The sequence below is a fragment of the Streptomyces dysideae genome (assembly GCF_001514305.1).
Taxonomy (GTDB): domain Bacteria; phylum Actinomycetota; class Actinomycetes; order Streptomycetales; family Streptomycetaceae; genus Streptomyces; species Streptomyces dysideae.
This window is the reverse complement of sequence record NZ_KQ949075.1, coordinates 612,092-667,581: the sequence shown is the minus strand read 5'-3', so window position 1 is coordinate 667,581 and position 55,490 is coordinate 612,092. Positions and strand designations below refer to the sequence as shown.

Here is a 55,490-nt window from a genome sequence, read left to right as displayed (position 1 = left end):
GCTGGACCAGGAGGTGATCACGAGCATCGGCACGGCCGGGCTCACCGCCGTACCGCTGGACGTTCCGCAGGCGCCGCCGTCCGCACAGGAGCAGGAGGCCGCCCTGCAGGCCGCGAAGGAGAGCCTCGCGTTCTTCGCCGACGCCTGGCGGTTCGACCCCGCCGAGCCAGCGGAGACCGGCACCTGGCGCGGCGCCCGCGACCTGCTCACCGGCATGTTCGACCTCTACTACCCCGTGCCCGAACAGAAGGACGCCCCCTGGCCGGTCCTGGACGACCTGGTGGAGTTCACCCGCGCCTGGCGGCCCGACCTCGTCCTGTGGGACCCGCTGATGTTCCCCTCGGCCGTGGCCGCCCGGGCGGTCGACGCCGCGCACGCCCGCCTGGTCTGGGGCACGGACGCCGTCGCCGTGTGCCACGAGCGGACCAAGCGCGAGATGGCCGATCCGTCCTCGGGGCTCGCCGAGCATCCCTGGCGGACGTCCCTCGGGCGGATGATGGAGCGGTACGGGTTCGGCTTCGACGACGAGGCGGTGCTGGGCCAGTGGACGCTCGACCTGACCCTGCCCCGGTTCCGGGCGCCGGTGGACCTGGCGTACGTCCCCATCCGCCGGGTGCCGTACAACGGGGCGGGCCCACTGCCGACGTGGCTGCACGGGCGGCCCGAGCGGCCGCGCGTGGCGCTGACCCTGGGGGTGAGCCGTCGCATGGTCTTCGGCGAGTCCAGGGGCTTCCCGATGCGCGCGTTCTTCGACTCCGTGTCCGATCTGGACGTCGAGGTGGTCGCCACCCTGAACAGCGGGCAGCTCGCCGCGGTCGGTGCGGTCCCGGACAACGTCCGCACCGTGCCGTACGTGCCCCTCGACCAGCTCCTGCCGACCAGTTCGGCGGTCGTCCACCACGGCGGCCCCAGTACCCTCGGCGCGGCCGTCGCCCACCGGGTGCCCCAGCTCGTGGTGCCGCTGTCGATGTGGGACGAGCCGTTCGGGGCGCGCTACGTGGCGGACCGGGGCGCCGGCCTGGTGTGCGACGCCGGAGCCCTCGACGTGGACGATCTGCGCAAGCAGCTCGCCCGGCTCCTGGAGGAGCCCTCGTTCCGGCTCGGCGCGCAGGCCTTGTACGAGGAGACGCTCGCCGCGCCCGCGCCCAGGGACGTCGTACCGATCCTGGAACGCCTGACGGCGGAACGCCGCTGACCTCCGAGCCGCCGAGCAGCCTGGGACCAATGGTCGGTCACGCGGCGCCGGCCGGCACCACCGGCCGGGGCGCCGACCGCTACCGCCTGGTCGTACGGCGACGTCTGCGATCGTGACCTGCTGCGCGAGCTGCTGCCGGGCCACGAGGCCGTGGTGCACTTCGCCGCCGAGACGCACGTCGACCGCTCCATCGCCGACGCGGGCGACTTCTTCCGTACGAACGTCCTGGGCCTCCGCACCGGTTCGCGTGCCGAGCCGGCCCAGGGCCCGGGTGTGTGCTTCGGCCGCCGTCCGACGGTCCGCCTCGGGGGCCCGGTTCGCAGTGCGGCGTCCTGAGCGGGCGTCTAGGCCCGGACTTCGCAGGTCACCCGATCGTGAAGATCAAGCGGTCGGAGCTGATCGCTCGCCGATCGGAACCGTAGCGGCGATAGCGGTCCCGGTCCGGCCTGGTCGAGATCGAACGCTGGGAGGCCGCTGCGGCGAACCTTTTCGGCGACGTGCGAAGTGCGGGTCTAGGTGCGTTCGGTAGGGATGAATCACCTTTGAGGTCGGCAGCTTTCGGGATACTTCGCCCCGCAGGGGCGCATTCGCATGCCCCGAGGCGGTGATCGGAGAACCCTGGCCGCCCGAGCGGCCGCGCGTGGCGCCGGGGCGGGCACGCATGGCCCCCATCTGCGAGCACTGCCGTGTCCAGATCATCGACCAGGGCGTCGAGGTCGAGGGCCACTGGTACTGCGGCGCCCACTGCGCCCGCGCGGACGGAAGGACGGGGATCGGCGACCGGGTCTGAACACACCCCGTTGCGAGCACCCCATGACCCGAGTTGTACGGTCGTGGGGTGTACCGCTTCCTGTTGTCCCGGCAGTGGGTGATCCTCACGCTGGTCGCCCTCCTCCTCATCCCCACGATGATCAGGCTGGGCATCTGGCAGATGGACCGCTACGACCTGCGTACCGCCCGGAACCAGCTGGTCTCCGACGCGCTCGCCGCCGAGCCGGTACCCGTGGAGCGGCTGACCTCGCCCGGGCACACCGTCACCACCGACGAGCGGTACCGCTCCGTGACCGCCACGGGCCGCTTCGACACCGAGCGGGAAGTCGTCGTACGGCGCCGTGTCAACGCCGACGAGACGGTCGGCTTCCATGTCCTCACCCCCCTTGTCCTGACGGACGGCAAGGTGCTGCTGGTCAACCGGGGCTGGATCCCCGCGGACGCGAGCCAGACCGCGTTCCCCGAGATCCCCGCCCCGCCGCGCGGCGAGGTCAACGTCACCGGCCGGCTGATGCCCGACGAGACGACCGAGGCGAGCGGCATCAAGAACCTCGAGGGGCTGCCGGACCGCCAGGTCATGCTGATCAACAGCGAGCAGGAGGCGCGGCGCCTCGACGCCCGGGTACTCGGCGGCTACATCGCGCAGACGGCCCCCGAGCCCAAGGGCGACACCCCGCAGCTGGTCGGCCGACCCGGCGACGAGAACGCCGCGCTGAACTACGCGTACGCCCTCCAGTGGTGGCTGTTCGCGGCGGGCGTCCCGATCGGCTGGATCATCCTGGCCCGCCGCGAGGCCCGGGAGCGGGCGGCGGCCGCCGTACCGGAGGAGAAGGAGACGGCGCCGGCCCCGGCATAGCGGCCTGGCGCGGCGCGGGCCACCCGTAGTACCGCTCTCACTTCCGGCGGCGGCCGGTCAGCTGGTCCCGCCAGTAGCGGAAGGTGCGTTCCGGCTCGGGCAGCAGGGCCCAAGGGTGGCGGGTCATGTGGCGGCCCATGCGCTGGAAGACGAGGCCTGCCTCGGCCGGGCGGTGGGCGCGGATCAGGGCGAAGGCGAGGACGTTGAGATCGATGACGGCCTCGGCGTGAGGTGCGGCGGCCGTGTGGAACCAGCGGGAGAGGGCCGTATCGATCTCCTGTACCGCCCGGGGTTCGTTCCAGTGACCGCCCTCACCGAGCGCGGCGAGACCCGTCTGATCCTGGCGGTGGGCGACGAGTTCCACACGGGCCGCCACCGGCAGCAGGGCGATCGGCGATCCGTGCGGTGCCCGGAAGGCGGCCTGCCAGGCGAAGTCCATCATGTCGGGGACCGCGCCGTGCCCGCGCGGGGACAGATACCGCAGCAGCAGATGGTAGGCCGCCCGATGCCAGGGCGCGCGCTCGACGGCCTGGGTCCACACGGGCACGGCGTCCCGCACCGGTACGGCGCAGGCGTGCATCAGGGACAGCAGCGCCAGCCAGGGCGTCGGGTCCTCCGGGCTGGCCGCGGCGGCACGCAGACACGTCTGTTCGGCCTGCCGGACCGCGGAGTCTCCCTCGGCCGGGGCCCGGGCCGACCGGACGAAGGCACGCAGGACCAGGGCGTCACCGTCGTCGGGCCGGTCGGCGGCCCATCTCTCGGAGACCACGGCCGGCAGGCCCTGGGCGAGGACGGAGACCCGGTGTGCACGACGGTCCCAGTCGCGTCCGGTGGCGCGCAGCAGTTCCGCCACCGGCTCCCACAGGGGGCTGCTCCGGCCCGCGCCGAGACCGTGGAGCTGCTGGGCGGGCCGGAGTTCGAGCAGGGTCCTGTGCAGGATGTGGTCGTCGAGTTCGGGGCGGATCAGCGGGGATGGTCGGCGTCTCAGCATCTGTCTCTCGCCACCGGCGGACCGGCGCGGGTCGGCAGCGCGGGCGGGCCGGCGAAGGTCGGGGGCGGAAGGTGTGCGGGGCGGGCGCGGCACCAGGGCTGGGAAGGCACGCCCGCCCCGCGGTCGGGGCAGCATCTGGGTCTCGCCACCAGCGAGCCGACACGGATCTGCAGCGCGGGCGGGCCGGCGAAGGTCGGGGGCGGAAGGTGTGCGGGGCGGGCGCGGCACCAGGGCTGGGAAGGCACGCCCGCCCCGGGGCATCTGGGTCTCGCCACCAGCGAGCCGACACGGATCTGCAGCGCGGGCGGGCCGGCGAAGGTCGGGGGCGGAAGGTGTGCGGGGCGGGCGCGGCACCAGGGCTGGGAAGGCACGCCCGCCCCGCGGTCGGGGACGCCTGGGGCGTCAGCAGCAGCGGCTCTGCGGATGCTCCTCGCGACGCAGTGTCCGCAGCACCTCGTACTCCCGCCGGGTCGGCACCGGAGCCTGCGGGTGGTGACGCCGATGCCGCTCGCAGTAGCGGTCGTACTCCGCCTCCCCCGTCAGCTCGCGCAGGTACCAGCGCACGGTCTGCATGGTCCGAGTGGCCCGCGTCCGGATCAGGGCCGTCACGAGCGCGCCCCCACCAGCGGTTCGGCGGACTGCTCCGGAACGTCGATACGGGACTCGACGTACGGCGCCTCGGTCGTCGGCAGCGGCTCCGGCGCGCGGACGGCGCGGACGCACACCACGGCGCAGTTGACCAGGACGGTGAGGACCAGCAGCAGGAAGACGGCCATGAGCACACCGTCGACCGTGTTGTTGAGCACGATGGTGTGCATGTCGTCCATGGTCGTGGCGCCCGGCAGGAGCTGGCCGTCCTCGATGGCCTGCGCGTACTTCTCCCGCAGGGCGAAGAAGCCGATCGCCGGGTTGTCGGAGAAGATCTTCTGCCAGCCGGCGGTGAAGGTGACGGCCACGTCCCAGGCGAGCGGGATGCCGGTGACCCACGCCCAGCGCAGCTTGCCGTGCTTGATCAGCAGGGTGGTGGTGACGGCCAGGGCGACCGCGGCCAGCAGCTGGTTGGCGATGCCGAAGAGTGGGAACAGCTGCTTGATGCCGCCGAGCGGGTCGGTGACACCGGCGTAGAGGAAGTAGCCCCAGGCACCGACGACCAGGGCGCTGGTGATCCAGACGCCCGGCTTCCAGGTGACCCGGCCGATCGGCTTCCAGACGTTGCCGAGCATGTCCTGGAGCATGAAGCGGCCCACCCGGGTGCCGGCGTCCACGGTGGTGAGGATGAACAGCGCCTCGAACATGATCGCGAAGTGGTACCAGAAGGCCTTCATCCCGGCGCCGCCGAGCACCCCGGCGAAGATCTCCGACATGCCCACGGCCAGGGTGGGTGCGCCACCGGAGCGACCGACCAGCGTCTCCTCCTCGACGGCCTTGGCCGCCTCGGTGAGCTGGTCCGGGGTGATGGTGAAGCCGAGGTTCTTCACCGCCTCGGAAGCGCTCTCCACGGTCGGGCCGAGCAGCGCGCCCGGCGAGTTCATCGCGTAGAACAGGCCCGGTTCGAGCACGCAGGCGGCGATCAGCGCCATGACGGCGACGAAGGACTCCGTGAGCATGGAGCCGTAGCCGATCATCCGGACCTGTGACTCCTTCTGGATCAGCTTCGGGGTGGTGCCGGAGGAGACCAGGGCGTGGAAGCCGGACAGGGCGCCGCAGGCGATGGTGATGAACAGGAACGGGAACAGCGACCCGGCGAAGACCGGTCCGGCCCCGGTGGAGGCGAATTCGGTCACCGGCTCGGCCTTGAGCACGGGGGCGGCGATCACCACGCCGACGGCCATCAGGGCGATGGTGCCGACCTTCATGAAGGTGGAGAGGTAGTCACGCGGGGCCAGCAGCATCCACACCGGGAGCACGGAAGCGACGAATCCGTAACCGACCAGGCAGAAGACCAGGGTCTCGGGGCTCCAGACGAAGTACTCGGCGAGCGAGGAGTCCTGGATCCAGCCGCCGCCGAGGATGGCGAGCAGCAGCAGCGCCACGCCGATGACGCTGGTCTCCACGACCCGGCCGGGCCGCAGGTAGCGCAGGTAGAAGCCCATGAAGAGGGCGATCGGGATGGTCATGGAGACCGAGAAGGTGCCCCACGCGGACTCCGCCAGTGCGTTGACGACGACCATCGCCAGCACCGCGAGCAGGATGATCATGATGGCGAAGACGCCGATCAGCGCGGCGACACCGCCCACCTTGCCGATCTCGTCCCGCGCCATCTGGCCGAGGCTCTTGCCGTCCCGGCGCATGGAGAGGAACAGGACGATCATGTCCTGCACCGCCCCGGCGAAGATGACGCCCACGATGATCCAGATGGTGCCGGGGAGATAGCCCATCTGCGCGGCCAAGACGGGGCCGACCAGCGGGCCGGCGCCCGCGATGGCCGCGAAGTGGTGGCCGAACAGCACCCGCTTGTCGGTGGGGTGGTAGTCGACGCCGTCCTCCAGCCGTTCGGCCGGAGTGGCGCGGGTGTCGTCGAGCTGGAGGACCCGCCGGGCGATGAACCGCGAATAGAAGCGGTAGGCGATCGCGTACGAGCCGAGGGCCGCCACGACCAGCCAGACGGCCGAGATCTCCTCGCCCCGGGACAGGGCGAGCACGGCCCATCCGGTCGCGCCGGCCAGCGCGACCGCGCTCCACACCAGGATCGACCGCGGGGTCATACGGGTGCGCGGGGATGGTGGCCCCCCGGGGTCCGGGAGAGCGGATTCGGGCATGGCTGACGTAGACATGGCGGCTCCTCACCGAGGCGGTGGTGTTGGGGTGGTACGGGTGGTGCGAACGGCGAATGCCGGGTTCGTGGATCAGGGACCGTTGCGTCCGTGCCTGCTCAGCGCGTACGCGGCGAGCAGGCAGAGTCCGCATCCCGGGACCCAGGCGAGCTGGTACCAGTAGAAGAACGGCGTGCCCGCCAGACGCGGGCTCGCACCGGCGTACCAGGGGACCCACAGCAGACCCGAGGCGGGCGCGAGGAGCAGTACGGCGATCGCGACGCGCCGTAGCCGGTGATGACCGGTCCGTGCCATGACCTGCACTCCTCTCCCGTCCGCTTGTCGGTCTGTGCAAGAGTTGCCCACCCGCCGAGAACGGTTGACAAGGAATTTCCAGAAGATTTCCCGTCGTTTTCCGTCCTCCGAGCGAGCCCTCCGCGCAACTGGTCGGTGAGGGCACAGGCACACCAAGGACGGTGACCCATGGCCGACGGCGCCATGACCGCGACGTTCCTCGCCGTGATCGGCGGAGCGTCGCTGCTCGCCGTGACCGCGCGGCGCCTGCACCCGAGCGACCGGCTGCCCTCTCTGGAGGGCTGGGCGCTGGCCGACCGGAGCCTCGGCCCGGTGTGGACCTGGCTGCTGCTCGGCGGCACGATCTTCACCGCGTACACCTTCGCGGCCGTACCGGGACTGGCGTACGGCAACGGCGCGCCCGCCTTCTTCGCGGTGCCCTACACGGTGATCGTCTGCCCGCTGGCCTTCGTCCTGCTGAGCCGGCTGTGGTCGGTCGCCCACCGGCACGGCTATGTGACCGCCGCCGACTTCGTGCGCGGGCGGTACGGCTCGCCGCCGCTGGCCCTGGTGGTCGCGCTGACCGGGATCCTGGCGACGATGCCGTATCTGGCGCTGCAACTGCTCGGGATACGGGCGGTACTGACGGCCGGCGGTGTCTATCCGCGGGGCGCGGCCGGGGACCTGGTGATGGTGGCGCTGTTCGCGGGGCTGGCGGTGGCGACGTACCGGCACGGGCTGCGCGCGCCCACCGTCATCTCGGCGCTCAAGGCGGTGGCCGTGTTCGTCTCGCTCACCGCCGTGACCTGGCTGGTCTTCGAGCGGCTCGGCGGTCCGGGCAAGGTGTTCGACGGGGCCGCGCACCGGCTGGGCAGCCCGGCACTGGTGCTGACGCCGGAGCAGCAGCCCGCGTACGCGACCCTCGCCCTCGGCTCGGCGCTGGCCCTGCTGATGTACCCGCACGTGCTCACCGCCTCCTTCGCCGCCGACGGTCCGCGCACCCTGCGCAAGGTCGCGGTGGCCCTCCCCGCCTGGACGGGACTGCTCGCGCTGTTCGGCTTCCTCGGCATCGCGGCCCTCGCGGCGGGGGTGCGGGCGCCGGAGGGCGGCGCCGAGTCCGCCGTGCCGATGCTGGTCGACCGGCTGATGCCGGGGCCGCTGGCCGGGCTGGTGTTCGGCGCGATCACCGTGGGGGCGCTGGTCCCGGCGGCCGTGATGTCGATCGCGGCGGCGACCAGCTTCGTACGGAACGTATACGTCGAGTACGTCCATCCCACCGCCACGCCCAAGCGCCAGGTGCGCATCGCCAAGGCGGTGTCGCTGACCGCGAAGGTGGGGGCGGCCGGCTTCGTGTTCGGGCTGCGCGACCAGGACGCCATCAACCTCCAGCTGCTCGGCGGCGTGTGGATCCTGCAGATCTTCCCGGCCGTCGCCATCGGGCTGTTCACCGGGCGGCTGCATCCGCGGGCGCTGTTCGCCGGCTGGGCCGTGGGCATGGCGGCCGGGACCGTCATGGTGGTGCGCGAGGGCTTCTCGTCCATCGTGACCCTGGGCTTCGGACCGCTGGAGATCTACGCCGGGCTCGCCGCCCTGCTGCTCAACCTGACCGTCGCGGTGGCCGGCACCGCGGCCCTCGAACGCCTCGGCGTCCCGCGCGGCGCCGACGTGACCGACCTGCCGTCCCGCCTGACCGTCAGGCGGCGCCCCGAGACGGGAGCGAACCACCCGTGAGACGCAGACAGCCGGCTCCCCTACAGGAGCCGCACACCCAGCCACCGGCCGAGCCCCTCCTGCCCGCGCCGCGCGACCCCGCCGAACTGGAGCGCGAGGCCGCGCTCGCCCGGCTCTTCGAGCTGCACTACTCCTCGATGCTGCGGCTGGCCGTGCTGCTCGGCGCGGACGACCCGGAGAACGTGGTGGCCGAGGCGTACTACCAGATCTACCGCAAATGGCGGCGGCTGCGGGACGTGGAGGCGGCGGAAGCCTATCTGCGCTCCACCGTCTGCAATCTGACGCGGATGCGGATACGCCACCTCCAGGTGGCCCGCAGGCATGTGGAGAACCCCCCGAGCCCGCCCGTCGACATCGTCGCCTCCGCTGAGAGCACCGCACTGCTCCGCGACGACCAGCGCGTCCTGATCGACGCGTTGCAGCAGTTGCCCGCCCGGCAGCGCGAGGCGCTGGTGCTGCGGCACTGGCTCGGGCTGAAAGAGAGCGAGATCGCCGCCGCGATGGGCATCTCCAGCGGCTCGGTCAAGACCCATACGGCGCGCGGACTCGCCGCCCTGACCCAGGCGATGGAGGCCCGGCGATGACGCATCGAGATGCGACTCCGTCGCGTGGCACCAGCCCGGACCGCACGGAACGGGAGCTCCAGGAGGCCCTCGCCGCACTGGCGGACGGGGTGCGGGCGGCCCCCGACGCCTACCGCACGGCACGCGGCGAGTGGCTGCGCCGCGAACGCCGGCGGCGGCTCATCCTCGCCGTGCTGATCGCCGTCGTGTTCACCCTGGCGACACTGATCGGCCTGTGGGTGCTCAACCAGGCGCCGGCGGATCCCGGCGTGATCTTCTCGGGCGTGGGCGACACGTCACTCGCCCGGCCCCACCCCTGATTGCCCCCGGGGTCCGGCGGGAACCCGCACCCCGTGCACCGTATCGAGGACTACGCCCTCATCGGCGACGAGCAGACCGCGGCCCTGGTCGGCAAGGACGGCTCCGTCGACTGGCTGTGCCTGCCCCGCTTCGACTCGGCCGCCTGCTTCGCCCGGCTGCTGGGCGATGAAGAGAACGGCCACTGGCGCATCGCCCCCGAGGGCGCGGACACGTGCGCCCGCCGCGCCTACCGGCCCAACACCCTGGTCCTGGACACCGAGTGGGAGACCGACGCGGGCGCCATGCGCGTCACCGACCTGATGCCGCAGCGCGACCGCGCCCCCGACCTGGTCCGCATCGTCGAGGGCCTGCGCGGCGAGGTGACCGTCCGCAGCACACTCCGGCTCCGCTTCGACTACGGCTCGATCGTGCCGTGGGTGCGCCGCTCCGACGGCCACCGGGTCGCCGTCGCGGGCCCCGACTCGGCATGGCTGCGCAGCGAACCCGAAGTGCGGACCTGGGGCGAGGACTTCGGCACATACTCGGAGTTCACGGTCGCCGAGGGCGAGAGGGTGGCGTTCGTCCTCACCTGGCATCCCTCGCACGAGCCGCGCCCGCCACTGGTCGACCCGTACAAGTCACTGCACACGAGCGTCGAGGACTGGCAGGCATGGGCGGCCCGCTGCCACTACGACGGCCCGCACCGGGACGCCGTGGTCCGCTCCCTCATCACCCTCAAGGCCCTCACCTACGCGCCCACCGGCGGCATCGTCGCCGCCCCCACCACCTCCCTCCCCGAGGAGCTGGGCGGCGTACGCAACTGGGACTACCGCTACTGCTGGCTGCGCGACTCCACCCTCACGCTCGGCGCGCTGCTCGCCGTCGGCTACCAGGAGGAGGCCGAGGCGTGGCGCAACTGGCTGCTGCGCGCGGTCGCGGGCGACCCGGCGGACCTGCAGATCATGTACGGGCTGGCGGGCGAGCGACGGCTGTCCGAGTTCCAGGTGCCGTGGCTGCCCGGCTTCGCCGGCTCGACACCGGTACGGATCGGCAACGACGCCGTGAACCAGCTCCAGCTGGACGTGTACGGCGAGGTCATGGACTCCCTGTCGCTGGCCCGGCGTTCGGGCCTGTCCGCCAAACCGCAGATGTGGGCGATCCAGGCCGCCCTGATGGAGTGGCTGCGGTCGGAGTGGCAGCAGCCCGACGAGGGACTGTGGGAGGTGCGCGGCGGCCGCCGCCACTTCGTGCACTCCAAGGTGATGGTGTGGGTGGCCGCGGACCGGGCGGTGCGCGCGCTGGAGCACGATCCGGAGCTGCAGGGCGACCTGGACGGCTGGCGCGCGATGCGCGACGAGGTGCACCGCGAGGTGTGCGACAAGGGCTTCGACCCCGAACGCAACACGTTCACGCAGTCCTACGGCTCCGCCGAACTCGACGCCGCACTGCTGCTCATCCCGCGCGTCGGCTTCCTGCCGCCGGACGATCCGCGCGTGATCGGCACCGTCGACGCGATCCGCGAGGAGCTCGACCACGGCGGCCTCCTGCTCCGCTACAGCACCGACGGGAGCGTCGTCGACGGACTGCCCGGCCATGAGGGCACGTTCCTGGTGTGCTCGTTCTGGCTCGCGCACGCGCTGCACACGACGGGCCGTAAGCAGGAGGCGCGGGAGCTGTTCGAACGGCTGACGGGGCTCGCGAACGACGTGGGTCTGCTGTCCGAGGAGTACGACCCGTCGTCCGGCCGCCACCTCGGCAACTTCCCGCAGGCCTTCAGTCACATCGGCCTGGTGAACACGGCCCTCGCCCTGTTCGGGCCGGACGGGGCAGGATAGGGGCCATGGATCTTGGACTGAAGAACCGGGTGTACGTCGTCACCGGGGCCACGCGGGGTCTCGGCAACGCTGCCGCGCGCGAGCTCGTCGCCGACGGTGCGAAGGTTGTCGTCACCGGGCGGGACGAGAAGAGGGCGCTCGCCGCGGCGGCCGAGTTGGGGCCGAACGCCGTCGGGGTGGCCGTCGACAACGCCGATCCGGAGGCGCCGGCGCGGCTCATCGCCGTCGCGCGCGAGCGGTTCGGCGGGTTCGACGGCATCCTTGTCAGCGTCGGGGGGCCCGCGCCGGGGTTTGCCGCCGACAACACGGATGAGCAGTGGCAGGCGGCGTTCGAGTCGGTGTTCCTGGGAGCGGTGCGGCTCGCGCGGGCGGCAGCGGCGGAGTTGGAGGCGGGGGGTGTCATCGGGTTCGTGCTGTCCGGGTCCGTGCACGAGCCGATTCCCGGGCTGACGATTTCGAACGGGTTGCGGCCGGGGCTCGCCGGGTTCGCCAAGTCGCTTGCGGATGAGTTGGGGCCGCGGGGGATTCGGGTTGTGGGGCTGTTGCCGGCCCGTATCGATACGGATCGGGTCCGTGAGCTGGACGGGATGTCCGCGGATCCGGAGGCGACGAGGGCGGCGAATGAGTTTCGGATTCCGATGCGGCGGTATGGGTTGCCGGAGGAGTTCGGGCGTACGGCGGCGTTCTTGTTGTCTCCGGCGGCTTCTTATCTGACGGGGATCATGGTGCCTGTGGATGGTGGGATGCGGCACGGGTTCTGAGTGTTCGGCCGCGGGCCGGTGGGGGCTGGTCGCGCCCACGCGGCGGAGCCGCATATCGATACAGCCCCGCGCCCCCGAGTTTCTCAACTCACCCTTTCTGCACGGTGCTTGACGCCCCTCAAGCGGACCTCTGCCGGGAGTGACGCCAGGCCCGCTGAATCGCGTGCGTGCGTCAGCGCCTGAGACGTGAGGTCGGTCAATGCCGTCCCGAGGTCCACGTGTGGTTCCAGCAGGAGCCTCACTCGGGCCTCGGGGGCGCTGCGGCGGCCGGTCAGGTGGGCGTGCGCTCGCTGTACGCCCTCCAACTCGCCTGCCTCGCTTGCCAGTACGCCCTCCAGGGCCCGGCCGCGCAGCAGTGCGCCCTCGCCGTCGCCCGTGTCGACCAGGACCTCGGCGAGGCGGTGCCGGCGTAGCACCGCGGTCAGCCACCACAAGGCGAGCAGGACGAGGACCGCGAGTACGGCGAGGACCGTCGGCCACCACCAGCCGTCGTCCCGCCAGCGGGTGCGCTCGGCGTCGCTGAGCAGAACGTCGTGCTGGTCGTCGTGGATCCACCAGGAGGGGGACGGAGCGCCCAGTCCTACGGCGAGCACCGACCCGCCGACGACGAACAGCACCAGTCCGGCCACGCCGAGCAGTACCCGGTTCACGATCCTCAGCATCGTCCTCACCCCTTCCGTCCGGGCCGCCGCACGTGTACCGACAGCGCGGGCGGGCGGGACAGCCCCAGCCCTCTGATGGCGTCGGCGAGGGCGACGTCCAGGTCGGTGCGTACTTCGTCCAGTTCGCGGAAGCGGGAGACCGCGCGGACGTCGGCCCGGGCGCGTCCCATCCGGACCCGTACCGACTGCACTCCGGAGACCTCCATGGCCCGGTCGCGCAGGACCAGGGCGGCCAGGTCGCGGTGCAGGCCGGCGCGGACGTCGGGGTGGGTGCGGCGCATCGGCAGCACCGCCCGCAGGCCGGGGGTCGCGGCCAGCACGATCAGCCAGAGGCCGAGGGCGGCGGCGATGCCCGCGCCGACCAGGACCCAGGTGTCGTCGAGGGGGCGTTCGGCGAGCTGGTGGGCCAGTTCGCGGCGCCAGCGCATGGCGGGCCGGTCGGCGCGGACGGCCGCGATGTCGTAGAGGAAGGCGCCCGCGGCGAGCAGGAGCAGCAGCGCCGCGATGCCGGCCGGGACGCGGCGCGCCGACCAGAAGCGGCGCTCGCGGCCGTCCTCGCCGTCGAGGACGGGTGGTGGTTCGTACGCCGCCGCCGAGGCGGACTGGTCGAGTGTGTCGGTGCCGGTCGCCTTCTCGATGACCGGCAGTCGTTGTGTGGTGCCCTCGGAGCCCTGGGACTCGCTCATCGCGTCCTTCCCTGTGCCGCACCGCGCGCCGGGTGCAGCCGCTCCACGTGGACGACGACCTCCGGCACCTCCATGCCCACCAACGCGCCTACCCGTTCCACGACATGACGACGCACCCGGGCGCAGCGGGCGCCGATGTCGCAGGGGTAGTCGAGTTCGAGATGGAGGCGGACCCGGGCGGTTTCGTGGTGCACGACGACGTTGGCGGATGGCGGCGCGGTGTCCTCGCTCAGTTCGCCGACGGCCTCCCGCGCGGCCTGCGAGGCGATCTTCGCGACGACCCGGTCGGCGATCCGCGTCTCACCGCGCTCGCCGGGCGGGACGACGGCCGGGGGTCTGCGGAGTTCCGCGGTTCCCTCGCTCACCGACGTCACCGGTGTCACCGCCGCCCGTCGCGCCGGTCGTCACGCGGGCGGAAGAAGTCGCCGAGCTCGAAGTCGCCCTCCAGGAACCGGCCGGCGACGAACCCGACGGCGCCCAGCGCCGCGACCAGCAGGAAGGCGCCGAACCCGCCGAAGTACCCGGCGAAGCCCAGCGCCATGCCGGCGATCAGGCCGACCACGGCCAAACTCATGGTGTGCTCCGTTCGGTTGTCGGTTGCGGCCGCGTCACTGGAGCCGGGTCTCCGGCTCCTCTTCCTCTTCGTCCGGCAGCTTCACGTCGCTCACCGCGATGTTGACCTCGACGACTTCGAGGCTGGTCATCCGCTCGACCGCGGCGATGACGTTCTCCCGCACGGCCCGTGCGACGTCGGCGATCGACACGCCGTACTCGACGACGATCTCCAGGTCGAGCGCGGTCTGCACCTCGCCGACCTCGACCTTGACCCCGCGTGTCACGGCTTTCGTGCCGCCGGGCACCCGGTCCCGTACGGCCCCGAAGGTACGGCTCAGTCCGCTGCCCATCGCATGGACACCCACCACCTCCCGCGCGGCCAGCCCCGCGATCTTCTCCACGACGCCGTCGGCGATGGTGGTCCGCCCCCGGCTCCCGGGGGCTCCGCCCCCGCGCTTGGTGGGCTTGCGGGTCTGTACCGGTGACTCCGGATCGCCCTCAGAGTTCTGCGTCCGGTCCTGCTCCGTCATGTCGGCCATGGCCGGTCCCTTCCGATTGGTCCTCCTTCGACCACGGTAAGCGCGGTTGCGGCGTCGCGCGCCGTGGATGCGGCAGGCTGGAGGAATGACGGCGGACCGGTGGACGCAGGCAGTACGGCATCAGCTGGGGCTCGGCAGACTCCTGCCGCTCGGCGGCGCGCGCGACGGCGCGTGGATCTTCGAGGAGGCGGCAGGGGCCGTGCTGCGGCGCGCGGCGGAGGACCTGCGCGGCGTACGCCTGGACACGCTCCGCATCGAACTTGCCGACCCGTCGTTCGACGCGCACCCGCCCGCCGTACCGCTTCCGCCGAGCGCCTTGCCGCCGGGCGCCCTGCGGGTGACGGCGGATTTCGAGGCGACGGCGGCCGGACCACTGCCGACGACGGCGGCGCGTCTTCGTACGGCGCTGGCAGCCGCGGCGACGGAACGGCTCGGCCTGACGGTCACAGAGGTCGACCTGCGGGTGACGGCCCTGCTGGACGAGGATCCGGAACCGTCCCCCGTACGCCGGCCCGACCCGCCCCGGGCGACGGAGCCCCGCGACGCCGACGAGGAGCACGTGGCGACGGCCGCGCTGTCGGTCCCCGGCGTGCTCCAGCTGACGGGCACGCCCGGCGGTCTGGGCCGGGCGGTACACATCGAGGAACGCCAGGACGGAACGGCCCTGCCACACCGGCACGTACGCCTGGAACTGGCGGTGAGCGCGGACCGCCGGGCCGTGGAGGTGGCCCGGGAGGTCCGCGCGAAAGTGGGGGCAGCGCTGAAGGATCACCCGACGGTGGCGGTACTGGTGACGTCAGTTACTTGATCGCACCTGGCTGTGGGCAGGCGTTCCGCACGGCGATGGGGTCCCCCCGCTCGAGCGAAGTCGAGAGTGGGGGAGGGTGGGCACAGCGACAGACGCCGGGCGCCTCTTCAACAACGGTTCATTCGCCGACGCCCGCCAAGTCCCGCAGCCTCCGAGCCTGTGCCGCCCGCTCCGCGACGCGCTGAGCCTCGTAATCCCGGCTCTGCGCCCCGCGCAACAACGCCTTGGTCTCGATCACCGCATCCCGCGGCGCGGCCAGAATCGCCCCGGCCAGATCCCGTACCGCATCGTCGAGCTCACCCACCGGAACGGCGACGTTCGCCAGCCCCGTACTCACGGCCTCCTCGGCCAGCACGAAGCGCCCGGTCGCGCAGATCTCCAGCGCGCGGGCGTATCCGACGAGGCCCACCAGCGGATGCGTGCCCGTCAGGTCCGGCACCAGCCCGAGACTCGTCTCGCGCATGGCGAACTGCACGTCGTCGGCTACGACGCGCAGGTCACAGGCGAGCGCGAGCTGGAAGCCCGCCCCGATGGCATGTCCCTGCACCGCGGCGATGGACACGATGTCGCTCCGTCGCCACCAGGTGAAACCCTCCTGGTACTCGGCGATGGTCGCGTCCAGCTCGGCGTCACTGCCACGCGCGAGGTCGATGAACGACGGCTCGCCGTCGAAGCCCTCGGGCGTGAACGCCTGCCGGTCGAGTCCGGCGGAGAAGGACTTGCCTTCGGCACGCAGCACAACGACCCGGACCGACCCCGGCAGCTGCCGCCCGGCCTCGGTGAGCGCCCGCCACAGAGCGGGGCTCTGCGCGTTGCGCCTGGCCGGGTTGGTCAGCGTCACCGTGGCGATCGCGTCGTCGACGGTGAGCCGTACGCCGTCCTTGTCGAGTGCGGGTCCTTCAGGAGCGACGTCCTGTTCGGGCGAAGCCATGGGGCGCCTCCGATGGGTGCGGTCATCCTGGATGCCGTAGCAACAGTGCCCTACGAGCATCCCTAAGTGACTGCACAGTAACCACCCGGCCGATCAGCCGATCGACCGGGTGGCCACCATCGAAGCCGATGGCCGTCCGGGTCAGGACGAAGCGGCCTTCTTGCCCCGCGTCGCCCCGCCACGCCCACGAAGCGTGACGCCCGATTCGCTGAGCATCCGGTGTACGAAGCCATACGAGCGGCCGGTTTCCTCGGCCAGTGCCCGAATGCTCGCACCGGAGTCGTACTTCTTCTTCAGGTCTGCCGCGAGCTTGTCGCGCGCGGCGCCGGTTACCCGGCTGCCCTTCTTCAGAGTCTCGGCCACCCGTGCCTCCTCATGGGAAGTGCGCTCTGGTCTCCTCATGATCACCCCTCCAGGGCTTCATGGCCACCCATTCGGCAAGGTCCGTGAGACAAGGTTTTGACGACAGGAGCACGTCCCCACAAGCGGAATCTGTGATTCCACAGAGTCTTGTCCGTACGGCCGAACGGGTTCTTGCGCGAAGTACCAGGTCAGGGACGCACGACGGCCGAGCCCTTGTCGATAAAGGGCTCGGCCGGGAAATTGATGTAGGACACACCTCGGTACGAGGAGATCTCACACAGATGATGGATCACGGATCGGCCGAATGATCCATACGCAGTGGATCACCCCTTCGATCAAGCGGTGCTGACCCTCTGTGGGTGCCGCCGGCGTGCTCAGGCGAGGGCGACGAGGTCCGCGTAGTCGGAGCCCCACAGGTCCTCGACGCCGTCCGGGAGCAGGATGATCCGCTCCGGCTGGAGGGCCTCCACGGCGCCCTCGTCGTGGGTGACCAGGACGACCGCGCCCTTGTAGGTGCGCAGCGCGCCGAGGATCTCCTCGCGGCTGGCCGGGTCGAGGTTGTTGGTCGGCTCGTCCAGCAGGAGCACGTTCGCCGAGGAGACCACCAGGGTCGCGAGCGCGAGGCGGGTCTTCTCGCCGCCGGACAGGACACCCGCCGGCTTGTCGACGTCGTCGCCGGAGAACAGGAACGAGCCGAGCACCTTGCGGACCTCCACGAGGTCCATGTCGGGGGCGGCGGAGCGCATGTTCTCCAGGACCGTGCGGTCGGCGTCCAGGGTCTCGTGCTCCTGGGCGTAGTAGCCGAGCTTGAGGCCGTGGCCGGGGACGACCGCGCCGGTGTCGGGCTGCTCGACGCCCGCGAGGAGCCGGAGCAGGGTGGTCTTGCCGGCGCCGTTGAGGCCGAGGATGACGACGCGGGAGCCCTTGTCGATGGCGAGGTCGACGTCGGTGAAGATCTCCAGGGAGCCGTACGACTTCGACAGGCTCTCGGCCGTCAGCGGGGTCTTGCCGCAGGGCGCGGGCTCGGGGAAGCGGAGCTTGGCGACCTTGTCGGAGGCGCGTACCGCCTCGAGCCCGGCGAGCAGCCGGTCGGCGCGCTTGGCCATGTTCTGCGCGGCGACCGTCTTGGTGGCCTTGGCGCGCATCTTGTCGGCCTGGGAGTGCAGTGCGGCGGCCTTCTTCTCGGCGTTCTGCCGCTCGCGCTTGCGGCGCTTCTCGTCGGCCTCGCGCTGCTGCTGGTAGAGCTTCCAGCCCATGTTGTAGACGTCGATCTGAGCGCGGTTGGCGTCCAGGTAGAACACCTTGTTGACGACCGTCTCGACCAGGTCGACGTCGTGGGAGATCACGATGAAGCCGCCGCGGTAGGTCTTGAGGTAGTCGCGCAGCCAGACGATCGAGTCGGCGTCGAGGTGGTTGGTCGGCTCGTCGAGCAGCAGGGTGTCCGCGTCGGAGAACAGGATGCGGGCCAGCTCGATACGGCGACGCTGACCGCCGGAGAGCGTGTGCAGGGGCTGGCCGAGCACGCGGTCGGGGAGGTTGAGTGCGGCGGCGATGGTGGCGGCCTCGGCCTCGGCGGAGTACCCGCCCTTGGTGAGGAACTCCGTCTCCTGGCGCTCGTACTGCCTGAGCGCCTTCTCGCGGGTGGCGCCCTGGCCGTTGGCGATGCGCTGTTCGTTCTCGCGCATCTTGCGGATCAGTACGTCGAGTCCGCGCGCGGACAGGACGCGGTCGCGGGCGAGGACGTCGAGGTCGCCGGTGCGGGGGTCCTGCGGGAGGTAGCCGACCTCGCCGGAGCGGGTGATGGTGCCGCCGGCGGGGACGCCCTGGCCGGCCAGGCACTTGGTGAGGGTGGTCTTGCCGGCGCCGTTACGGCCGACCAGGCCGATGCGGTCGCCCTTGGCGACGCGGAAGGTGGCGGACTCGATGAGGACGCGGGCACCGGCGCGCAGCTCGATACCGGAGGCGGAGATCACGGACAGACTCCAGGGCGGGGAGGGGTGGCGGGATGGGCGGCTGAGGACGTTCCCGCCGTCTAATGCGCGAGGAGAATGGCCATGGGCCAAGTCTAACGGGGCCGTGCAACCACTTTTTCTGGGCGCGGGTGTTCGGACCTTGCCTGACAGTACGGGCACCTTCCTGACCAGGTCGGGCGAGGAGTGGCGCTGCGGCGGCGTGACGTACGGCACGCGGGGGGGTATGGGGTAGCGCCCGAGCGCGGCAGCGCGTGCAGAAGGCGCTCCGCCGAAGGCCCGGAGCTCCGTCTGCAGGGCGTTGTCAGTGGGCGCTGCGAGACTGGGTGATGGCCGATGTTTCCGGCAGGTGATCACGAGGGAGTGGTCGGTATGGCAGGCACGGGCGGTGGGCGTCCGAGCATCTTTCCGACGCTGGTGTACGCGGACGCGAAGGCGGCGATCAAGCAGCTCACGGAGGCCTTCGGGTTCACCGAGCTGGCGGTCTACGAGGGCGAGGACGGCACGGTCGCGCACGCCGAGATGGTGCAGGGCAACGGCGCGGTGATGCTCGGCACCAAGGGCACGGGCAGCGCCTTCGACAAGGTGATGAAGGACGCGGGCACGACCGGGGTGTACGTCGTCGTGGACGACGTCGACGCACACCACCGGCGGGCCGTGGAACACGGCGCGGAGATCCTGATGCCCCCGACGGACCAGGACTACGGCTCGCGGGACTACATGGCCCGGGACGTCGAGGGCAATGTGTGGAGCTTCGGCACGTACGCCCCCGCGATAGAGGGCTGAGGACCGCCTCCGCTCAGCTCCTCCCGGTGTGCACCTGGAAGGCGGCGCGGCGGACGGCCTTCGCGAGGGCCGGGTCCGGGTGTGCGGCGGCGAGGGCGACCAGGACCTGCACGGTGCGCGGGTGGCCGACGGCGCGCACCTCGTCGAGGAGCGCGGGCACGGTCGGCTGCACCGCGGCCTCCAGGTGCCGCACGAGCAGCGGGGCCTCGCCGTGGTCGGCGACCGCGGCGGCGGTGTCGACCCACAGCCAGGTGGCCTCTTCCCGGGTGAGGATCTCGTGCGCGTCCTCGGGGTCGAAGCCGTCCTGCTCGGCCAGCCACAGCAGGGCGTACGGCCGCAGCGTCGGCTCGTCGGCCACGGAGCGTACGTCGGGCTCGGCGGGGGCGCCGACGACCCGCAGCGCCTCGAAGGCGAGGCCGCGCAGCAGGGCGTCCTCGCCGCGGGCGGCGTCGAGGAGTTCGGTGACGGCGCTGCCGACGGGGCGGGCGGCGAGCCAGGCGCGGTATTCGTCGCGGGCCGCCTTCGGCCGAAGCTGGGCGCAGCCGCGCAGCATGTCCTCGGCGGCCTGCTCGATGTTGCCGGCGGGGCTCTGCGCGGCGACGCAGATCTGCTCCAGCTTGACCCAGACCGCCCAGCTGCCGAGCGGGGTGAGGGTGGCCTGGCCGTCGCCGTAGGTGAGGGCGCCGACGGAGGCGAGGGCGTGCAGGGCCCATTCGAGGAGGGGGGCGAGCGGGGTGTCCTCGGCCTCGGGCGGCGTCGGCTCGGCGACCGGTTCGGTCTGCGGGCCGTAGGGGATCTCGCAGCGTTCGGTGCGCAGTTCGGTGACGCGCTGCTCCAGCAGGTCCAGGAGCTGCTCGACCGGCACGGGGCCGGCGGACAGCTGGAGGAAGGAGAGCACCTGCGGCATGGCCGAGACGACCTCGGCGACTCCGCCGGGACCGTGGTCGGCGGGTTCCGGGTGGGCGAGCGACCAGGCGTCGAACAGGGCGACCCAGCCGCGCAGGACGGCGCTGTCGTCGCGGTCCCAGGCGCGCAGCCGCCAGCCGGGGCGGGCGCTGTCGCCGTGCACCTCGACGAGGCCGGCGAGGCGGGCGGTGTCCCAGTCGGCGCGGACCTGAGCGACGGTCAGGTCCAGGTCCTGGGCGGCGCGTTCGGCGGTGGCGTCGGAGAGGGTGGCCTTGCCGTCGGCGGTCGCGCCCTCGCTGCCGGGGCCGAGGGCGGTGTCGGCCCAGCGGGCGAGGCGGGCCGCGGTGGCCAGACCTGAGCGAGCCATTCTGGCCAGCTCGGCCTGGGCCGGCGTGCCCTCCGGAGGGCGTGGTTCGGGGCGGCGCGAGCGCCGCTGGTTCATCGCTCGGGGGGCGGCGGCCAGGGGTCGCGGGCGGACGAGTCGAAGCCTGGAGTCGCGCGGGATACGGGACGTCACGGGTGCAGTCTTCCGGTTGACGGTCCGAAATCCCAAACGGAATGTCACGAGGGGCGACAGGGATGGCCAATGCACGGGGGCTCACGAGCGGCCAGGGACCCAGAACAGGCCAGTGGTACGGGGTTAAACGGAATCGGTGGGACCGGGGGTGTGGCTGGATGTTCGGGGTGTCACATCAGGGGCGTGAGGAAGCGGCGCAGCGCCTCCTCGTAGGCGTTCGGGTCGGCGTTCCACATACAGCCGTGCGGGGCGTTCTTGACGGTGTTGAGGGCGACCAGGTTGGGGTGGGCCGCGGCGAGGCGGCGGGTGAGGGTCCAGGGGGCGACCGTGTCGTCGGGGCCGTGGAAGACCAGGGTCGGCACGGTGGGACGGTCAAGGGCGGCGGCCTCGGCGCTGCGGTCGGCGTGCAGGCCGGTGCGGCCCTGCGCGGCGCGGACCGCGAGCGGCAGCAGTGCGCCTGGGGTGCGGCGGGCTGTGGCGAGGGCGCGCAGCGTGGTCTCCCAGCTGAGCACCGGGGAGTCCAGGACGAGCCCGGAGACGTGGTCGCGCAGGCTCGAGTGCGCGGCGGCGCGCAGGGCCATCGTGGCGCCGGTCGACCAGCCGTGCAGCACGAGTTGCCTGGCGCCGTGCCGCACGGCGTGGCGCATGGCCGCGTCCAGGTCCCGCCACTCGGTCTCGCCGAGGTGGTGCAGGCCGTCCGGGGAGCGGGGTGCGCCGGGGTCGCCGCGGTAGGCGAGGGCCAGGACCGGGAAGTGGCGGCGGGTCAGGAACTCCATGAGGTTCATGCAGTGCTCGCGGGTGGGGCCGAGGCCGTGCACGGTGATGACCCAGGTGTCCCGTGCGCCGGGCACGAACCACGCGGGCAGGGTGCCGAGTTCGCCCGGGATGTCGATGTCGGCGTGGTCCAGGCCGAGGGCGGTGCGGGGGTTGCCGACGTGGACGTTCGGGGTGAGCCACACCTTGTCGCCGGGCTGGAGGGTGCCGTGGGTGACGCGTTCCAGGCGGCGTACGACGGTGTCGGCGGAGTGGGGCGCCGTGTCGAGGACGGGCCCGACGACCGCGTGCGAGCCGTCGCCGGCGAGGCCGTAGGTGCCGGGGCGCAGGGCGGCCAGGTCACGGGTGAGCGCGATCTGGCCGGCGGCCGTGGCGTGCACGGTGAGCCGGGGTTCGGTGGGCAGGGGCCGGCCGGCCGGCGCCTTCAGCGCGGCATCGCTGGCGAGCCGCCCGGCGGCGACACTCGCCGCGCCGGCGGCCAGGGCCACGGTGACGGCAGCGGCCGCCGCTCTGACAGTGCGCACGGGTCCAGTGTCCCGGCGGACGCCTGGACCGGCCAGCGGGAGGACGGTTCCGGGTGATGTGCGGTGGGCGCGCGGGGGAGCTCGGCGCTGGCGGACAGATGCATCGTGGGTCAGGGCCGTTGCGGCGGACAGGGATGACCGGCCTATGAGAGGGGCGGCGTGTGGACAAACCGACGCGCGGATGGACGGCGCACGGAGGAACCGGCGCGCAGACGGACCGGCCCCCGCCCCCGGATGGACGGCGCACCGACGGACCGGCCCCGGGCAGACCGGTGCACAGACCAGCCGGCGCGCAGGTGGACGGTGCACGGACGAACCGGCGCACGGGCGAAGCCCTACTTGCGCTGCCCGTACCCGCGCAACCGCTCCCCCACCTCCGCCACCTGGTCCTCCGACAGGAGTGTCGGTGACAGGCCCGGTACCGAGCTTGCCGTCAGCCAGACGTGGCACATCCACTCCAGTTGGGCCGTGCGGTCGAAGGCCTGGTCGAGGGTGGTGCCGTAGGCGATCGTGCCGTGGTTCTGGAGGAGGCAGGCGGTGCGGGTGGTGAGGGCTTGGAGCATGTTCTCGGCCAACTCGTCGGTGCCGTATGTCGCATACGGGGCAACCCGGACGGGGCCGCCGAGGGCGGCGGCCATGTAGTGGATCAGCGGAAGCTCGCGGACGAGCGTGGAGACGGCTGTCGCGTGGACCGCGTGGGTGTGGACGACGGCGCCGGCGTCGGCGGCGCGGTAGACCGCGAGGTGCATGGGGAGTTCGCTCGTCGGGACCAGCGTGCCGAGAACCTGACTGCCGTCGAGGTCGACGCCCGTCACGTCGTCCGGCGTCAGCCGGTCGTACGGCACACCCGACGGCGTGACCAGCACCGTGTCGCCGACGCGCACCGAGACGTTGCCGGAGGTGCCGACGACCAGGCCGTCGGAGACCGTCCGGCGGGCCGTGGCGACCAGGGCGTCCCAGGCCCGCGCCTCCTCGGGGCGCACACCCCTCCCCCACGCTTCCGGCACTCCCTGTGCGCCCTCCCGCGCACCCCGTCCGCCCCCTTGGTCCCGCCGCTGCTCAGTCATGCCGCGATCCTGCCAGGCGCGGCCTCAAGTCGCCGCCGGGCCGGGGCACTTTAGGGGGGAAGACGGACGTCCGGGAGGGCGCGAACCCGGATACGCGCCACGCTCCCACTGCTTGGCCGGAGAGCGCCGAGGAAGCCCGGATCTTCCAGTAACCTCTGGGGGATTTGTCGTGCACGTCGCCATTCCGGGGGGAAATATGGCCCGTGATCGCAAACCGTCCCGTCACCGTTCCCGCGTGGTCGCGGCCTCCGTGGCGGCGCTCGCCATGGGGTGGACCGCGCTCGCCGAGATTCCGGCCTCGGCGGTCGGCAAGCCCAAGGGAAACGACGTCTCGTCGCACCAGAAGAACATCAACTGGCAGAGCGCGAAGTCCAAGGGCGCCCGGTTCACCTACGTCAAGGCGACCGAGTCCCACACCTATCGCAACCCGTACTTCAACCAGCAGTACAACGGCTCGCGCAACGCGGGCCTGGTCCGGGGGGCGTACCACTTCGCCCTGCCCAACAAGTCGTCCGGCAAGACGCAGGCGCAGTACTTCGTGCGCAACGGCGGCGCCTGGAGCGGGGACGGCTGGACTCTGCCGCCCGCGCTGGACATCGAGTACAACCCGTACAGCAAGCACAAGTGCTACGGCCTGGGCAAGCAGAAGATGGTCAGCTGGATCCAGTCGTTCAGCAACGAGGTGAAGCGGCTGACCGGCCGCCGGCCGGTGATCTACACGACCACCCACTGGTGGAACACCTGCACCGGCTCCAGCCGAGCCTTCGCCTCGAACCACGCCCTGTGGGTCGCCCGCTACAACTCCTCGAGCGCGGGGACGCTGCCGGCGGGCTGGTCGTTCTGGACGATCTGGCAGTACGACAACGGCAGCGGCAGCCTGCCGGGTGACCAGAATCTCTTCAACGGCTCCCTGAACCAGCTGAAGGGGTTCGCCCGGGGCTCCTAGCCAAGCGGCGTCCGGGCCGTGCGGTGTCGGGCGGAGCGACACCCGCCTCTTCCGGACACCGTGCGGCCTGCCTCAGTTCACCTTCCGTTCATCCAGGTTACCTACGTTCGTCCGGCCAATGACCTCGAACGATTGCCTGGGTAAATGGAAAGCTTCTCGCTGATCCTCGCGATTGTGGTGGTAACCGCACTCGTGTTCGATTTCACGAACGGTTTCCACGACACCGCCAACGCGATGGCCACCACCATCTCGACCGGTGCGCTCAAGCCCAAGGTCGCGGTGGCCATGTCCGCCGTGCTGAACCTTGTCGGCGCCTTCCTCTCCGTGGAGGTCGCCAACACGATCTCCAAAGGTCTCGTCGACGAGACCGGCATCCGTCCCGAGGTCATCTTCGCCGCCCTGGTCGGCGCGATCCTCTGGAATCTGCTGACCTGGCTGGTGGGCCTGCCCTCCAGTTCCTCGCACGCCCTGATGGGCGGCCTGATCGGCGCCACCATCGCCTCGGCCGGCTTCGGCGCGGTCCACGGTGACGTCCTGGTCACCAAGGTGCTGATTCCCGCGGTCGTCGCCCCGCTGGTGGCGGGCCTGGCCGCGATGCTCGCGACCCGTCTGACATACACCCTCGGCAAGAAGGCCGACGGCAAGGCCTCCGAGAAGGGCTACCGCGCCGGGCAGATCGCCTCCGCCGGCCTGGTCTCGCTCGCCCACGGCACCAACGACGCGCAGAAGACGATGGGCATCATCACCCTCGCCCTGGTCGCCGGCGGCACCATCGCCCCCGACTCCGACCCGCCCACCTGGGTCATCCTCTCCGCGGGTGTCGCCATCGCGCTCGGCACCTACCTCGGCGGCTGGCGCATCATCCGCACCATGGGCAAGGGCCTGACCGACCTCCAGCCGCAGCAGGGCTTCGCCGCCCAGACCAGCGCCGCGACGGTCATCCTGGCCTCCTCCCACCTCGGCTTCTCCCTCTCCACCACGCACTCCGTCTCCGGTTCGGTGATGGGCGCGGGCCTCGGCCGCAAGGGCGGCGTGGTCCGCTGGTCCACGGCCACCCGGATGTTCGTCGCCTGGGGCCTGACGCTCCCGGCCGCCGCCATGGTCGGCGCGATCGCCGAGTACGTCACCGGCTTCGGCGCCTGGGGCACGGCACTCGTCGCCGTCTTCCTGGTCGCCTCCAGCGCCGCGATCTGGAAGCTCTCCCGCCGCGAGGTCGTCGACCACACGAACGTCAACGAGACCGGGGAGCCGGCCGGCGTCGTCACCACGGCCATGGCCGCCGTCACCCCGCCCCCCACGGGCGCGGTCGCCGAGGAGTTCGCGGCCACGGTCCCGGCCCCGGCGACCGAACCGGCGACCTCTCCGGCCACCACGGTCTGAGCCCCACCCACCCGGTAACGAAGGAAGCAGCAGTATGAAGATCGACTGGGCGGCACTCGGCTCCGTCTTCGGGGTCAGCCTCGTGGTCACCGTGGCCCTGGTGGGCCTGTTCACCCTCGGCATCACCGGCCTGTCCCGCCACGAACGCGCGACGGCACAGGGCGGCTCGGCCGCGCTGGCGGTCACGGCGGCGTACGCGTGCTTCGCGGCCTGCGCCGCGGCCGTGGCGTACGGGATCTATCTGATCGTCGCCTGACCTGCGACACCGACTCCGGAAGTGGGGTGCGGGACGGACTCTCCGTCCCGCACCCCACTTCTCTTGTGACCCTCGAGACCACGCGCGTGTGGGCCTCAGCACACTCTCCCGTCGCAGGTCAACGGCAAGTTGACGGCCCTTCCAACCCCGTGGTGGACTGCCGGAGCCATGTACGGCGGCAGGAGAGGAAGCCGGTGCGAATCCGGCGCGGTCCCGCCACTGTCACCGGGGTAGCAATCCCCGGGAGCCAGGAACTCTCACCGCCGGTCTCGTCGAACCAGGGCGTGGACACCCTGAGTGAGGACATATCGCCATGCGCGGCTGCCGACTGAGGCTCAACGCCCCGTCCACCGACCGAGCTCTGCCCGACCCGACGGCCGGCTGAGCCGATGCGGGCCGATCGCGTCTTCGCGTACGGCGCCGCCGCCGGCCTCCTCGGTGACCTCCTCCTCGGCGATCCGCGCCGCGGGCATCCGGTCGCCGTGTTCGGGCGGGCCGCGGGTGCCGTGGAGCGAGTGCTGTGGCGGGACCATCGCGGGTGGGGCGCGCTGCATGCCGTCGTGTGTGCCGGTGGTGCCGTCGCGCTGGGCGCCGTGGCCGCTCGTGCCGTCCGTCCGTCCTCTGCCGTCTCCGTCGCGCTGACCGGCGCCGCCACCTGGGCCGTGGTCGGGGGGACTTCGCTTGCGCGGGAGGCTCGGGTCATCGGGCGGGCTCTGGAGGACGGTGACGTCGAGGCGGCGCGGGCGCGGCTGCCGCATCTGTGCGGGCGGGATCCGCAGGCGCTGGACGCGGACGGGATCGCTCGGGCGGTCGTGGAATCCGTCGCCGAGAACACGTCCGACGCGGTCGTGGGGGCACTGGTGTGGGGCGCCGTCGGTGGGGTGCCCGGGCTGGTCGGGTTCCGGGCCGTGAACACGCTCGACGCGATGGTCGGGCACAGGTCGGCCAAGTACCGGCGGTACGGGTGGGCTTCGGCTCGGCTCGACGACGTCGCGGGGTGGCCGGGGGCACGGCTCACCGCGGTACTCGCCGCCGTCGCCGGGGACGATCCCCGGGGGGCTGTGCGGGCGTGGCGTGCTGACGCGGGCAAGCATCCGTCGCCCAACGCCGGGCCCGTGGAGGCGTCGTTCGCGGGGGCGCTCGGGGTGCGGCTGGGTGGGACGTTGTCATACGCGGGGCGGGTGGAGCATCGGCCTGTACTGAACGGGGAGGGGCGTGCGGTGGAAGTGGCGGACATCGAGCGGGCTGTTCGGTTGTCGCGGCGGGTGGGGTGGTTGGCGTTCGGGGTCAGTGCGGCCACGGCGGTACTGCGGGGGCGGACCGGCTTCGCCCCTCGGTCGGGGCGTGCCTCATGACCGGTGGTGGGCTTCTCGTCGCCGGTACCACCTCCGACGCCGGCAAGAGCGTTGTCACCGCCGGGATCTGTCGGTGGCTGGTGCGGCAGGGGGTCAAGGTCGCGCCGTTCAAGGCGCAGAACATGTCCCTGAATTCGTTCGTCACGCGCGAGGGTGCCGAGATCGGGCGGGCGCAGGCCATGCAGGCACAGGCGTGCCGTGTGGAGCCGACGGCGCTCATGAACCCCGTGCTGCTGAAGCCCGGCGGTGACCAGAGCAGTCAGGTCGTGCTGATGGGGAAGCCCGTCGGTGAGATGAGCGCCCGGGGGTATCACGGCGGGCGGCAGCAGCAGCTTCTCGGGACCGTGCTCGACTGTCTGACGCAGTTGCGGGGCACGTATGACGCGGTGATCTGTGAGGGGGCCGGCAGTCCTGCCGAGATCAATCTGCGGCGGACCGACATCGTCAACATGGGTGTCGCGCGCAATGCCGGGCTGCCCGTGCTCGTGGTCGGTGACATCGACCGTGGGGGTGTCTTCGCCTCCTTCTTCGGGACCGTCGCGCTGCTGCCCCCGGCGGACCAGGAGCTGGTCGCCGGGTTTCTCGTGAACAAGTTCCGGGGGGACGTGTCGCTGCTGGAACCCGGGATCGACATGCTGCACGGGCTCACCGGGCGGCGGACGTACGGCGTCCTGCCCTTCCAGCACGGCCTCGGCATCGACGAGGAGGACGGACTGCGGGTCTCCTTGCGCGGGACGGTCAGGGAGTCGGTCGTCGCGCCGCCCGTCGGGGAGGACGTACTGCGGGTCGCCGTCTGCGCCGTGCCCCTCATGTCCAACTTCACCGACGTGGACGCCCTGGCCGCCGAGCCCGGTGTCGTCGTGCGGTTCGTGGACCGGCCCGAGGAGCTGGCCGACGCCGATCTCGTCGTCGTTCCGGGGACCCGGGGGACCGTCAAGGCCCTGGAGTGGCTGCGTGAGCGGGGACTGGCGAACGCCATCGTCCGCCGCGTCGCCGAGGGGCGGCCCGTGCTCGGGATCTGCGGTGGGTTCCAGATCCTCGGCGAGCACATCGAGGACGAGGTCGAAAGCCGCCGGGGGCATGTGGACGGGCTCGGAGTCCTGCCCGTGCGCGTGCGGTTCGCCCGGGAGAAGACCCTGACGCGGCCGGTGGGCAAAGCCCTCGGGGAGCACGTCGAGGGGTACGAGATTCATCACGGCGTTGCCGAGATCGCAGGCGGCGAAGCGTTCATCTCTGATGACAAAGGACACAGCTTGGACGGCTGCCGGGTCGGTCAGACCTGGGGCACGCACTGGCACGGCTCGCTGGAGTCGGACGGGTTCCGGCGAGCCTTTCTGCGGGAGGTGGCGGCCGCCGCGGGCCGCCGTTTCGTGCCGGCCGCCGACACCTCGTTCGCCGCGCTGCGCGAGGAGCAGCTCGACCGGCTCGGCGACCTGATCGAACAGCACGCTGACACCGACGCGCTCTGGCGGCTCATCGAGTCGGGCGCGCCGCAAGGACTGCCTTTCATTCCACCGGGAGCGCCCGCATGAGCACTGTGTTGTTGTTGTCGACCGCCGACACGGATCTGTTGGCGGCCCGGGCCGCTTCCGATGCCTCGTACCGGATCGGCAATCCGACCCGCGTCGACGTCGCGACCGAACTGCCCGCGCTGGTCGAGGGCTCGGACATCGCCGTCGTACGGCTGCTGGGCGGCAAGCGGGCCTGGGAGGACGGGCTCGCCGCGCTGAAGGCATCCGGGATTCCGACCGTGCTGCTGGGCGGCGAGGCCGTTCCGGACGCGGAGCTGATGGCCGAGTCGTCCGTGCCCGCCGGTGTGGTGGCGGAGGCGCTCAGGTACCTCGTCGAGGGCGGGCCCGCCAACCTCACCGAGCTGGCGCGGTTCCTGTCGGACACCGTGCTGCTGACGGGCGAGGGGTTCGTCGAGCCGCAGAAGATGCCCGCGTACGGCGTCCATGGGGAGCGTGCGTACGTCGAGGGCCGTCCGACCGTCGGCGTGCTCTTCTACCGGGCCCATGAGCTGAGCGGCAACACCGCCTTCGTGGACACCCTGTGCGACGCGATCGAGGCGCGCGGCGCCAACGCCCTGCCCGTGTACTGCGGGTCGCTGCGTGGCGCCGACGCCGGACTGTACGAGATCCTCGGCAAGGCCGACGCCCTCGTCGCCACCGTCCTCGCCGCCGGCGGCACGCACGCCTCGCAGGCCTCGGCCGGCGGTGACGAGGAGGCCTGGGACATCGGGACGCTGGCCGAGCTCGACGTCCCGGTGCTGCAAGGGCTCTGCCTGACCTCCTCGCACGCCGCGTGGGACGAGTCGGACGCCGCCCTGTCCCCCATGGACGCGGCGATGCAGGTCGCGATCCCGGAGTTCGACGGACGGCTGATCACGGTCCCCTTCTCCTTCAAGGAGCAGGGTCCGGACGACGTTCCCGTGTACGTCGCCGCCCCCGAGCGGGCCGCGCGCGTCGCCGGAATCGCCGTGCGCCACGCTCAGTTGAAGCACAAGCCGAACCAGGACAAGAAGCTCGCGCTCGTCTTCACCGCCTACCCGACCAAGCACTCGCGCGTCGGGAACGCCGTGGGGCTGGACACGCCCGCCTCGGCGGTACGGGTGCTGGACGCGCTCCGGGACGCCGGATACGTCGTCGAACCACGCGACGGAGTCGCTGATGTCACCGTCCCCGACAACGGTGACGAGCTGATCCACCGGCTCATCAACGCCGGTGGCCACGACGTCGAATGGCTCACCGAGGAGCAGCTCGCCGCCGCGCCCGCCCGGGTGCCGCTGGCCGACTACCGGGCATGGTTCGAGAAGCTCGACCCGGAGCTGCGGGACGGGATGCTGGAGGCGTGGGGCGAGCCCCCGGGGTCCCTCTACGTCGACGGGGACGACATCGTCCTCGCCTCCCTCCAGTTCGGGAACGTCGTCGTCATGATCCAGCCGCCGCGCGGCTTCGGCGAGAACCCGATCGCGATCTACCACGACCCGGACATGCCGCCGTCGCACCACTACATGGCGGCGTACAGGTGGCTCGACAATTCGTTCGGCGCCGACGCCATCGTGCACATGGGCAAGCACGGCACGATGGAGTGGCTGCCGGGCAAGGGCCTCGGCCTGAGCGGGGGGTGCGCGCCGGACGCCGTCCTCGGGGACCTGCCGCTGATCTACCCGTTCATCGTCAACGACCCCGGCGAGGGCACCCAGGCCAAGCGGCGCGGGCACGCCACCGTCGTCGACCACCTGGTGCCGCCGATGGCGCGGGCCGACACCTACGGCGACCTGGCCAAGCTTGAGCAGCTCCTCGACGAGTACGCGCTGGTCTCCGACCTGGACCCGACGAAGGCGCCGGCCGTGCGGGCGCAGATCTGGACGCTGGTGAAGGCAGCCGAGCTGCACCACGACCTGCACGTCGACGACCAGCCGGACGACGACGCGTTCGACGAGTTCGTCATGCACATCGACGGCTATCTGTGCGAGATCAAGGACGTGCAGATCCGCGACGGGCTCCACATCCTGGGTGGTGGCCCGGTCGGTGAGCCGCGGGTGAACCTCGTGCTCGCCGTGCTGCGGGCCTCGCAGGTGTGGGGCGGGCAGGCGAACGCGCTGCCGGGTCTGCGGGCCTCGCTCGCCGCTCATTTCGGGCTCAGCGAGAAGGAGCTGCTGGCGGAGCCGGGTGCGCCCGTGAAGGTGCCGGTCGAGCTGAGCGACCTGGTGGAGGGACCGTCTCGTACCGCCGCCGACGCCATCGATCTGCTGGAGGAGCTGTGCCGGCGGGTCGCGGAGGGCATGGAGGCCAGGTCGTGGGACGTGACGACCGTCCCCGCCCTCGTCCGTGACGTCCTCCGCACCGAACTCCCCGATGCTGTCGCCGTGTTGGAGTTCGCCTGCGACGAGGTCGTGCCGCGGCTCGCCCGTACGACGGACGAGATCGGCCACATCCTCAAGGCACTTGACGGTGGGTACGTCCCCGCCGGGCCGTCCGGTTCCCCGACGCGCGGACTGGTCAACGTCCTCCCGACCGGGCGGAACTTCTACTCCGTCGACCCCAAGGCCATTCCGTCCCGGCTGAGTTGGGAGGTCGGACAGTCCCTCGCCGACTCGCTCGTTCAGCGGTACCTCCAGGACACCGGTGCGTACCCGAAGTCCGTCGGGCTGACGGTGTGGGGTACGTCCGCGATGCGTACCCAGGGCGACGACATCGCCGAGATCCTCGCGCTGCTGGGCTGCCGCCCGGTGTGGGACGACGCGTCGAGGCGGGTGACGGGCTTCGAGGTCGTGCCGCCGGCGGAGCTCGGGCGGCCGCGCATCGATGTCACGGTGCGTATCTCCGGGTTCTTCCGGGACGCGTTCCCACATGTGGTGGGGCTCATCGACGACGCGGTGCGGGCGGTGGCCGAGCTGGACGAGCCGGCCGAGTCCAACTTCGTGCGGGCGCACGTGGACGAGGACGCCGCCGAGCACGGGGACCGGCGGCGGGCGAGCGCCCGTGTCTTCGGCTCCAAGCCCGGGGCGTACGGCGCCGGACTGCTGCCCCTGATCGACGCGCGGAACTGGCGCAGCGATGCCGACCTCGCCGAGGTGTACGCGGTGTGGGGCGGTTACGCCTATGGACGCGGGCTCGACGGGCGGGCGGCGCGCGGGGACATGGAGACGGCGTTCAAGCGGATCGCGGTCGCGGCGAAGAACGTCGACACGCGCGAGCACGACCTCGTCGACGCGGACGACTACTTCCAGTACCACGGCGGCATGGTCGCCATGGTGCGGCATCTGACGGGCGCCAACCCCGAGGCGTACGTGGGTGATTCGGCCACGCCGGACCAGGTGAAGACCCGCACGCTGGGTGAGGAGACGCACCGCGTGTTCCGCGCGCGGGTGGTCAACCCGCGCTGGATGGCGGCCATGCGGCGGCACGGCTACAAGGGTGCCTTCGAGATGGCGGCGACCGTGGACTACCTCTTCGGGTACGACGCCACGGCCGGGGTCGTCGACGACTGGATGTACGAGAAGCTCAGCGCGGAGTACGTCTTCGATCCCGAGAACCGGGACTTCATGCAGAAGTCCAACCCGTGGGCGCTGCGGGGCATTACCGAGCGTCTGCTGGAGGCTGCCGACCGAGGGCTGTGGGCGGAGCCGGACGCGGAGACGCTGGAGCGGCTGCGGGCCACCTACCTGGAGCTCGAAGGCGACTTGGAGGGTGACGACAAGTGAGTACCCCGTTTCCGTTCACGGCCGTCGTCGGCCAGGACGACCTGCGGCTCGCGCTGCTGCTGAACGCCGTGTCGCCGGCGGTCGGCGGTGTGCTGGTGCGCGGCGAGAAGGGCACCGCGAAGAGCACCGCCGTACGCGCCCTTTCGGCTCTGCTGCCGGAAGTGGACGTCGTCGCGGGGTGCCGGTTCTCGTGCGATCCGGCTTCTCCCGACCCCGCCTGCCCGGACGGGCCGCATGAGGCCGGTAACGGCGGTAAGCGTCCGGCCCGTATGGTCGAGCTCCCCGTCGGCGCCTCCGAGGATCGGCTCGTGGGTGCGCTGGACATCGAGCGCGCCCTTGCGGAGGGGGTCAAGGCCTTCGAGCCCGGCCTGCTCGCCGACGCGCACCGCGGGATTCTCTACGTCGACGAGGTCAACCTCCTCCACGACCACCTCGTCGACCTGCTGCTCGACGCGGCCGCGATGGGTGCGTCGTATGTCGAGCGCGAGGGTGTCTCCGTACGGCATGCCGCGCGTTTTCTGCTCGTCGGGACCATGAATCCCGAAGAGGGCGAGCTGCGGCCCCAGTTGCTCGACCGGTTCGGGCTGACCGTCGAGGTCGCGGCCTCGCGGGAGCCCGACCAGCGCGTGGAGGTCGTGCGCAGGCGGCTTGCCTACGACGACGATCCGGGCGGGTTCGCCGCTCGGTGGGCCGAGGAAGAGGCCGCCGTACGGGCGCGGATCGTGGCCGCGCGGGCGTTGTTGCCGTCGGTGCGGCTGGGTGACGGGGCGCTGCGGCAGATCGCGGCGACCTGTGCGGCCTTCGAGGTCGACGGGATGCGGGCCGACATCGTGATGGCCCGGACCGCCACCGCGCTGGCCGCGTGGGCCGGGCGGACCGATGTGCTCGCCGAGGATGTGCGGCAGGCCGCGCTGCTCGCGTTGCCGCATCGGCGGCGGCGGAATCCCTTTGACGCGCCAGGACTTGACGAGGACAAGCTCGACGAGACGCTGCAGGAGTTCGCGGGGCCGGAGGAGGACGGGGATCCGGATCCCGACGGTCCCGGTGGGCCCGGTGGGGGTGGCGGGCAGCCGCCGTCCGACGGCCCGCAGGAGGACGGCGGCTCCGCCGCGCGTCCCGAGGCCGGGGAGGGCGGCGAACCGCAGGCCTCCGGTGGCGGGGAGCAGGCTCCCGCCCGGGCCTCCGAGCCCTTTCGTGCCAAGGTGCTGAGTGTGCCGGGCCTGGGTGAGGGTGCCGCCGGGCGGCGTTCGCGGGCGCGGACCGAGCATGGGCGTACGACGGGGGCGCGGCGGCCTCAAGGTGCGCTGACCAAGCTGCACTTGGCGGCCACCGTGCAGGCGGCCGCGCCGCATCAGCGGGCTCGGGGGCGGTCGGGGCGCGGGCTGGTGGTGCGGCGGGACGATCTGCGGCAGGCCACGCGGGAGGGGCGCGAGGGGAACCTCGTGCTGTTCGTGGTCGATGCCTCCGGGTCCATGGCTGCCCGGCGGCGGATGAGTGCTGTGAAGGGGGCCGTGCTGTCGTTGCTGCTGGATGCCTATCAGCGGCGGGACAAGGTGGGGCTTGTGACGTTTCGGGGGGCGGCTGCGGATGTGGCTCTGCCGCCCACCTCGTCCGTGGACGCCGCGGCCGCTCGGCTGGAGTCGCTTCCCACTGGGGGGCGGACTCCGCTGGCTGCCGGGCTGCTCAAGGCGCATGAGGTGCTGCGGGTGGAGCGGTTGCGGGATCCGGCTCGGCGGGCGCTCGTCGTCGTGGTGACGGACGGGCGGGCCACCGGTGGGCCCGAGCCCGTCGCGCTGTCGGGCCGGGCCGCTCGGCTGTTCGCCGCCGAGGGGGTCGCCTCCGTCGTCGTGGACTGTGAGTCGGGGCCCGTGCGACTGGGGCTCGCCGGGCAGCTCGCGGGTGAGCTCGGGGGTACGGCCGTGACGCTGGACGAGTTGCGGGCCGACTCGATCGCCGGGCTGGTCAAGGAAGTTCAGGGCAACAGGAGGGCCGCGTAATGCCTCAGGGACAGCCGAGTGTCGTACCGGACGACGGGCTGACTACTCGTCAGCGTCGTAATCGGCCGCTCGTCGTCGTGCACACGGGGGTTGGCAAGGGCAAGTCGACCGCCGCCTTCGGGCTTGCGCTGCGTGCCTGGAACCAGGGGTGGCCGATCGGGGTGTTCCAGTTCGTCAAGTCGGCGAAGTGGAAGGTCGGCGAGGAGCGGGCGCTGCGGGTGCTCGGGGACTCCGGGGAGGGCGGGTCCGTCGCCTGGCACAAGATGGGCGAGGGGTGGTCGTGGGTGCAGCGCGGCCTCCAGGGCGACAACGTCAGCAACGAGGAGAAGGCCCGGGAGGGCTGGGAGCAGGTCAAGCGGGACCTCGCCGCCGAGACGTACCAGCTGTATGTGCTGGACGAGTTCGCCTACCCCATGCACTGGGGGTGGGTCGACACCGATGAGGTCGTCGACGTGCTGCGTCATCGGCCGGGGACCCAGCATGTCGTCATCACCGGGCGGAACGCGCCCGAGAAGCTCGTCGGCTTCGCCGACCTCGTGACCGACATGTCCAAGGTCAAGCACCCGATGGACGCCGGGCAGAAGGGGCAGAGGGGCATCGAGTGGTGACTTCCTCCGTCCCACGGCTGGTCATCGCCGCGCCGGCCTCCGGCAGCGGCAAGACCACCGTTGCCACGGGGCTGATGGCCGCGTTCACCGCGCGGGGGCTTGCCGTGTCCCCGCACAAGGTCGGGCCGGACTACATCGATCCCGGGTATCACTCGCTCGCCACCGGGCGGGTGGGGCGGAACCTCGACGCGTATCTGTGCGGGGCGGAGTTGGTCGGGCCGTTGTTCGCGCACGCGGCGCGGGGGTGCGATGTCGCCGTTGTCGAGGGTGTCATGGGGATGTTCGACGGGGCCGCGGGGGAGGGTGAACTGGCGTCCACGGCTCATGTGGCGAAGCTGTTGCGGGCGCCGGTGGTGCTGGTCGTCGACGCCTCGTCGCAGTCTCGGTCCGTTGCGGCGCTCGTGCACGGGTTCGCCTCCTGGGATCCGGAGGTGCGGGTCGGGGGCGTGATTCTGAACAAGGTCGCGTCCGATCGGCACGAGGCGCTGTTGCGGGAGGCCTTGGATTCTGCCGGGGTGCCTGTGCTGGGGGTGTTGCGGCGGGCGGCTCAGGTGGATACGCCGTCGCGGCATCTGGGGCTGGTGCCGGTGGCTGAGCGGCGGGGGGCGGCTGTTGAGGCCGTCGCGGCTATGGCTGCGCAGGTTTCTGCCGGGTGTGATCTTGAGGGGTTGCTGGGGCTGGCGCGGGGTGCGGGGGCGTTGTCCTGTGCGGCTTGGGATGCGGCTGAGGTCCTCGCTCCCGCGGCGGGGCCGCTGATGGATGCAGTGCCCCCTCCGCCCCTTCCCGTCCCGTCCCTGGGGGCTGCCGCCCCCAAGCCCCCGCTTCGGCCCGAAGGGCCTCGTCCTCAAGTGCCGGGCGGGCTGAAAATCGCCGTTGCCGGCGGGGCTGCGTTCACCTTCTCCTACGCCGAGCACGCCGAGCTTCTCACCGCCGCCGGTGCCGATGTCGTCCCCTTCGATCCGCTGCGGGACGAGGAACTGCCCGACGGTACGCGCGGCTTGGTCATCGGCGGCGGGTTTCCCGAGGTGTACGCCTCCGAGCTGTCCGCCAACGAGCCTCTTCGCAAGGCCGTTGCCGAGCTCGCCTTCAGTGGGGCGCCCATCGCCGCCGAGTGTGCCGGGCTTCTCTACCTCTGCCGTGAGCTCGACGGGCTGCCCATGTGCGGTGTGCTCGATGCCGGCGCGCGGATGTCCGAGCGGCTCACCCTCGGGTACCGGGACGCCGTGGCCGTGAGTGACAGTGTGCTCGCCGGGGCCGGGACGCGGATGCGTGGGCACGAGTTTCACCGGACCGTCGTCGAGCCCGGCTCGGGGGCGGCTCCCGCCTGGGGTGTGCGCGCTCCTGAACGGCGGGTCGAAGGTTTCGTACAACAAGGTGTGCACGCCAGTTATCTGCACACGCACTGGGCGTCCGAGCCCGGTGTCGCCCGTCGGTTCGTGGAGAGGTGCCGGACGTCATGAGCAGCAGGCTGATCGGAGTCGGGGTCGGTCCCGGTGACCCGGAGCTGGTGACCGTCAAGGGCGTCAACGCTCTGCGCGCGGCCGACGTGGTCGTCGTACCGGTGATGGACAGCGGGGAGCGGGGGCGGGCCGAGGCGACCGTTCTGCACTACGTGCCCGGGGAGAAGGTCGTACGGGTCGTGTTCGCGCTCAACGAGCGGACCGACCGGGGGCGTCGGGAGGCGGCCTGGGACGCTGCGGGTGAGCGGGTTGCGCGGTTGCTCCAGGAGCACGGGGCCGTTGCCTTCGCCACCATCGGCGATCCCAATGTGTACTCCACCTTCACCTATCTCGCGCAGACCATCAGTGAGCTGGTGCCGGGGACCGTCGTCGAGACGGTGCCCGGGATCACCGCCATGCAGGATCTGGCGGCGCGTTCCGGGGCCGTGCTGACGGAGGGGACCGAGCCGCTGACCCTGGTGCCGGTGACCGCGGGGGCCGCCGTGCTCAAGGACGCGCTCGCCGGGCCGGGGACCGTCGTCGCCTACAAGTTCGGGCGGCAGGCCGGGGAGGTCGCCGAGGCGTTGCGGGAGACCGGGCGGATCGACGACGCGGTGTGGGGGTCCGCGCTGGGGCTGCCGGACGAGGCCATCCGGCCCGCCGGTGAGCTCGACGGGGCTCCCCTGCCGTACCTGTCCACACTCATCGCGCCCGCGCGGCGTGACGGCGGGCGGGGCGGCAAGCTGTGACCAGCCCTGCATCAGTCGGCGATCCCCACCACCAGCCAGATGAAGCCCGCCCCGGCGACCGTGCACAGCAGGGTCGAGCGGGCCGGGTGTTCGTGGTGGGCCTCGGGGAGGATCTCGGCGGCCGCCAGATACAGGAGCGCGCCGCCGAAGAGGCCGAGGTAGCCGCCGAGCACGTCCTCGGGGATGGTGACGAAGAGCGTCGAGGCGGCGCCCGCGACCGGGGCGACCGCGTCCGCGAACAGCATCGCGAGCGCTCTGCGCCGGGCGTTTCCGTACAGGCTTGTGATCGTGTACGTGTTGAAGCCGTCCGCGAAGTCGTGGGCGACGACCGCGAGGGCGACCGTCGTGCCCATGCCGCCGCCGATCTGGAAGGCCGCGCCGATCGCCACGCCGTCCATCGCGCTGTGGCCGACCATCGCCGCGGCCGCCGTCAGGCCCACCTCGGGCGTACGGCCACCGTGCGAGGCCATGTCGACAGCTTCCTCGGCGCCGTGGGCCGCCTGACGGGTCGCCAGCAGGCGTTCCACCAGATGGGCCAGCAGGAAGCCGGCCACGAACAGCAGGAGCGCCGCCGGTACGCCGAAGACCTCGGTGTCCGCCGCCTCCAGTGCCTCCGGCAGCAGGTCGAGGCCGACGACGCCCAGCATCAGGCCGCCGGCCAGGCCGAGGACCAGATGGCGGCGGTCGGTCACGCGATGTGCCGTCCAGCCGCCGGCCAGCGTCATCAGGAACGCGCCGAGCGCGACGAGGACCGCCATGTGACCTTGCTATCCGATCCGGCCGCTCCGGTCGCGCTCATCCGACCCGACCCGCGTTGAAGTTCCGTAAGACGAGAGGACCCGAACCCATGGCCGATGCCCCCACCGGCAAGGTGACCTTCGTCGGTGCCGGCCCCGGCGCCGCCGACCTGCTGACGTTCCGTGCCGCGCGTGCCATCGCCGAGGCGGACGTCGTGATCTGGGCGGCCAGCCTGGTCCAGGCGGAGGTCCTGCAGCACGCCCGCGAGGACGCGGAGATCCTCGACTCGGCGACGATGTCCCTGGAGGACGTCGTGGCCGTCTACGAGCGGGCCCGGCGGGACGGGCTGCGGGTCGCCCGTATTCACTCCGGTGATCCCGCCCTCTGGGGCGGTACGCAGGAGCAGCTCGACCGGTGTGCCGGCATCGGCATCGACACCGAGGTCGTGCCCGGCGTGTCCGCCTTCTCCGCCGTCGCGGCGCTCGCCCGGCGTGAGCTGACCATCCCCGAGGTGGCGCAGTCCGTCATCCTCACCCGGCTCGGTGGCGGCAAGACGCCGATGCCGCCCGGGGAGGAGGTGCGGGAGTTCGCGCGGCACGGGACGACCATGGCGGTCTTCCTGTCCGCCGCCCGCAGCGGACAGCTCGTGCGGGAGCTGCTGGAGGGCGGTTATCCGACGTCCACACCGGTCGTGATCGCCTATCAGGCGACCTGGCCGGAGGAACTGCTGGTGCGCTGCACGATCGAGACGCTGGAGGAGACGGTCAAGGAACACAAGCTCTGGAAACACACGCTGTTCCTGGTCGGCCCGGCGCTCGACGCGCACGGCACACGCTCGCACCTCTACCACCCCGGTCACTTCCACGGCTACCGCAAGGCCGACCCGGAGGCCCGCAGGGCCCTGCGTACGCGGGGTGCCGGAACGTGATCACGGTGGTCGGTACGGGGACGGGTGCACCGGTTCCCGCCGAGGCGCTGGCCGGCGCCGAGCTGGTGGTCGGCGGGCGGCGGCATCTGGACGCCGTACGGCTGCCCGAGGGCGTCGAGCGGGTGGTGCTCGGGGCGCTGGGGCCCGCCCTCGACACGATCGAGGAGTACGTCGTGAAGGGGCGGCCCGTGGTCGTGCTGGCCTCGGGGGATCCCGGGTTCTTCGGGATCGTGCGGGTGCTGGCGGAGCGGTTCGGGGCGGAGCGGCTCGATGTCCGGGCCGGGGTGTCGTCCGTCGCCGCCGCGTTCGCGCGGGTCGGGCTGCCGTGGGACGACGCGGTGGTGGTGAGCGCGCACGGGCGGGATCTGCGTACGGCCGTCAATGTGTGCCGGGCGCGGCCGAAGGTGGCCGTGCTGACGGGGCCGGGGGCGGGGCCCGCCGAGTTGGGGGCCGCGCTGCTGCACCGGACCGACTCACGTGTTCTCGTCGTCGCCTCGGCGCTCGGCTCGGCGGAGGAGCGGGTGGAGCGGGTGCCGCCCGCCGAGGCCGCCGCCCGGGACTGGGGGCCGTCGGTGAGCGTGGTGCTGTGCCTGGACGAGGCGCGGGCGCTGGGTGCCGTACGGACCGTCGCCGGGGCGCCCGCCGGGCCCGCCGGATGGGCGCTGGACGAGGGCGAGTTCGCCCACCGGGACTCGATGATCACCAAGTTCGAGGTACGGGCGCTGGCCCTGGCCCGGCTCGGGCCGCGCCTCGGCGACCTGGTGTGGGACGTCGGCTCGGGCTCCGGGTCCGTGGCCGTCGAGTGCGCGCGGTTCGGCGCCGCCGTCACCGCGATCGAGCAGACCCGGGACGGTGTCGGACGGATCCGCGCCAACGCCCTGGCCCACGGGGTCGACGTACGTGCCGTGCATGGTGCGGCGCCCACCGTCCTGTCCGACCTCGACGATCCGGACGCCGTGTTCATCGGCGGCGGGGGGCATGAACTGCCCGCCATCGTCACCGCGTGCGCGCGCCGGGCCCGGCGGACCGTCGTCGTCGCCCTGGCCGCGCTCGACCGGGTGCCGGCGGTGCGTGCGGCGCTCACCGGTGCCGGGTTCGCCTGCGACGGGGTCCTGTTGCAGTCGTCGCGGCTCGCGCCGCTGCCGGGGGACGTGACCCGGTTGGCGGCGACGAATCCCGTATTCCTGCTGTGGGGCGTCCGGCCTCCGGCGCCCAGTGAAGGAGTTTCCCATTGAATCCTCTCCCTCGCGAACGGGGGAGATTCCTGGCTCTCGCTGCTCGTCGGCTCAGCGAACCGTCGAGTCTGACGCGATCAGCACCAGTCGGGTTGAAACCAGCCCGGGTTATTAAGTTTTGGGAGGTTACTGCTGTGCTGGCTTGGTTCTCGCTCAGCGATCCGCGACCCTACCAGCCATCGTTGGGGGGCACTCGGTGATCGGCTTGATTTCCGCCACGGCGGCGGGATCCGCTGCGCGGGACCGGCTGGCCGCGGTGTGGCCGGACCGGGTGCGTGTGTATGACGGGCCCGTGGGGGACGCCGTGCGGCGGGCGTTCGCCGAGTGTGAGCAGCTCGTGTGTTTTCTGGCCACGGGAGCGGTCGTACGGCTGATCGCGCCGCTGCTGGGGGACAAGGCGTCCGATCCGGGGGTGGTGTGCGTCGACGAGGGTGGGCGGTTCGCCGTCTCGCTGGTGGGCGGGCATGGCGGGGGTGCCAATGAACTCGCCCGTGAGGTGGGTGAGTTGCTGGGGGCCGCGCCGGTGGTGACCACGGCTACGGATGCGGTGGGGGTGCCTGGGCTGGACACGCTCGGGTTCCCTGTGGAGGGTGATGTCGCCTCGGTGTCACGGGCTGTGCTCGACGGTGAACCTGTGGAGCTGGACCTGGAGCTGAGCTGGCCGCTGCCTGCGCTGCCGTCGAACGTGGGGCGCCCGGCGTCGGACCGTATCCGGCTCACCGACCGTGCCGTCGAGCCCGCCGGGCGCGAGGTCCTCCTTCGGCCTCCGTCCCTCGTCGTCGGCGTAGGCGCCTCCAAGAACGCCCCGGTCGAGGAGGTACTCGGCCTCATCGAAAGCGCCCTCCACGACGCCGGCCTCTCCGTCAAGTCCCTCGCCGAGCTCGCCACCGTCGACGCCAAGGCCGGCGAACCCGGCATCGTGGCGGCCGCCGAGCGCCTCGGCGTGCCCCTTGTCACCTACTCCGCCGAGGAGTTGACCGGCGTCGACGTGCCGAACCCCTCCGACGCGCCGCTCGCCGCCGTGGGCACCCCCTCCGTCGCCGAGGCCGCCGCCCTCCTACGCGGGGGCGAACTCCTCGTACCCAAGCGGAAGTCGGCCGCACAGCCCGCGATGGCGACCTGTGCCGTCGTACGGCGTCCCGCGCGCGGGCGGCTCGCGGTGGTCGGACTCGGGCCGGGTGCCCGGGATCTCCTCACCCCCCGCGCGAAGGCGGAGCTGCGGCGTGCCTCCGTGCTCGTCGGGCTCGACCAGTACGTCGATCAGATCCGCGATCTGCTGCGGCCGGGCACCCGGCTCCTGGAGTCGGGGCTCGGGGCCGAGGAGGAGCGGGCGCGTACGGCCGTGGCGGAGGCCCGGAAGGGGCAGGCCGTGGTGCTGATCGGCAGTGGGGACGCGGGCGTGTACGCCATGGCCTCCCCCGCGCTCGCCGAGGCCTCCGACGACATCGACGTGATCGGCGTGCCCGGGGTGACCGCCGCGCTCGCCGCCGCCGCGATCCTCGGTGCGCCGCTCGGGCACGACCACGTGTCCATCAGCCTCTCCGACCTGCACACGCCCTGGGAGGTCATCGAGCGGCGGGTGCGGGCCGCGGCCGAGGCGGACATCGTCGTGACGTTCTACAACCCGCGCAGCCGGGGCCGGGACTGGCAGCTGCCCAAGGCGCTCGCGATCCTCGCCGGGCACCGGGAGCCGACGACGCCGGTCGGTGTCGTACGGAACGCGTCGCGGGCGGACGAGTCCAGCCGGCTCACGACACTGGGCGGCCTGGACCCGGCGACGGTCGACATGATGACGGTCGTGACGGTGGGCAACACGGCCACCCGGCAGATCGCGGGGCGCATGGTGACGCCCCGCGGCTACCGCTGGCAGGAGGAACCGAATTGAACCCTCCTCCTCGCGAACGAGGAGGATTCCTGGCTCACACTGCTCGGCCGCTCAGCGAACGATCGAGACTTACGCGATCAACACCAGCCGGGTTGGAACCAGCCCGGTTTCCCCAAAGATTGGAGGCTGCTGTGCTGGCTTGGTTCTCGCTCAGCACGCGGCGACGCTACCACCGGGAGGCCCGGTGAACCGCGTGATTCACCCGATCGAGCAGGAGTCCTTCCGCCGGCTGCGCACCCGCCTGGACACCTCGCATTTCCCGCCGCTGACCCGTGCGGTGGTGGAGCGGGTCATCCACTCCGCCGCCGACCTCGACTACGCCACCGATCTCGTCATGGACGAGGGCGCGCTGGAGAAGGCGTACGCCGCGCTGCACGCCGGGGCGCCCGTCGTCGTGGACGTCGAGATGGTGGCGGCAGGGATCACCCGGCGGGAGACCGTCTGCCGGCTGAAGGACGCCGAGGCCGGGCCGGGGCTGACCCGTTCGGCGCACGCGATCCGGCTCGCCTACGAGCAGGTCGGTCCGGGCGCCCTCTGGGTGATCGGCAACGCGCCGACCGCCCTGGAGGAGCTGCTGACCCTGGACGTCTCGCCCGCGCTCGTGATCGGGCTGCCCGTCGGTTTCGTCGGGGCGGCCGAGTCCAAGGCCGCGTTGCGGGAGAGCGGGCTGCCCGCCGTGAGCAACGTGTCCGAGAAGGGCGGTTCGGCGGTCGCCGCGGCCGCGCTCAACGCCCTGCTGTACCACCCCACTTCGTACGCCGAAGCCGCTGAACACTCCGAGGAGAAATCGTGACCACCCCGCCGCCCGCCCTGCTCATCGCCGGCCATGGCACCCGGGACGATGCCGGGGCCGAGGCGTTCCGCGACTTCGTCCGGGAGCTGGGGCGCCGCCACCCCGAACTGCCCGTCGCGGGCGGCTTCATCGAGCTGTCCCCGCCGCCGCTGGGCGATGCCGTGACCGAGCTGGTGGAGCGGGGCGTACGGCGGTTCGCCGCGGTGCCGCTGATGCTGGTGTCCGCCGGGCACGCGAAGGGCGACATCCCGGCGGCGCTGGCCCGCGAGAAGGAGCGGCACCCCGCGATCACGTACACGTACGGCCGTCCGCTGGGCCCGCACCCCGCGCTGCTGTCCGTCCTCGAGCGGCGGCTGGACGAGGCGCTCGGCGGTACGGCACGCACGCCCGAGGACCGGGCCGATGTGACCGTGCTGCTGGTCGGGCGCGGGTCGACCGACCCGGACGCCAACGCCGAGGTGCACAAGGCGGCGCGGCTGCTGTGGGAGGGGCGCGGGTACGCCGGTGTGGAGACGGCGTTCGTGTCACTGGCGGCGCCGGACGTACCGAGCGGGCTCGACCGGTGCGTGAAGCTGGGGGCGCGGCGGATCGTCGTCCTGCCGTACTTCCTGTTCACCGGCATCCTCCCGGACCGGGTCCGGCAGCAGACCGAGGGCTGGGCGGCCGCGCACCCGGAGGTCGAGGTGCGGTCGGCGGACGTCATCGGGCCGGAGCCGGAGCTGCTGGACCTGGTGATGGAGCGGTACGAGGAGGCCCTGAAGGGCGATCTGCGGATGAACTGCGACTCGTGTGTGTACCGCATCGCGCTGCCCGGCTTCGAGGACAAGGTGGGGATGCCGCAGCAGCCGCACTTCCACCCCGACGACGACGGCCACCATCACCACGGACACCACCACCATGGCGCCCACTCCCATGCGCACTGAGGGACCCGACCTGCGGCACCACGGGGACGCCGAGGTGCGGGACGACGGCGCGGTCCTCGTCGACCTCGCCGTGAACGTCCGCGCCGACACGCCCCCGGCGTGGCTGCGTGAGCGCATCGCCGGGTCGCTCGGCGGGCTGGCCGCCTATCCGGACGGGCGGGCCGCGCGGGCGGCGGTGGCGGCGCGGCACGGGCTGCCGGTGGAGCGGGTGCTGCTCACGGCCGGGGCCGCGGAGGCCTTCGTGCTGCTCGCGCGTGCCCTGAAGGTGCGTCAGCCGGTCGTCGTGCATCCGCAGTTCACGGAGCCGGAGGCGGCGCTGCGGGACGCCGGGCACACCGTGGACCGGGTGCTGCTGCGGGAGGCGGACGGCTTCCGGCTGGACCCGGCGGCCGTCCCCGAGGACGCCGACCTGGTGGTGATCGGCAACCCGACCAACCCGACGTCGGTCCTGCACCCGGCCGCCTCGATCGCCGAACTGGCCCGTCCTGGGCGGACGTTGGTGGTGGACGAGGCGTTCATGGACGCGGTGCCGGGCGAGCGGGAGGCACTGGCCGGGCGGACGGACATCCCCGGCCTGGTGGTGCTGCGCAGCCTGACGAAGACCTGGGGGCTGGCCGGGCTGCGGATCGGCTATGTCCTGGCCGACCCGGAGACGATCACGGAACTGGAGCGCGCCCAGCCCCTGTGGCCGGTCTCCACTCCCGCACTCGCCGCCGCGGAGGCCTGTGTGTCCCCTCAGGCGCTGGCGGAGGCCGCGCACGCGGCTCACCGTATCGCCGCGGACCGGGCCCATCTCGTCGCGGGGCTGGCCGAGTTCGCCTCGGACGGACTCCGGGTCGCCGAGCCCGCCGAGGGTCCCTTCGTCCTCGTACGACTGCCGGGGGCGGCTGCTGTACGGCGGCATCTGCGGGACCTGGGGTTCGCCGTGCGGCGCGGGGACACGTTCCCGGGGCTGGGCGAGGAGTGGCTGCGGCTGGCGGTGCGGGACCGGGCGACGGTCAACTCGTTCCTGCAGGCGCTGGACCGGGCGGTGACGCTGGCGCACCATGCGAGGGGCGGGCCGGCAGCACGCTGACGGCGGCCACCCACAGCTCCGACAGCAGGAAGGCGAAGAAGCCGCCCCAGGGGACGAAGACCAGGACGCCGAGGACGACAGCGGCCCAGCTCAGCCGGCGGGGCCAGGGACTGGCGACGGCACGGACCGTGGCCAGTCCCGCGGCGCGACGTGTCCGGCGCCGGAGGCGGTCAGCTGCGTCGCCGTGCCAGCGCCACCGCTCCCCCGCCGGCGACGAGCAGGGCGAGCGCGCCGCCCGCGATGTACGGCGTCGTCGAGCTGCCGCCGGTCTCGGCGAGCCCCGACTCGGCGGGTGCGCCCTGCGCCTCGCCCTGCGCCTGTACGTCACCGGCCGGGTCCGGGCCCGGTGCGGTGGACGACGGGGTGGCCGACGACGCCTCCGGGGCCGGCGGGGCCTCGCAGGTCGCCTTCGCCAGGGTCAGGGTGCCGGTCACCTCGGCGACGTTCAGCTTCAACGGGTTGACGGAGACCTCGAGTTCGAGGGCGGTCGCGGCCGCCGTGCTCGAGGTGGTCTCCTTCTTGGACAGGTCGAGGCGGACCTCGCCGATGCCGGGCACCTGGACGTCCGTCGGTCCGTCGGCGGTCACCGTGACCTTCTTGCCGAGGACCGTCACCGCCCCGAGCAGGTTCGACGAGGCGACCGGCGTCTTCCCGGCCTCGCAGGTCGCCTTCGAGGTGACCGTGCCGACCTCGATGAGCGAGAGGAGCGGCAGGCCGGGGACATGCACCTTGGCGTGGGCGAGGTCGGTGCGGCCCTCGGCCTTCGTGTCGGTGACCGTCGCCTTCGCGGAGGCCACCTCGGCGTCCAGGACGCTGAACTGCTGTCCGCCGTCCACCCCGTTCAACCGGGCGGTCAGCGTGGTCCGTTCGGCGCTCTGCGGGGCCTGGACCTCGTTGAGGGAGACCGCGAGCGGGACGTTCACGGTCTTGTTGAGCAGGGAGACGTCGAGCCCGGTGCGCAGGACGACGGCGCTCGCACGGCCCTGGTCGGGGGTTGCGTGCGCGGAGCCCGCGCCGGCCAGGGCCACGGGACCGGCGGCCAGGGCCGTCGCCGTCGCCACAGTGGCGAAACGGCGTGCGGGAATACGGAAGTTGGAGCCGTTCAAGGTGGGGGACCCCCAGAGAGGACAATCTTGGGACCTCGAAAGGATGTCGTACTGCCGCTCGTTCGACAGCGATCCGACGGGGGTTCACACGATCGTGGCGCATCCGTGCAGACTTTCGAGCGATCGTTCACATTCCGGAACTCGCCCTTCCCCTTCGACATGCCATGGACACGCCCTTGAAGGGCCTAGCCGGCGACCCGCCCGTTCACCACTACCCGCCGTGGGGCCCCCAGTACACGTATGTCCGTGCGAGGATCCTGCTCGTACACGACCAGGTCCGCCGCCGCGCCCTCCTCCAGACCGGGCCGCCCCAGCCACTTCCGGGCACCCCATGTCGTCGCCGAGAGCGCCTCCACGGCCGGGATCCCGGCCGTGACCAGTTCCGCGACCTCGGCCGCCACCAGACCGTGCGGGAGGTGACCACCCGCGTCCGTGCCGACGTACACCGGGATGCCGGCGTCGTAGGCGCTGCGGACCGTGTCGTAGCGGCGTTCGTAGAGGCTGCGCATATGGGCCGACCAGCGGGGGTACCTGTTCTCGCCGCCCGCCGCGAGCTGGGGGAACGTCGCGATGTTGACCAGGGTCGGGACGATCGCGACGCCGCGCGAGGCGAACAGCGGGATCAGGTCCTCGGTCAGGCCCGTCGCGTGTTCGATGCAGTCGATGCCGGACTCCACCAGGTCGCGCAGGGAGGACTCGGCGAAGCAGTGAGCCGTGACGCGGGCGCCGAGGCGGTGGGCCTCCGCGATCGCCGCCTCGACGGCCTCGCGCGGCCAGCAGGCCGTCAGGTCGCCCACCTCGCGGTCGATCCAGTCGCCGACCAGCTTCACCCAGCCGTCGCCGCGCCGGGCCTCCTGGGCGACGTACGCGACCAGGTCGTCCGGCTCGATCTCGTGGGCGTAGTCCCGGATGTAGCGGCGGGTGCGGGCGATGTGCCGGCCCGCGCGGATGATCTTCGGCAGGTCCGCGCGGTCGTCGGTCCAGCGGGTGTCCGACGGGGAGCCGGCGTCGCGGATCAGCAGGGTGCCCGCCTCGCGGTCGGCCAGCGCCTGCTTCTCGGCGACGTCCGCGTCCACCGGGCCGTGCGGGCCGAGGCCGACATGGCAGTGGGCGTCGACGAGGCCGGGCAGGGCCCAGCCCTTGACGGTACGGACGTCGCGGGCGGCCACGGGACGGTCGTAGGAGACCCGGCCGTCGACCACCCACAGCTCGTCGCGTACGTCGTCGGGACCCACCAGGACCCGGCCCTTCACCTGCAGCACCGTGCGATCGCTCATGGACGGCACCTTAGTCAGCGTCCCGGCGTCACTGTTCCCAGGGCGGCGGTCCCTCGAAGGCGAGCATGTGCACGTCGAAGAGGACCGCGGCCTCGACGCCGAGGGCGGGCCCGCCCTGCCGGGCCGTCCAGGTCAGGAACGCGCGGGGGTCGAAGGTCTGGGCCCCGAGACCCTTGGTGTACTCGGCGTGGGCGGCGAGTGAGGCGATGCCCCGTTCCAGCGGCTCGCCGGAGACGTCCACGGCGTGGGTGGGCCGCTCGGCGCCGGCGACGCACACGCAGCGGACGCCGCCCCAGGGTTCGAGGCCCTCGTCGGCGAGTTCGGGGAAGATCCACCGGTTCCCGGCGTCCCGTGCCGCGTCGAGCGCGGCGAGGCCGACCACGCGGTGATCGGCCTGGTTGGTGACGCCCGCGACCATGCGCACGGTGTACGCCCCCGACACCACGATCTCGGGCCGGTGGCGGCGGATCGCCCGCACGATGTCGCGGCGCAGGGCCGGTCCGTACTCGATCGTTCCGTCCGGGTGGTCGAGGAACTCCACCGTGTCCACGCCGACTTCGCGTGCCCCGGCGCGTTCCTCGGCCTCGCGCAGCGGGCCCGCCACGTCCGGGTGCAGCCCGTCGATGCCCGCCTCGCCGCGCGTGGCCAGCAGGTACGCGACCTGCTTGCCCTGGGCGGTCCACCGGGCCACGACGGACGCCGTGCCGTACTCGATGTCGTCCGGGTGCGCCGCCACGGCCAGACAGCGTTCCCAGTCCTCCGGCAGCGGAGGCAGCGCGGTGCCGGCGCCGAAGCCGCCCGCGTCGTCGAGACTCGTCATGCCGTGAATGATGACGGTTCCGACGCCATGGGCGACAGAGGCACGTATGTCCGATTCCGAACGCGGATCAGTCGCTGTTCCGGAGGCGGCTCAGTCCTTGCCGCCCACCTGGTCCGACGTCTCCTCCTCCACGTCCGCCATCGCGGGGTCGAGGAGGCGGGAGAGGAAGTGGCGGGTGCGTTCGTGGCGGGGGTTGCCGATGACCTGGGCGGGGGTGCCGTCCTCGACGATCACTCCGCCGTCCATGAAGACGACCCGGTCGGCGACCTCGCGGGCGAAGGTCATCTCGTGGGTGACCACCATCATCGTCATGCCCTCGTTGGCGAGCATGCGCATGACCGCGAGGACGTCCCCGACCAGCTCCGGGTCCAGCGCCGACGTCGGCTCGTCGAACAGCATCACCTCGGGGCCCATGGCGAGGGCCCGGGCGATCGCGACGCGCTGCTGCTGGCCGCCGGAGAGGGACGACGGGTAGGCCGTCGCCTTCTCGGACAGGCCGACCCGTTCCAGGTTCTCGGCGGCGGCCTTCGCGGCGGCCGCCTTGTCGCGCCCGAGCACCCTGCGCTGCGGCAGCGTGAGGTTCTCGGTCACCGTGAGGTGCGGGAAGAGGTTGAACTGCTGGAAGACCATGCCGATACGGCGGCGTACGGCGTCGATGTCGACGTCCGGGTCCGTGAGTTCGGTGCCGCCGACGAAGACCTGGCCCTTCGTCGGCTCCTCCAGCAGGTTCACGCAGCGCAACAGCGTCGACTTGCCCGAGCCGGACGGGCCGATGACGCAGACGACCTCGCCCTGGCCGATGTCCAGGTCGATGCCGCGCAGCACCTCGTTGGCGCCGAAGGACTTGTACAGGTCCCTGACCCGAATCTCCGGTCGGCTCATTTCACGGCCTCCTGAGCCTTGGCCTCCATGCGGCGCACGACGAAGCCGAGCGGGATCGTGATCAGCAGGTAGCACAGGCCGGCGACCAGGATCGGCGTGGAGTTGGCGGTCGTACTGGCCAGGTCGCGGCCGTACTTGGACAGTTCGCGCTCCTCCAGGGTGACGCCGAGGAACAGCACCAGCGAGGAGTCCTTGAAGAGCAGGACCAGTTCGTTGGTGAGCGGCGGGAGGATGATCCGGAACGCCTGCGGGATGATGATCGAGACCATGGCCCGGCCGGGCGAGAAGCCGAGCGAACGGGCCGCCTCCATCTGCCCCTTGGGCACCGCCTGGATGCCCGCGCGGATCGTCTCCGCCATGTACGCGGCCGCCACCAGGCCGAGCGCCAGGGCCACCTTGCCGTAGGTGCCGCCGGGGATCTCCGTGCCCGGGAAGGCCAGCGGGACGGCGACGCCGATGAAGATGAAGATCAGCAGAGCGGGCAGGCCGCGGAAGATCTCGATGTAGACACCGGCGAGCCAGCGGTACGGGCCCACCGAGGACAGCCGCATCAGCGCGATGACCATGCCGAGCCCCAGCCCGACGGCGAAGCCGGACAGGGTGTACAGCACGGTGTTCTTCAGCGCCAGCGAGATGATCTCGGGGAACATCTGCTCGGCGATGTCCTTCTGCGCGAACTGGTTCCGCAGCCGGTCCCAGTCGGCCGCGAGCGCGAAGGCGGTCACGGCCGCGACGAAGACGACATACTGGGCGCCGCGCGACAGGCGGCGCTTCTGACGCCGGGTCAGTCCCTTTTTCTTCGGCTGGAGTTGTACGTCCGTATCGGTCATGAGGGTCAGGAGGCAGCCGGGGAGGCGGACGCCGCGGGCTCGTCATAGGGACCGATCCACTGCTCGTACAGCTTCTTGTACGTGCCGTCCGACTTCGCGTCCGCGAGCGCCTTGTTGATGGCGGCGACGAGCTTGCTGTTGCCCTTCTTCACCGTGAAACCGTACTGCTCACCGGTGTTGATGTTGTCGGCGACCTCGAACGCGTCGGCGTTGGCCTTGGTCTTCAGCCAGCCCTGGACGACCGGGTAGTCGATGACGACGGCGTCGACCTGGCCGGTGCGCAGCCCGTTGAGGACGGCGTCGGAGGACTCGAAGGAGACCGGGTCGAGGCCCTGGCTCTTCGCGTAGTCCTCGCCGGTGGTCTGCGCCTGGGCGCCGACCTTCTTGCCCTTGAGGTCCGCGAAGGAGCCGATGCCGCTCTTCTTGTCGGCCAGGACGGCCTGGGTGGCCTCGAAGTACGGGGCCGAGAAGTCGACGTTCTTCTTGCGCTCGTCGGTGATGGTCATGCCGGCCGCGGCGAGGTCGCACTGGCCGGCGTTGAGGGACCCGCCGGTCTTGAAGTTCTCGAAGGGCTGGTCGACGATCTCCTGCTGGACACCGAGGTCCTCGGCGACCAGGTCGATCAGCGAGACGTCGAAGCCCTGGACCTTGCCGTCGATCTCCGACTGGAAGGGCGGGTACGGCAGGTGCGTGCAGGTGGTGAGCCGGCCCGCCTTGACGAGCTCGACGCCGCCGGCGGCGGTCTTCGTACCGCTCGCGCCGCCGTCGTCCGAGGAGCAGCCGGCCACGAACACCAGGCCGGCCGTCGCGGTGGTGGCGGCCAGGACGCGGGTCCGGCGCCCGAGGATCGTCTTCACGGGAAGCCTCCAATGAGGGAACTATGGGTTCCGATTATAAGGAGAAGTTTGAGGCTCTCAAATCAAACCCATGGTTACGGGGCCGCCCGACCTAAGAAGTCGACAGTCGGAGGGGGTCCCCCCGTGCCATGCTCCCCGCATGACTCCCCACACACCCATGACCCTCCCCGACGGCCGCCCCATCCCCCTCATGACCGGCGCCGAACTCCCCATGCTGGAGAGCTGGCTCGCCTTCCACCGCGCCACACTGGAGCTGAAGTGCGCGGGACTGGACGACACCCAGGTACGCCGTACCTCCGCCGACCCGTCCCGGCTCACGCTGCTCGGACTGGTGCAGCACCTCACCGAGGTGGAGCGGAACTGGTTCCAGCGCGTGATCGGCGGGCTGGACGTGCCGCCGGTGTACGGGAAGGGGAACGGATACGTCCTCGACGCCGAGCGCGGGCTCGACGAGGCGCTCGACGTGTGGCGTCGGGAGATCGCCCGGGGGCAGGAGCTGTGCGCCGGGCGGTCGCTGGACGACGTCGGACGGATGGTCGACGAGCCGTTCGCCGGTCTCGAGGTCAGCCTGCGCTGGGTGCTCATCCACATGATCGAGGAGTATGCCCGGCACAACGGTCACGCGGACATCCTGCGGGAGCGGGTCGACGGAGTGACGGGCGCCTGAATTAAATGTAATTCCGGAATTCTTTATCAAGGCAGCTCCCCGTTTTCTTCTGCCCGCTTTCCCCGGACCTAAACACAAAGATTTGACGAACACGGACCGGTGTAATTCGGGCAGGTCTCGTGAGGGTTACACAGGTGTGACGCGTTCCACATCGCGGGTGGTTTGCGCCTTTTATGGGGCACAAACCACCGCATATCGGCACCTCCTCATGCGCCTACTCGCGCCCGCGTGATAACACAGGTGCCACCCGTTCGTAACCCCACCCGTCCATGCAATTTCGAATTTCCCTGGGTAAATTCAATTCGCATGACTGCCGCACAAGCAGACCTGCTCATCGACCGCCCGTCGGTGGCGGACGGGGCCGCGCTCTGGCGTATCGCCAAGGACTCCGGAAACCTCGACCTGAACTCCTCGTACAGCTATCTGCTGTGGTGCCGGGACTTCGCCGGCACCTCCGCCGTGGCGCGTGGCGCGGACGGGGAGCCGGTCGGCTTCGTCACCGGGTACGTACGGCCGGAGCGGCCGCACACCCTGCTCGTCTGGCAGGTGGCGGTCGACGCGGCGTACCGGGGACACGGCCTCGCCGCCGCGCTGCTGGACGGACTGACCTCGCGCGTCGGCGCCGAGCGCGGGCTGAGCAGCGTCGAGACCACGATCACGCCGGGCAACACGGCCTCCGAGCGGCTGTTCATCTCGTACGCCGCCCGGCACGGCGCCGCCGTGGAGCGGGAGGTCCTGTTCGACACGGGGCTGTTCCCGGACGGCCCGCACGACCCCGAAGTCCTGTACCGCATCGGTCCCCTTTCCCTCACTCCCTCTGCCTGACCCCCCACGCAACGCAACGAGGAGCGATTCGTCGTGACCATCACCCAGCCCGACCTCAGTGTCTTCGAGACCCTCGAGTCCGAGGTGCGCAGCTACTGCCGCGGCTGGCCCACCGTCTTCGACCGTGCGCGCGGCAGCCGCATGTACGACGAGGACGGCCACGAGTACCTCGACTTCTTCGCCGGAGCGGGCTCGCTCAACTACGGGCACAACAACCCCGTCCTCAAACGGGCGTTGATCGACTATCTGGAGCGCGACGGCGTCACGCACGGGCTCGACATGTCGACCTCCGCCAAGCGCGCCTTCCTGGAGTCCTTCCAGAACCTGGTGCTGCGCCCGCGTGACCTGCCGTACAAGGTCATGTTCCCGGGGCCGACCGGCACCAACGCCGTGGAGTCGGCTCTCAAGCTGGCGCGGAAGGTGAAGGGGCGCGAGGCGATCGTGTCGTTCACCAACGCCTTCCACGGGATGTCGCTGGGTTCCCTGGCCGTGACCGGGAACGCCTTCAAGCGGGCCGGTGCGGGCATCCCGCTCGTGCACGGGACGCCGATGCCGTTCGACAACTACTTCGACGGCAAGGTCCCGGACTTCCTGTGGTTCGAGCGGCTGCTCGAGGACCAGGGCTCCGGGCTCAACAAGCCCGCCGCCGTGATCGTGGAGACCGTCCAGGGTGAGGGCGGCATCAACGTCGCGCGCCCGGAGTGGCTGCGCGCGCTCGCCGAGCTGTGCGAGCGCCAGGACATGCTGCTCATCGTCGACGACATCCAGATGGGCTGCGGGCGTACGGGTGCCTTCTTCTCGTTCGAGGAGGCGGGCATCACCCCGGACATCGTCACCGTGTCCAAGTCGATCAGCGGCTACGGACTGCCCATGTCACTGTGCCTGTTCAAGCCCGAGCTGGACATCTGGGAGCCGGGCGAGCACAACGGCACGTTCCGCGGCAACAACCCCGCCTTCGTCACGGCCACCGCCGCGCTGGAGGCGTACTGGGCGGACGGCTCCGTGATGGAGAAGCAGACCCGCGCCCGCGGCGAGCAGGTCGAGCAGTCCTTCATCTCCATCACCGAGGAGAACGTCGCCGACGTGAAGGAGTACCGGGGCCGCGGGCTCGTGTGGGGCATGGAGTTCCACGACAAGGAGCGGGCCGGGCGGATCGCCAAGCGCGCCTTCGAACTCGGCCTGCTCGTCGAGACGTCGGGCCCGGAGGGCGAGGTCGTGAAGCTGCTGCCGGCACTCACCATCACGCCCGAGGAACTGGACGCGGGGCTGAGCATCCTCGCCCGCGCCGTCCGCGAAACCGCCTGACCGCATCAGCACATCCACCAAGGAGGCATCGCAGCACCGTGATCGTCCGTTCGTTCAAGGACATCGAAGGCACCGACCGGCATGTGAAGGCGGCGTCCGGCACCTGGGAGAGCAAACGGATCGTGCTCGCGAAGGAGAAGGTCGGCTTCTCCCTTCACGAGACGATCCTGTACGCGGGTACGGAGACATCGATGTGGTACGCGAACCACATCGAGGCCGTCATCTGCGTCGAGGGAGAGGCCGAACTCACCGACGACGAGACCGGGCAGAAGTACACGATCACGCCCGGGACCATGTACCTGCTCGACGGCCACGAGCGGCACACGATGCGGATCAAGGAGGACTTCCGCTGCATCTGCGTCTTCAACCCGCCCGTGACCGGCCGCGAGGACCACGACGAGAACGGCGTCTACCCACTGCTCACCGAGCCCGAGGAGGTGTGACAACCCCATGACCACTGTCACCGATCTGTACCCCAGCCGCGGCGCCACCGAGGAGTCGGTCCCGCGCCGGGACCCCGTCGTCTGGTCCGCACCCGGCGCGCCCGGCCCGATCCCCGTCGGCGGCCTGGAGTCGTTCGAGCGGGACGGCTTCCTCGCCATCGACCAGCTGATCACCGAGGACGAGGTGGCCGTCTACCGGCAGGAGCTGGAGCGGCTCGTCACCGACCCGGCGATCCGGCAGGACGAGCGGTCGGTCATCGAGCCGAAGTCCAAGGAGATCCGGTCGGTCTTCGAAGTGCACCGGATCAGCGAGGTGTTCGCGCGTCTCGTGCGTGACGAGCGGGTCGTCGGGCGGGCCCGGCAGATCCTCGGCTCGGACGTGTACGTCCACCAGTCACGGATCAACGTCAAGCCCGGTTTCGGGGCCAGCGGCTTCTACTGGCACTCCGACTTCGAGACCTGGCACGCCGAGGACGGTCTGCCCAACATGCGCACGGTGTCCGTCTCGATCGCGCTGACCGAGAACTACGACACCAACGGCGGGCTCATGATCATGCCGGGCTCGCACCGTACGTTCCTGGGATGCGCGGGGGCCACCCCGAAGGACAACTACAAGCAGTCCCTCCAGATGCAGGACGCGGGCACGCCGTCGGACGAGGCGCTGACCGCCATGGCGAGCGAGTACGGCATCAAGCTCTTCACGGGCCGGGCCGGTTCGGCGACCTGGTTCGACTGCAACTGTATGCACGGGTCGGGCGACAACATCACGCCGTTCCCGCGCAGCAACGTGTTCATCGTGTTCAACAGCGTGGAGAACAAGGCCGTAGAGCCGTTCGCGGCGCCGGTACGACGTCCGGAGTTCATCGGAGCGAGGGACTTCACTCCGGTGAAGTGAGCCGACCGCTCCGGAGCGGGCGGCGTCACAGGCGGCGGCTACAACCACGCCAGTGACGCCGCCCGCTCCAGCACGTTCCGTACGGCCGCGTCGTCGCCGGTCGCCCCGCGCGGCACCGCGTCCGGTGCGTACCGTCCGCCGACCAACAGGCAGAAGTCCAGGGGCTCCAGGGTGAGTTCGCCCCGTACGGGCTCGTCCTCGGAGCCCAGCACCCATTCCTCGCCGCCGGTGACCGCGAACAGCACCGGCGGCGCGGTGGGTCCGAGGGCCAGGCCGAGGATCCGGACGGCGAGGCGGACCAGCTGCCAGAGGTGCCGTTCGGGCGGTGGCGGCACCGTGAGCCCCAGGGCGCGGCCGATGTCGTCGGTATGGATCCAGGCCTCGAAGGCACGCACCACGAAGTGGTCGGCGATGGGCAGCCGCAGCCCCATCAACGTCACGGCGCGGGCGGCGAGTTCGGGATCGTGTGCCTCGGGTGTGGCGAGCAGCGCGGCCGCCTGCGCGGACCAGTCGGCGACGGTCTCCTCGGGCGTACGGCCGTGCTCGTGGGCGATGACGTCGGCGGTGCGCCGGTTCCAGGCGTCCTCCCACCGCGTACCGTCCTCGATCCTGGAGGGCGGCACCCGCGCGTCGACACCGAGCCGTCCGGCCAGATGCTCGTCGGCGGCGAGGAGATGCGCGACGGTCGCGTGCACGTCCCAGTCGTGCACGACCGGTGTGGTCCACCGGCCGTCGATCTCGGGCAGCAGCGCCTTGAGCCCGGCGACGGCGGCGGCGTAGGGGGCGGCGTGGGCGGCCACCGGAGGCACGGCGGGGCGGCCTCGCAGGGCGAAGGACAGCACGTCGCCGACTGAACGGTCAAAGGCGCCAGGCCGGACCGGCCGCCTCTCTGCCACGCCCTCGCCCGCATGCACGGGGCCGCCGGGCCC

At 71.6% G+C, this 55,490-nt stretch carries 54 protein-coding genes, 1 pseudogene and 1 riboswitch (1 of these 56 cut by a window edge); of the genes and pseudogenes, 32 read left to right on the top strand and 23 right to left on the bottom strand.

The annotated features are described in order from the left end of the window. The 4 genes and pseudogenes from AQJ91_RS03030 to AQJ91_RS03015 all read left to right on the top strand — a co-directional run. Window positions 1–1,195: the 3' portion of a nucleotide disphospho-sugar-binding domain-containing protein gene (locus tag AQJ91_RS03030; RefSeq protein ID WP_067015823.1), read on the top strand. Its footprint begins 116 nt before the window's first position; only the last 1,195 of its 1,311 coding nucleotides appear in the window; its start codon lies beyond the left edge, outside the window; it ends in the stop codon at window positions 1,193–1,195. 36 nt (window positions 1,196–1,231) lie between these two features. Next, window positions 1,232–1,435 (top strand): annotated as a pseudogene (locus tag AQJ91_RS51765) (GDP-mannose 4,6-dehydratase); the annotation flags it as partial. Between the two features lie 421 nt (window positions 1,436–1,856). Next, the gene (locus AQJ91_RS57270) at window positions 1,857–1,985 is read left to right on the top strand and encodes a hypothetical protein (protein WP_267891155.1); all 129 of its coding nucleotides are present in this window, start codon (window positions 1,857–1,859) and stop codon (window positions 1,983–1,985) included. Window positions 1,986–2,033: 48 nt separating this feature from the next. Next, entirely contained in the window at window positions 2,034–2,822 is a 789-nt protein-coding gene (locus AQJ91_RS03015; protein WP_067015812.1) for an SURF1 family cytochrome oxidase biogenesis protein, read from the top strand. A gap of 37 nt (window positions 2,823–2,859) precedes the next feature. On the opposite strand, the gene AQJ91_RS03010 is transcribed toward AQJ91_RS03015, so the two are convergent. The 4 genes from AQJ91_RS03010 to AQJ91_RS02995 form a co-directional block, all read right to left on the bottom strand. Further along, on the bottom strand, window positions 2,860–3,813 hold the full coding sequence (locus AQJ91_RS03010; RefSeq protein ID WP_067015809.1) for a hypothetical protein: 954 nt from the start codon (window positions 3,811–3,813) through the stop codon (window positions 2,860–2,862). A gap of 402 nt (window positions 3,814–4,215) precedes the next feature. Then, window positions 4,216–4,422, bottom strand: coding sequence for a YbdD/YjiX family protein (locus tag AQJ91_RS03005; RefSeq protein WP_067015806.1), 207 nt, complete (start codon window positions 4,420–4,422; stop codon window positions 4,216–4,218). Continuing rightward, window positions 4,419–6,572, bottom strand: coding sequence for a carbon starvation CstA family protein (locus tag AQJ91_RS03000; protein WP_067015795.1), 2,154 nt, complete (start codon window positions 6,570–6,572; stop codon window positions 4,419–4,421). Before AQJ91_RS03000 ends, AQJ91_RS03005 begins: the two co-directional genes overlap by 4 nt. Window positions 6,573–6,659: 87 nt before the next feature. Continuing rightward, window positions 6,660–6,881 carry a DUF3311 domain-containing protein gene (locus AQJ91_RS02995; RefSeq protein WP_067015792.1) on the bottom strand — a complete coding sequence of 74 codons (222 nt, stop codon included), beginning with the start codon at window positions 6,879–6,881 and terminating at the stop codon, window positions 6,660–6,662. 168 nt (window positions 6,882–7,049) lie between these two features. Between AQJ91_RS02995 and AQJ91_RS02990 the strand changes: the two genes are divergently transcribed. Genes AQJ91_RS02990 through AQJ91_RS02970 form a run of 5 tightly spaced genes read left to right on the top strand, consistent with a single transcriptional unit; the run spans window position 7,050 to window position 12,050 of the window. Further along, on the top strand, window positions 7,050–8,591 hold the full coding sequence (locus tag AQJ91_RS02990) for a sodium:solute symporter family protein (RefSeq protein ID WP_067015790.1): 1,542 nt from the start codon (window positions 7,050–7,052) through the stop codon (window positions 8,589–8,591). Continuing rightward, window positions 8,588–9,175 (top strand): RNA polymerase sigma factor, encoded by a 588-nt coding sequence (locus AQJ91_RS02985; protein WP_067015787.1) that lies wholly within the window; start codon window positions 8,588–8,590, stop codon window positions 9,173–9,175. The genes AQJ91_RS02990 and AQJ91_RS02985 overlap by 4 nt, the downstream gene beginning before the upstream one ends. Further along, window positions 9,172–9,474 carry a hypothetical protein gene (locus tag AQJ91_RS02980; RefSeq protein WP_067015784.1) on the top strand — a complete coding sequence of 101 codons (303 nt, stop codon included), beginning with the start codon at window positions 9,172–9,174 and terminating at the stop codon, window positions 9,472–9,474. The genes AQJ91_RS02985 and AQJ91_RS02980 overlap by 4 nt, the downstream gene beginning before the upstream one ends. Before the next feature lie 33 nt (window positions 9,475–9,507). Further along, the gene (locus AQJ91_RS02975) at window positions 9,508–11,289 is read left to right on the top strand and encodes a glycoside hydrolase family 15 protein (protein WP_067015781.1); all 1,782 of its coding nucleotides are present in this window, start codon (window positions 9,508–9,510) and stop codon (window positions 11,287–11,289) included. A 5-nt stretch (window positions 11,290–11,294) separates the two neighbouring features. Next, window positions 11,295–12,050: an SDR family oxidoreductase gene (locus AQJ91_RS02970; RefSeq protein ID WP_067015778.1), complete on the top strand. Its 756-nt coding sequence runs from the start codon at window positions 11,295–11,297 to the stop codon at window positions 12,048–12,050. 83 nt (window positions 12,051–12,133) lie between these two features. Here the strand turns inward: AQJ91_RS02970 and amaP are convergent, their stop codons facing one another. The 5 genes from amaP to AQJ91_RS02945 are packed head-to-tail and all read right to left on the bottom strand — an operon-like array spanning window position 12,134 to window position 14,492. Then, a complete protein-coding gene (gene amaP, locus AQJ91_RS02965) occupies window positions 12,134–12,712 on the bottom strand; it encodes an alkaline shock response membrane anchor protein AmaP (protein ID WP_067015775.1) in 579 nt (192 codons plus the stop codon). A 5-nt stretch (window positions 12,713–12,717) separates the two neighbouring features. Next, a complete protein-coding gene (locus AQJ91_RS02960) occupies window positions 12,718–13,398 on the bottom strand; it encodes a DUF6286 domain-containing protein (RefSeq protein ID WP_067015772.1) in 681 nt (226 codons plus the stop codon). Continuing rightward, window positions 13,395–13,772 (bottom strand): Asp23/Gls24 family envelope stress response protein, encoded by a 378-nt coding sequence (locus AQJ91_RS02955; RefSeq protein WP_067016130.1) that lies wholly within the window; start codon window positions 13,770–13,772, stop codon window positions 13,395–13,397. The genes AQJ91_RS02960 and AQJ91_RS02955 overlap by 4 nt, the downstream gene beginning before the upstream one ends. 5 nt (window positions 13,773–13,777) lie before the next feature. Continuing rightward, the gene (locus AQJ91_RS02950) at window positions 13,778–13,972 is read right to left on the bottom strand and encodes a hypothetical protein (RefSeq protein WP_067015768.1); all 195 of its coding nucleotides are present in this window, start codon (window positions 13,970–13,972) and stop codon (window positions 13,778–13,780) included. Between the two features lie 34 nt (window positions 13,973–14,006). Then, a complete protein-coding gene (locus tag AQJ91_RS02945; protein WP_107122323.1) occupies window positions 14,007–14,492 on the bottom strand; it encodes an Asp23/Gls24 family envelope stress response protein in 486 nt (161 codons plus the stop codon). Between the two features lie 85 nt (window positions 14,493–14,577). Between AQJ91_RS02945 and AQJ91_RS02940 the strand changes: the two genes are divergently transcribed. Then, window positions 14,578–15,300, top strand: coding sequence for a nucleopolyhedrovirus P10 family protein (locus AQJ91_RS02940; RefSeq protein ID WP_067015764.1), 723 nt, complete (start codon window positions 14,578–14,580; stop codon window positions 15,298–15,300). A gap of 118 nt (window positions 15,301–15,418) precedes the next feature. Here the strand turns inward: AQJ91_RS02940 and AQJ91_RS02935 are convergent, their stop codons facing one another. The 3 genes from AQJ91_RS02935 to AQJ91_RS02925 all read right to left on the bottom strand — a co-directional run bounded on the left by AQJ91_RS02935 (window position 15,419) and on the right by AQJ91_RS02925 (window position 18,567). After that, on the bottom strand, window positions 15,419–16,231 hold the full coding sequence (locus AQJ91_RS02935) for an enoyl-CoA hydratase/isomerase family protein (RefSeq protein WP_067015761.1): 813 nt from the start codon (window positions 16,229–16,231) through the stop codon (window positions 15,419–15,421). 141 nt (window positions 16,232–16,372) lie between these two features. Further along, the gene (locus AQJ91_RS02930) at window positions 16,373–16,594 is read right to left on the bottom strand and encodes a helix-turn-helix domain-containing protein (RefSeq protein ID WP_004002281.1); all 222 of its coding nucleotides are present in this window, start codon (window positions 16,592–16,594) and stop codon (window positions 16,373–16,375) included. Window positions 16,595–16,968: 374 nt separating this feature from the next. Next, on the bottom strand, window positions 16,969–18,567 hold the full coding sequence (locus AQJ91_RS02925) for an ABC-F family ATP-binding cassette domain-containing protein (RefSeq protein ID WP_067015759.1): 1,599 nt from the start codon (window positions 18,565–18,567) through the stop codon (window positions 16,969–16,971). A gap of 369 nt (window positions 18,568–18,936) precedes the next feature. On the opposite strand from AQJ91_RS02925, the gene AQJ91_RS02920 reads away from it, so the two are divergent. Then, window positions 18,937–19,350 carry a VOC family protein gene (locus AQJ91_RS02920; RefSeq protein WP_067015756.1) on the top strand — a complete coding sequence of 138 codons (414 nt, stop codon included), beginning with the start codon at window positions 18,937–18,939 and terminating at the stop codon, window positions 19,348–19,350. A 13-nt stretch (window positions 19,351–19,363) separates the two neighbouring features. On the opposite strand, the gene AQJ91_RS02915 is transcribed toward AQJ91_RS02920, so the two are convergent. The 3 genes from AQJ91_RS02915 to AQJ91_RS02905 form a co-directional block, all read right to left on the bottom strand. Further along, on the bottom strand, window positions 19,364–20,773 hold the full coding sequence (locus AQJ91_RS02915; protein ID WP_199847828.1) for a hypothetical protein: 1,410 nt from the start codon (window positions 20,771–20,773) through the stop codon (window positions 19,364–19,366). Window positions 20,774–20,943: 170 nt separating this feature from the next. Continuing rightward, window positions 20,944–22,071, bottom strand: a complete 1,128-nt coding sequence (locus tag AQJ91_RS02910) for an alpha/beta hydrolase family protein (RefSeq protein WP_067015751.1) — start codon at window positions 22,069–22,071, stop codon at window positions 20,944–20,946. A 335-nt stretch (window positions 22,072–22,406) separates the two neighbouring features. After that, window positions 22,407–23,138, bottom strand: a complete 732-nt coding sequence (locus AQJ91_RS02905; RefSeq protein WP_067015748.1) for a class II aldolase/adducin family protein — start codon at window positions 23,136–23,138, stop codon at window positions 22,407–22,409. Between the two features lie 196 nt (window positions 23,139–23,334). Between AQJ91_RS02905 and AQJ91_RS02900 the strand changes: the two genes are divergently transcribed. The 10 genes from AQJ91_RS02900 to cobI all read left to right on the top strand — a co-directional run bounded on the left by AQJ91_RS02900 (window position 23,335) and on the right by cobI (window position 37,077). Then, window positions 23,335–24,084, top strand: coding sequence for a lysozyme (locus AQJ91_RS02900; protein WP_067015745.1), 750 nt, complete (start codon window positions 23,335–23,337; stop codon window positions 24,082–24,084). 144 nt (window positions 24,085–24,228) lie between these two features. Continuing rightward, entirely contained in the window at window positions 24,229–25,464 is a 1,236-nt protein-coding gene (locus AQJ91_RS02895; protein WP_067015742.1) for an inorganic phosphate transporter, read from the top strand. A gap of 34 nt (window positions 25,465–25,498) precedes the next feature. Further along, window positions 25,499–25,720 carry a hypothetical protein gene (locus tag AQJ91_RS02890; RefSeq protein WP_067015739.1) on the top strand — a complete coding sequence of 74 codons (222 nt, stop codon included), beginning with the start codon at window positions 25,499–25,501 and terminating at the stop codon, window positions 25,718–25,720. Between the two features lie 136 nt (window positions 25,721–25,856). After that, window positions 25,857–25,996, top strand: a riboswitch (cobalamin riboswitch). A gap of 113 nt (window positions 25,997–26,109) precedes the next feature. Beyond that, entirely contained in the window at window positions 26,110–27,075 is a 966-nt protein-coding gene (locus AQJ91_RS02885; protein ID WP_067015736.1) for a cobalamin biosynthesis protein, read from the top strand. Then, window positions 27,072–28,607, top strand: a complete 1,536-nt coding sequence (locus tag AQJ91_RS02880; RefSeq protein WP_067015733.1) for a cobyric acid synthase — start codon at window positions 27,072–27,074, stop codon at window positions 28,605–28,607. Before AQJ91_RS02885 ends, AQJ91_RS02880 begins: the two co-directional genes overlap by 4 nt. Beyond that, complete coding sequence (cobN, locus tag AQJ91_RS02875) at window positions 28,604–32,284, top strand: cobaltochelatase subunit CobN (protein ID WP_067015730.1); 3,681 nt, start codon at window positions 28,604–28,606, stop codon at window positions 32,282–32,284. Before AQJ91_RS02880 ends, cobN begins: the two co-directional genes overlap by 4 nt. Continuing rightward, window positions 32,281–34,281 (top strand): putative cobaltochelatase, encoded by a 2,001-nt coding sequence (locus AQJ91_RS02870; RefSeq protein WP_067015727.1) that lies wholly within the window; start codon window positions 32,281–32,283, stop codon window positions 34,279–34,281. The genes cobN and AQJ91_RS02870 overlap by 4 nt, the downstream gene beginning before the upstream one ends. Beyond that, window positions 34,281–34,889 carry a cob(I)yrinic acid a,c-diamide adenosyltransferase gene (gene cobO / locus AQJ91_RS02865; protein WP_067015724.1) on the top strand — a complete coding sequence of 203 codons (609 nt, stop codon included), beginning with the start codon at window positions 34,281–34,283 and terminating at the stop codon, window positions 34,887–34,889. Before AQJ91_RS02870 ends, cobO begins: the two co-directional genes overlap by 1 nt. Then, the gene (locus AQJ91_RS02860) at window positions 34,886–36,349 is read left to right on the top strand and encodes a cobyrinic acid a,c-diamide synthase CobB (protein ID WP_067016122.1); all 1,464 of its coding nucleotides are present in this window, start codon (window positions 34,886–34,888) and stop codon (window positions 36,347–36,349) included. The genes cobO and AQJ91_RS02860 overlap by 4 nt, the downstream gene beginning before the upstream one ends. After that, entirely contained in the window at window positions 36,346–37,077 is a 732-nt protein-coding gene (cobI, locus tag AQJ91_RS02855; RefSeq protein WP_107122334.1) for a precorrin-2 C(20)-methyltransferase, read from the top strand. Before AQJ91_RS02860 ends, cobI begins: the two co-directional genes overlap by 4 nt. Before the next feature lie 11 nt (window positions 37,078–37,088). Here the strand turns inward: cobI and AQJ91_RS02850 are convergent, their stop codons facing one another. Next, on the bottom strand, window positions 37,089–37,835 hold the full coding sequence (locus tag AQJ91_RS02850) for a ZIP family metal transporter (protein WP_067015719.1): 747 nt from the start codon (window positions 37,833–37,835) through the stop codon (window positions 37,089–37,091). A gap of 89 nt (window positions 37,836–37,924) precedes the next feature. On the opposite strand from AQJ91_RS02850, the gene cobM reads away from it, so the two are divergent. The 6 genes from cobM to cobC all read left to right on the top strand — a co-directional run bounded on the left by cobM (window position 37,925) and on the right by cobC (window position 44,654). Next, complete coding sequence (gene cobM, locus AQJ91_RS02845; protein WP_067015716.1) at window positions 37,925–38,743, top strand: precorrin-4 C(11)-methyltransferase; 819 nt, start codon at window positions 37,925–37,927, stop codon at window positions 38,741–38,743. Next, window positions 38,740–39,978 carry a bifunctional cobalt-precorrin-7 (C(5))-methyltransferase/cobalt-precorrin-6B (C(15))-methyltransferase gene (locus tag AQJ91_RS02840; protein WP_067015713.1) on the top strand — a complete coding sequence of 413 codons (1,239 nt, stop codon included), beginning with the start codon at window positions 38,740–38,742 and terminating at the stop codon, window positions 39,976–39,978. Before cobM ends, AQJ91_RS02840 begins: the two co-directional genes overlap by 4 nt. Before the next feature lie 196 nt (window positions 39,979–40,174). Beyond that, complete coding sequence (gene cobJ / locus AQJ91_RS02835; protein WP_067015709.1) at window positions 40,175–41,863, top strand: precorrin-3B C(17)-methyltransferase; 1,689 nt, start codon at window positions 40,175–40,177, stop codon at window positions 41,861–41,863. Between the two features lie 184 nt (window positions 41,864–42,047). After that, the gene (locus AQJ91_RS02830) at window positions 42,048–42,656 is read left to right on the top strand and encodes a precorrin-8X methylmutase (protein ID WP_067015706.1); all 609 of its coding nucleotides are present in this window, start codon (window positions 42,048–42,050) and stop codon (window positions 42,654–42,656) included. Beyond that, window positions 42,653–43,579 (top strand): sirohydrochlorin chelatase, encoded by a 927-nt coding sequence (locus AQJ91_RS02825; protein ID WP_067015703.1) that lies wholly within the window; start codon window positions 42,653–42,655, stop codon window positions 43,577–43,579. The genes AQJ91_RS02830 and AQJ91_RS02825 overlap by 4 nt, the downstream gene beginning before the upstream one ends. Continuing rightward, on the top strand, window positions 43,569–44,654 hold the full coding sequence (gene cobC, locus AQJ91_RS02820; protein WP_234381783.1) for an Rv2231c family histidinol phosphate aminotransferase CobC: 1,086 nt from the start codon (window positions 43,569–43,571) through the stop codon (window positions 44,652–44,654). Before AQJ91_RS02825 ends, cobC begins: the two co-directional genes overlap by 11 nt. 170 nt (window positions 44,655–44,824) lie before the next feature. Here the strand turns inward: cobC and AQJ91_RS02815 are convergent, their stop codons facing one another. From AQJ91_RS02815 to AQJ91_RS02790, 6 genes are all read right to left on the bottom strand, one after another. After that, window positions 44,825–45,760, bottom strand: coding sequence for an SCO1860 family LAETG-anchored protein (locus tag AQJ91_RS02815; protein ID WP_067015697.1), 936 nt, complete (start codon window positions 45,758–45,760; stop codon window positions 44,825–44,827). A 185-nt stretch (window positions 45,761–45,945) separates the two neighbouring features. Further along, entirely contained in the window at window positions 45,946–47,037 is a 1,092-nt protein-coding gene (locus AQJ91_RS02810) for an amidohydrolase family protein (protein WP_067015694.1), read from the bottom strand. A gap of 28 nt (window positions 47,038–47,065) precedes the next feature. Further along, window positions 47,066–47,857, bottom strand: a complete 792-nt coding sequence (locus AQJ91_RS02805) for a PIG-L deacetylase family protein (protein ID WP_067015690.1) — start codon at window positions 47,855–47,857, stop codon at window positions 47,066–47,068. A 90-nt stretch (window positions 47,858–47,947) separates the two neighbouring features. Further along, on the bottom strand, window positions 47,948–48,739 hold the full coding sequence (locus AQJ91_RS02800; RefSeq protein WP_067015687.1) for an amino acid ABC transporter ATP-binding protein: 792 nt from the start codon (window positions 48,737–48,739) through the stop codon (window positions 47,948–47,950). Beyond that, the gene (locus tag AQJ91_RS02795) at window positions 48,736–49,569 is read right to left on the bottom strand and encodes an amino acid ABC transporter permease (RefSeq protein ID WP_067015683.1); all 834 of its coding nucleotides are present in this window, start codon (window positions 49,567–49,569) and stop codon (window positions 48,736–48,738) included. The genes AQJ91_RS02800 and AQJ91_RS02795 overlap by 4 nt, the downstream gene beginning before the upstream one ends. Window positions 49,570–49,574: 5 nt before the next feature. Next, window positions 49,575–50,426 carry a transporter substrate-binding domain-containing protein gene (locus AQJ91_RS02790; protein ID WP_067015679.1) on the bottom strand — a complete coding sequence of 284 codons (852 nt, stop codon included), beginning with the start codon at window positions 50,424–50,426 and terminating at the stop codon, window positions 49,575–49,577. 139 nt (window positions 50,427–50,565) lie between these two features. Between AQJ91_RS02790 and AQJ91_RS02785 the strand changes: the two genes are divergently transcribed. From AQJ91_RS02785 to thpD, 5 genes are all read left to right on the top strand, one after another. After that, entirely contained in the window at window positions 50,566–51,093 is a 528-nt protein-coding gene (locus AQJ91_RS02785) for a DinB family protein (RefSeq protein WP_067015676.1), read from the top strand. 306 nt (window positions 51,094–51,399) lie between these two features. Beyond that, the gene (gene ectA / locus AQJ91_RS02780; protein ID WP_067015673.1) at window positions 51,400–51,918 is read left to right on the top strand and encodes a diaminobutyrate acetyltransferase; all 519 of its coding nucleotides are present in this window, start codon (window positions 51,400–51,402) and stop codon (window positions 51,916–51,918) included. A 33-nt stretch (window positions 51,919–51,951) separates the two neighbouring features. After that, window positions 51,952–53,223: a diaminobutyrate--2-oxoglutarate transaminase gene (ectB, locus tag AQJ91_RS02775; protein WP_067015671.1), complete on the top strand. Its 1,272-nt coding sequence runs from the start codon at window positions 51,952–51,954 to the stop codon at window positions 53,221–53,223. Between the two features lie 38 nt (window positions 53,224–53,261). Next, on the top strand, window positions 53,262–53,666 hold the full coding sequence (locus AQJ91_RS02770; protein WP_067015668.1) for an ectoine synthase: 405 nt from the start codon (window positions 53,262–53,264) through the stop codon (window positions 53,664–53,666). 7 nt (window positions 53,667–53,673) lie between these two features. Continuing rightward, window positions 53,674–54,561, top strand: a complete 888-nt coding sequence (thpD, locus tag AQJ91_RS02765; RefSeq protein WP_067015665.1) for an ectoine hydroxylase — start codon at window positions 53,674–53,676, stop codon at window positions 54,559–54,561. A gap of 38 nt (window positions 54,562–54,599) precedes the next feature. On the opposite strand, the gene AQJ91_RS02760 is transcribed toward thpD, so the two are convergent. Further along, a partial coding sequence (locus AQJ91_RS02760; protein WP_107122319.1) for a maleylpyruvate isomerase family mycothiol-dependent enzyme occupies window positions 54,600–55,490 on the bottom strand: 891 nt, incomplete at its 5' end.

What these genes read in the sequence shown, in the direction of transcription:
- AQJ91_RS57270 (WP_267891155.1), top strand. Translation starts at nt 1,857, where the DNA reads ATGGCCCCCATCTGCGAGCACTGCCGTGTCCAGATCATCGACCAGGGC.
- AQJ91_RS03010 (WP_067015809.1), bottom strand. Translation starts at nt 3,813, where the DNA reads ATGCTGAGACGCCGACCATCCCCGCTGATCCGCCCCGAACTCGACGAC.
- AQJ91_RS03000 (WP_067015795.1), bottom strand. Translation starts at nt 6,572, where the DNA reads ATGCCCGAATCCGCTCTCCCGGACCCCGGGGGGCCACCATCCCCGCGC.
- AQJ91_RS02995 (WP_067015792.1), bottom strand. Translation starts at nt 6,881, where the DNA reads ATGGCACGGACCGGTCATCACCGGCTACGGCGCGTCGCGATCGCCGTA.
- AQJ91_RS02990 (WP_067015790.1), top strand. Translation starts at nt 7,050, where the DNA reads ATGGCCGACGGCGCCATGACCGCGACGTTCCTCGCCGTGATCGGCGGA.
- AQJ91_RS02980 (WP_067015784.1), top strand. Translation starts at nt 9,172, where the DNA reads ATGACGCATCGAGATGCGACTCCGTCGCGTGGCACCAGCCCGGACCGC.
- AQJ91_RS02970 (WP_067015778.1), top strand. Translation starts at nt 11,295, where the DNA reads ATGGATCTTGGACTGAAGAACCGGGTGTACGTCGTCACCGGGGCCACG.
- amaP (WP_067015775.1), bottom strand. Translation starts at nt 12,712, where the DNA reads ATGCTGAGGATCGTGAACCGGGTACTGCTCGGCGTGGCCGGACTGGTG.
- AQJ91_RS02960 (WP_067015772.1), bottom strand. Translation starts at nt 13,398, where the DNA reads ATGAGCGAGTCCCAGGGCTCCGAGGGCACCACACAACGACTGCCGGTC.
- AQJ91_RS02950 (WP_067015768.1), bottom strand. Translation starts at nt 13,972, where the DNA reads ATGAGTTTGGCCGTGGTCGGCCTGATCGCCGGCATGGCGCTGGGCTTC.
- AQJ91_RS02945 (WP_107122323.1), bottom strand. Translation starts at nt 14,492, where the DNA reads ATGGCCGACATGACGGAGCAGGACCGGACGCAGAACTCTGAGGGCGAT.
- AQJ91_RS02940 (WP_067015764.1), top strand. Translation starts at nt 14,578, where the DNA reads ATGACGGCGGACCGGTGGACGCAGGCAGTACGGCATCAGCTGGGGCTC.
- AQJ91_RS02935 (WP_067015761.1), bottom strand. Translation starts at nt 16,231, where the DNA reads ATGGCTTCGCCCGAACAGGACGTCGCTCCTGAAGGACCCGCACTCGAC.
- AQJ91_RS02920 (WP_067015756.1), top strand. Translation starts at nt 18,937, where the DNA reads ATGGCAGGCACGGGCGGTGGGCGTCCGAGCATCTTTCCGACGCTGGTG.
- AQJ91_RS02905 (WP_067015748.1), bottom strand. Translation starts at nt 23,138, where the DNA reads ATGACTGAGCAGCGGCGGGACCAAGGGGGCGGACGGGGTGCGCGGGAG.
- AQJ91_RS02900 (WP_067015745.1), top strand. Translation starts at nt 23,335, where the DNA reads ATGGCCCGTGATCGCAAACCGTCCCGTCACCGTTCCCGCGTGGTCGCG.
- AQJ91_RS02895 (WP_067015742.1), top strand. Translation starts at nt 24,229, where the DNA reads ATGGAAAGCTTCTCGCTGATCCTCGCGATTGTGGTGGTAACCGCACTC.
- AQJ91_RS02890 (WP_067015739.1), top strand. Translation starts at nt 25,499, where the DNA reads ATGAAGATCGACTGGGCGGCACTCGGCTCCGTCTTCGGGGTCAGCCTC.
- AQJ91_RS02885 (WP_067015736.1), top strand. Translation starts at nt 26,110, where the DNA reads ATGCGGGCCGATCGCGTCTTCGCGTACGGCGCCGCCGCCGGCCTCCTC.
- AQJ91_RS02880 (WP_067015733.1), top strand. Translation starts at nt 27,072, where the DNA reads ATGACCGGTGGTGGGCTTCTCGTCGCCGGTACCACCTCCGACGCCGGC.
- cobN (WP_067015730.1), top strand. Translation starts at nt 28,604, where the DNA reads ATGAGCACTGTGTTGTTGTTGTCGACCGCCGACACGGATCTGTTGGCG.
- cobO (WP_067015724.1), top strand. Translation starts at nt 34,281, where the DNA reads ATGCCTCAGGGACAGCCGAGTGTCGTACCGGACGACGGGCTGACTACT.
- cobI (WP_107122334.1), top strand. Translation starts at nt 36,346, where the DNA reads ATGAGCAGCAGGCTGATCGGAGTCGGGGTCGGTCCCGGTGACCCGGAG.
- AQJ91_RS02850 (WP_067015719.1), bottom strand. Translation starts at nt 37,835, where the DNA reads ATGGCGGTCCTCGTCGCGCTCGGCGCGTTCCTGATGACGCTGGCCGGC.
- cobM (WP_067015716.1), top strand. Translation starts at nt 37,925, where the DNA reads ATGGCCGATGCCCCCACCGGCAAGGTGACCTTCGTCGGTGCCGGCCCC.
- cobC (WP_234381783.1), top strand. Translation starts at nt 43,569, where the DNA reads ATGCGCACTGAGGGACCCGACCTGCGGCACCACGGGGACGCCGAGGTG.
- AQJ91_RS02810 (WP_067015694.1), bottom strand. Translation starts at nt 47,037, where the DNA reads ATGAGCGATCGCACGGTGCTGCAGGTGAAGGGCCGGGTCCTGGTGGGT.
- AQJ91_RS02805 (WP_067015690.1), bottom strand. Translation starts at nt 47,857, where the DNA reads ATGACGAGTCTCGACGACGCGGGCGGCTTCGGCGCCGGCACCGCGCTG.
- AQJ91_RS02800 (WP_067015687.1), bottom strand. Translation starts at nt 48,739, where the DNA reads ATGAGCCGACCGGAGATTCGGGTCAGGGACCTGTACAAGTCCTTCGGC.
- AQJ91_RS02795 (WP_067015683.1), bottom strand. Translation starts at nt 49,569, where the DNA reads ATGACCGATACGGACGTACAACTCCAGCCGAAGAAAAAGGGACTGACC.
- AQJ91_RS02785 (WP_067015676.1), top strand. Translation starts at nt 50,566, where the DNA reads ATGACTCCCCACACACCCATGACCCTCCCCGACGGCCGCCCCATCCCC.
- ectA (WP_067015673.1), top strand. Translation starts at nt 51,400, where the DNA reads ATGACTGCCGCACAAGCAGACCTGCTCATCGACCGCCCGTCGGTGGCG.
- thpD (WP_067015665.1), top strand. Translation starts at nt 53,674, where the DNA reads ATGACCACTGTCACCGATCTGTACCCCAGCCGCGGCGCCACCGAGGAG.